At 60.7% G+C, this 55782-nt stretch carries 57 protein-coding genes and 1 tRNA gene (1 of these 58 only partly in view); 31 read left to right on the top strand and 27 right to left on the bottom strand.

What is annotated here, in order from left to right:
- The 6 genes from lepB to rpoZ form a co-directional block, all read right to left on the bottom strand.
- Positions 1 to 431, bottom strand: partial view of a signal peptidase I gene (gene lepB, locus EX00_RS26465; protein ID WP_047464631.1) — the 5' portion only. 316 nt of this gene lie to the left of the window's left edge; 431 of the gene's 747 nt are visible here — the first part of the coding sequence; it begins with the start codon at positions 429 to 431; the stop codon falls past the left edge of the window.
- Positions 432 to 545: 114 nt separating this feature from the next.
- Complete coding sequence (gene acpS, locus EX00_RS26460; RefSeq protein WP_047464628.1) at positions 546 to 950, bottom strand: holo-ACP synthase; 405 nt, start codon at positions 948 to 950, stop codon at positions 546 to 548.
- A 40-nt stretch (positions 951 to 990) separates the two neighbouring features.
- Entirely contained in the window at positions 991 to 1578 is a 588-nt protein-coding gene (locus EX00_RS26455; protein WP_037220759.1) for a DUF2062 domain-containing protein, read from the bottom strand.
- A gap of 221 nt (positions 1579 to 1799) precedes the next feature.
- The gene (locus EX00_RS31305; RefSeq protein ID WP_007693095.1) at positions 1800 to 1949 is read right to left on the bottom strand and encodes a DUF3563 family protein; all 150 of its coding nucleotides are present in this window, start codon (positions 1947 to 1949) and stop codon (positions 1800 to 1802) included.
- Between the two features lie 191 nt (positions 1950 to 2140).
- Positions 2141 to 4369, bottom strand: a complete 2229-nt coding sequence (locus EX00_RS26450) for a RelA/SpoT family protein (protein WP_047464626.1) — start codon at positions 4367 to 4369, stop codon at positions 2141 to 2143.
- 100 nt (positions 4370 to 4469) lie between these two features.
- Positions 4470 to 4874, bottom strand: a complete 405-nt coding sequence (gene rpoZ, locus EX00_RS26445; protein ID WP_047464623.1) for a DNA-directed RNA polymerase subunit omega — start codon at positions 4872 to 4874, stop codon at positions 4470 to 4472.
- 309 nt (positions 4875 to 5183) lie between these two features.
- Here rpoZ and EX00_RS26440 point away from each other — a divergent pair, with 309 nt between their 5' ends.
- Positions 5184 to 5771 (top strand): LabA-like NYN domain-containing protein, encoded by a 588-nt coding sequence (locus tag EX00_RS26440; protein WP_047464619.1) that lies wholly within the window; start codon positions 5184 to 5186, stop codon positions 5769 to 5771.
- Positions 5772 to 5914: 143 nt separating this feature from the next.
- Here EX00_RS26440 and smpB read toward each other — a convergent pair whose 3' ends face one another.
- Both smpB and dapA read right to left on the bottom strand, forming a co-directional pair.
- Positions 5915 to 6394, bottom strand: a complete 480-nt coding sequence (smpB, locus tag EX00_RS26435) for an SsrA-binding protein SmpB (protein WP_007693105.1) — start codon at positions 6392 to 6394, stop codon at positions 5915 to 5917.
- Between the two features lie 114 nt (positions 6395 to 6508).
- Entirely contained in the window at positions 6509 to 7393 is an 885-nt protein-coding gene (dapA, locus tag EX00_RS26430) for a 4-hydroxy-tetrahydrodipicolinate synthase (protein WP_047464617.1), read from the bottom strand.
- Between the two features lie 217 nt (positions 7394 to 7610).
- Here dapA and EX00_RS26425 point away from each other — a divergent pair, with 217 nt between their 5' ends.
- Both EX00_RS26425 and EX00_RS26420 read left to right on the top strand, forming a co-directional pair.
- Complete coding sequence (locus tag EX00_RS26425) at positions 7611 to 9665, top strand: lytic transglycosylase domain-containing protein (RefSeq protein ID WP_047464615.1); 2055 nt, start codon at positions 7611 to 7613, stop codon at positions 9663 to 9665.
- Between the two features lie 83 nt (positions 9666 to 9748).
- Positions 9749 to 10642 carry an alpha/beta fold hydrolase gene (locus EX00_RS26420; RefSeq protein WP_047464613.1) on the top strand — a complete coding sequence of 298 codons (894 nt, stop codon included), beginning with the start codon at positions 9749 to 9751 and terminating at the stop codon, positions 10640 to 10642.
- A 125-nt stretch (positions 10643 to 10767) separates the two neighbouring features.
- Here EX00_RS26420 and EX00_RS26415 read toward each other — a convergent pair whose 3' ends face one another.
- The 3 genes from EX00_RS26415 to EX00_RS26405 all read right to left on the bottom strand — a co-directional run bounded on the left by EX00_RS26415 (position 10768) and on the right by EX00_RS26405 (position 14495).
- Positions 10768 to 11835 (bottom strand): porin, encoded by a 1068-nt coding sequence (locus EX00_RS26415; protein ID WP_047464611.1) that lies wholly within the window; start codon positions 11833 to 11835, stop codon positions 10768 to 10770.
- A gap of 472 nt (positions 11836 to 12307) precedes the next feature.
- Positions 12308 to 13369, bottom strand: coding sequence for a porin (locus EX00_RS26410; protein WP_047464608.1), 1062 nt, complete (start codon positions 13367 to 13369; stop codon positions 12308 to 12310).
- Between the two features lie 601 nt (positions 13370 to 13970).
- A complete protein-coding gene (locus EX00_RS26405) occupies positions 13971 to 14495 on the bottom strand; it encodes a DUF6428 family protein (RefSeq protein ID WP_047464606.1) in 525 nt (174 codons plus the stop codon).
- Between the two features lie 46 nt (positions 14496 to 14541).
- Here EX00_RS26405 and EX00_RS26400 point away from each other — a divergent pair, with 46 nt between their 5' ends.
- The 4 genes from EX00_RS26400 (at position 14542) to arsK (ending at position 17756) form a co-directional block, all read left to right on the top strand.
- Positions 14542 to 14904, top strand: coding sequence for an ArsR/SmtB family transcription factor (locus EX00_RS26400; RefSeq protein WP_047465167.1), 363 nt, complete (start codon positions 14542 to 14544; stop codon positions 14902 to 14904).
- An 87-nt stretch (positions 14905 to 14991) separates the two neighbouring features.
- Positions 14992 to 15417, top strand: a complete 426-nt coding sequence (arsC, locus tag EX00_RS26395; RefSeq protein WP_047464603.1) for an arsenate reductase (glutaredoxin) — start codon at positions 14992 to 14994, stop codon at positions 15415 to 15417.
- 9 nt (positions 15418 to 15426) lie between these two features.
- Positions 15427 to 16482, top strand: a complete 1056-nt coding sequence (arsB, locus tag EX00_RS26390) for an ACR3 family arsenite efflux transporter (RefSeq protein ID WP_047464601.1) — start codon at positions 15427 to 15429, stop codon at positions 16480 to 16482.
- Positions 16482 to 17756: an arsenite efflux MFS transporter ArsK gene (gene arsK / locus EX00_RS26385; RefSeq protein WP_047464600.1), complete on the top strand. Its 1275-nt coding sequence runs from the start codon at positions 16482 to 16484 to the stop codon at positions 17754 to 17756. The genes arsB and arsK overlap by 1 nt, the downstream gene beginning before the upstream one ends.
- A 41-nt stretch (positions 17757 to 17797) precedes the next feature.
- On the opposite strand, the gene EX00_RS26380 is transcribed toward arsK, so the two are convergent.
- Entirely contained in the window at positions 17798 to 18430 is a 633-nt protein-coding gene (locus EX00_RS26380; protein WP_047465164.1) for an FMN-binding negative transcriptional regulator, read from the bottom strand.
- Positions 18431 to 18502: 72 nt separating this feature from the next.
- Between EX00_RS26380 and pdxR the strand changes: the two genes are divergently transcribed.
- Positions 18503 to 19966, top strand: a complete 1464-nt coding sequence (gene pdxR / locus EX00_RS26375; RefSeq protein ID WP_047464599.1) for a MocR-like pyridoxine biosynthesis transcription factor PdxR — start codon at positions 18503 to 18505, stop codon at positions 19964 to 19966.
- Between the two features lie 91 nt (positions 19967 to 20057).
- Here pdxR and EX00_RS26370 read toward each other — a convergent pair.
- The 3 genes from EX00_RS26370 to EX00_RS26360 form a co-directional block, all read right to left on the bottom strand.
- Positions 20058 to 20147: transfer RNA gene (locus EX00_RS26370), tRNA-Ser, on the bottom strand.
- A 128-nt stretch (positions 20148 to 20275) separates the two neighbouring features.
- The gene (locus EX00_RS26365) at positions 20276 to 21493 is read right to left on the bottom strand and encodes an NAD(P)/FAD-dependent oxidoreductase (RefSeq protein WP_047464598.1); all 1218 of its coding nucleotides are present in this window, start codon (positions 21491 to 21493) and stop codon (positions 20276 to 20278) included.
- 145 nt (positions 21494 to 21638) lie between these two features.
- Positions 21639 to 22757, bottom strand: a complete 1119-nt coding sequence (locus tag EX00_RS26360) for a Gfo/Idh/MocA family protein (RefSeq protein ID WP_047464596.1) — start codon at positions 22755 to 22757, stop codon at positions 21639 to 21641.
- A gap of 231 nt (positions 22758 to 22988) precedes the next feature.
- Between EX00_RS26360 and EX00_RS26355 the strand changes: the two genes are divergently transcribed.
- The 5 genes from EX00_RS26355 to iolB all read left to right on the top strand — a co-directional run bounded on the left by EX00_RS26355 (position 22989) and on the right by iolB (position 29655).
- Positions 22989 to 23864, top strand: coding sequence for a MurR/RpiR family transcriptional regulator (locus tag EX00_RS26355; RefSeq protein WP_047464595.1), 876 nt, complete (start codon positions 22989 to 22991; stop codon positions 23862 to 23864).
- 183 nt (positions 23865 to 24047) lie between these two features.
- Positions 24048 to 25982 carry a bifunctional 5-dehydro-2-deoxygluconokinase/5-dehydro-2-deoxyphosphogluconate aldolase gene (locus tag EX00_RS26350; protein WP_047464593.1) on the top strand — a complete coding sequence of 645 codons (1935 nt, stop codon included), beginning with the start codon at positions 24048 to 24050 and terminating at the stop codon, positions 25980 to 25982.
- 25 nt (positions 25983 to 26007) lie between these two features.
- Positions 26008 to 27858: a 3D-(3,5/4)-trihydroxycyclohexane-1,2-dione acylhydrolase (decyclizing) gene (iolD, locus tag EX00_RS26345; protein ID WP_047464592.1), complete on the top strand. Its 1851-nt coding sequence runs from the start codon at positions 26008 to 26010 to the stop codon at positions 27856 to 27858.
- 68 nt (positions 27859 to 27926) lie between these two features.
- Complete coding sequence (gene iolE, locus EX00_RS26340) at positions 27927 to 28844, top strand: myo-inosose-2 dehydratase (RefSeq protein WP_047464591.1); 918 nt, start codon at positions 27927 to 27929, stop codon at positions 28842 to 28844.
- A 13-nt stretch (positions 28845 to 28857) separates the two neighbouring features.
- Positions 28858 to 29655, top strand: coding sequence for a 5-deoxy-glucuronate isomerase (iolB, locus tag EX00_RS26335; RefSeq protein WP_047464589.1), 798 nt, complete (start codon positions 28858 to 28860; stop codon positions 29653 to 29655).
- A 49-nt stretch (positions 29656 to 29704) separates the two neighbouring features.
- Here the strand turns inward: iolB and EX00_RS26330 are convergent, their stop codons facing one another.
- From EX00_RS26330 to EX00_RS26320, 3 genes are all read right to left on the bottom strand, one after another.
- Positions 29705 to 31072: an MATE family efflux transporter gene (locus EX00_RS26330; protein WP_047464587.1), complete on the bottom strand. Its 1368-nt coding sequence runs from the start codon at positions 31070 to 31072 to the stop codon at positions 29705 to 29707.
- 66 nt (positions 31073 to 31138) lie between these two features.
- The gene (locus EX00_RS26325; protein WP_047464586.1) at positions 31139 to 31576 is read right to left on the bottom strand and encodes a glyoxalase superfamily protein; all 438 of its coding nucleotides are present in this window, start codon (positions 31574 to 31576) and stop codon (positions 31139 to 31141) included.
- Between the two features lie 242 nt (positions 31577 to 31818).
- The gene (locus EX00_RS26320; protein WP_047464584.1) at positions 31819 to 32265 is read right to left on the bottom strand and encodes a baeRF12 domain-containing protein; all 447 of its coding nucleotides are present in this window, start codon (positions 32263 to 32265) and stop codon (positions 31819 to 31821) included.
- Positions 32266 to 32479: 214 nt separating this feature from the next.
- Between EX00_RS26320 and EX00_RS26315 the strand changes: the two genes are divergently transcribed.
- Both EX00_RS26315 and EX00_RS26310 read left to right on the top strand, forming a co-directional pair.
- On the top strand, positions 32480 to 32881 hold the full coding sequence (locus EX00_RS26315; protein ID WP_047464582.1) for a PilZ domain-containing protein: 402 nt from the start codon (positions 32480 to 32482) through the stop codon (positions 32879 to 32881).
- Positions 32882 to 32965: 84 nt separating this feature from the next.
- Positions 32966 to 34078, top strand: a complete 1113-nt coding sequence (locus EX00_RS26310; RefSeq protein ID WP_047464580.1) for a pyridoxal phosphate-dependent aminotransferase — start codon at positions 32966 to 32968, stop codon at positions 34076 to 34078.
- 138 nt (positions 34079 to 34216) lie between these two features.
- Here EX00_RS26310 and EX00_RS26305 read toward each other — a convergent pair whose 3' ends face one another.
- Complete coding sequence (locus EX00_RS26305) at positions 34217 to 34480, bottom strand: SEL1-like repeat protein (protein ID WP_047464578.1); 264 nt, start codon at positions 34478 to 34480, stop codon at positions 34217 to 34219.
- Between the two features lie 457 nt (positions 34481 to 34937).
- Here EX00_RS26305 and EX00_RS26300 point away from each other — a divergent pair, with 457 nt between their 5' ends.
- The 3 genes from EX00_RS26300 to EX00_RS26295 all read left to right on the top strand — a co-directional run bounded on the left by EX00_RS26300 (position 34938) and on the right by EX00_RS26295 (position 37306).
- The gene (locus EX00_RS26300) at positions 34938 to 35276 is read left to right on the top strand and encodes a DUF2147 domain-containing protein (RefSeq protein ID WP_047464575.1); all 339 of its coding nucleotides are present in this window, start codon (positions 34938 to 34940) and stop codon (positions 35274 to 35276) included.
- Between the two features lie 227 nt (positions 35277 to 35503).
- Positions 35504 to 35680: a hypothetical protein gene (locus EX00_RS31810; protein WP_202903775.1), complete on the top strand. Its 177-nt coding sequence runs from the start codon at positions 35504 to 35506 to the stop codon at positions 35678 to 35680.
- 123 nt (positions 35681 to 35803) lie between these two features.
- Positions 35804 to 37306 carry an AMP nucleosidase gene (locus EX00_RS26295; protein ID WP_047464572.1) on the top strand — a complete coding sequence of 501 codons (1503 nt, stop codon included), beginning with the start codon at positions 35804 to 35806 and terminating at the stop codon, positions 37304 to 37306.
- 17 nt (positions 37307 to 37323) lie between these two features.
- On the opposite strand, the gene EX00_RS26290 is transcribed toward EX00_RS26295, so the two are convergent.
- Positions 37324 to 37554 carry a hypothetical protein gene (locus EX00_RS26290; protein WP_047464571.1) on the bottom strand — a complete coding sequence of 77 codons (231 nt, stop codon included), beginning with the start codon at positions 37552 to 37554 and terminating at the stop codon, positions 37324 to 37326.
- Positions 37555 to 37709: 155 nt separating this feature from the next.
- Between EX00_RS26290 and EX00_RS26285 the strand changes: the two genes are divergently transcribed.
- Genes EX00_RS26285 through EX00_RS26270 form a run of 4 tightly spaced genes read left to right on the top strand, consistent with a single transcriptional unit; the run spans position 37710 to position 40090 of the window.
- Positions 37710 to 38069 carry a YciI family protein gene (locus tag EX00_RS26285; RefSeq protein ID WP_047464570.1) on the top strand — a complete coding sequence of 120 codons (360 nt, stop codon included), beginning with the start codon at positions 37710 to 37712 and terminating at the stop codon, positions 38067 to 38069.
- 10 nt (positions 38070 to 38079) lie between these two features.
- Entirely contained in the window at positions 38080 to 38442 is a 363-nt protein-coding gene (locus EX00_RS26280) for a YciI family protein (protein WP_047464569.1), read from the top strand.
- 18 nt (positions 38443 to 38460) lie between these two features.
- A complete protein-coding gene (locus tag EX00_RS26275; RefSeq protein ID WP_047464568.1) occupies positions 38461 to 38838 on the top strand; it encodes a YciI family protein in 378 nt (125 codons plus the stop codon).
- Between the two features lie 10 nt (positions 38839 to 38848).
- Positions 38849 to 40090, top strand: coding sequence for an RNA polymerase sigma factor (locus EX00_RS26270; protein ID WP_047464566.1), 1242 nt, complete (start codon positions 38849 to 38851; stop codon positions 40088 to 40090).
- A gap of 6 nt (positions 40091 to 40096) precedes the next feature.
- On the opposite strand, the gene EX00_RS26265 is transcribed toward EX00_RS26270, so the two are convergent.
- Entirely contained in the window at positions 40097 to 41056 is a 960-nt protein-coding gene (locus EX00_RS26265) for a lysylphosphatidylglycerol synthase domain-containing protein (RefSeq protein WP_047465161.1), read from the bottom strand.
- 93 nt (positions 41057 to 41149) lie between these two features.
- Between EX00_RS26265 and EX00_RS26260 the strand changes: the two genes are divergently transcribed.
- Positions 41150 to 42169, top strand: coding sequence for a glycosyltransferase family 2 protein (locus EX00_RS26260; RefSeq protein ID WP_047464565.1), 1020 nt, complete (start codon positions 41150 to 41152; stop codon positions 42167 to 42169).
- A gap of 53 nt (positions 42170 to 42222) precedes the next feature.
- Positions 42223 to 42843, top strand: a complete 621-nt coding sequence (locus EX00_RS26255; protein WP_052210966.1) for an NUDIX hydrolase — start codon at positions 42223 to 42225, stop codon at positions 42841 to 42843.
- Here the strand turns inward: EX00_RS26255 and EX00_RS26250 are convergent, their stop codons facing one another.
- Positions 42844 to 44211 (bottom strand): aspartate aminotransferase family protein, encoded by a 1368-nt coding sequence (locus tag EX00_RS26250; protein ID WP_047465156.1) that lies wholly within the window; start codon positions 44209 to 44211, stop codon positions 42844 to 42846.
- Between the two features lie 82 nt (positions 44212 to 44293).
- On the opposite strand from EX00_RS26250, the gene EX00_RS26245 reads away from it, so the two are divergent.
- Positions 44294 to 45634, top strand: a complete 1341-nt coding sequence (locus tag EX00_RS26245) for a glutamine synthetase family protein (protein WP_047464563.1) — start codon at positions 44294 to 44296, stop codon at positions 45632 to 45634.
- Between the two features lie 6 nt (positions 45635 to 45640).
- Here EX00_RS26245 and EX00_RS26240 read toward each other — a convergent pair whose 3' ends face one another.
- Positions 45641 to 46588 carry a diacylglycerol/lipid kinase family protein gene (locus EX00_RS26240; RefSeq protein ID WP_047464562.1) on the bottom strand — a complete coding sequence of 316 codons (948 nt, stop codon included), beginning with the start codon at positions 46586 to 46588 and terminating at the stop codon, positions 45641 to 45643.
- A gap of 346 nt (positions 46589 to 46934) precedes the next feature.
- Here EX00_RS26240 and EX00_RS26235 point away from each other — a divergent pair, with 346 nt between their 5' ends.
- Positions 46935 to 48152 (top strand): MFS transporter, encoded by a 1218-nt coding sequence (locus EX00_RS26235; RefSeq protein ID WP_047464561.1) that lies wholly within the window; start codon positions 46935 to 46937, stop codon positions 48150 to 48152.
- On the opposite strand, the gene EX00_RS26230 is transcribed toward EX00_RS26235, so the two are convergent.
- The gene (locus EX00_RS26230; protein ID WP_047464558.1) at positions 48117 to 48521 is read right to left on the bottom strand and encodes a winged helix-turn-helix transcriptional regulator; all 405 of its coding nucleotides are present in this window, start codon (positions 48519 to 48521) and stop codon (positions 48117 to 48119) included. The genes EX00_RS26235 and EX00_RS26230 overlap by 36 nt on opposite strands.
- Before the next feature lie 101 nt (positions 48522 to 48622).
- Here EX00_RS26230 and EX00_RS26225 point away from each other — a divergent pair, with 101 nt between their 5' ends.
- On the top strand, positions 48623 to 49636 hold the full coding sequence (locus EX00_RS26225; RefSeq protein WP_047464557.1) for a zinc-binding alcohol dehydrogenase family protein: 1014 nt from the start codon (positions 48623 to 48625) through the stop codon (positions 49634 to 49636).
- Positions 49637 to 49990: 354 nt separating this feature from the next.
- The gene (gene mgtE / locus EX00_RS26220; RefSeq protein ID WP_047464556.1) at positions 49991 to 51364 is read left to right on the top strand and encodes a magnesium transporter; all 1374 of its coding nucleotides are present in this window, start codon (positions 49991 to 49993) and stop codon (positions 51362 to 51364) included.
- Between the two features lie 52 nt (positions 51365 to 51416).
- Here the strand turns inward: mgtE and EX00_RS26215 are convergent, their stop codons facing one another.
- Complete coding sequence (locus EX00_RS26215; protein ID WP_404944044.1) at positions 51417 to 51938, bottom strand: Lrp/AsnC family transcriptional regulator; 522 nt, start codon at positions 51936 to 51938, stop codon at positions 51417 to 51419.
- Between the two features lie 97 nt (positions 51939 to 52035).
- On the opposite strand from EX00_RS26215, the gene EX00_RS26210 reads away from it, so the two are divergent.
- The 3 genes from EX00_RS26210 (at position 52036) to EX00_RS26200 (ending at position 53597) form a co-directional block, all read left to right on the top strand.
- A complete protein-coding gene (locus EX00_RS26210; RefSeq protein ID WP_047464554.1) occupies positions 52036 to 52938 on the top strand; it encodes a DMT family transporter in 903 nt (300 codons plus the stop codon).
- Positions 52939 to 53037: 99 nt separating this feature from the next.
- Entirely contained in the window at positions 53038 to 53235 is a 198-nt protein-coding gene (locus EX00_RS26205; protein ID WP_047464553.1) for a type II toxin-antitoxin system VapB family antitoxin, read from the top strand.
- Positions 53232 to 53597 carry a type II toxin-antitoxin system VapC family toxin gene (locus tag EX00_RS26200; RefSeq protein WP_047464551.1) on the top strand — a complete coding sequence of 122 codons (366 nt, stop codon included), beginning with the start codon at positions 53232 to 53234 and terminating at the stop codon, positions 53595 to 53597. The genes EX00_RS26205 and EX00_RS26200 overlap by 4 nt, the downstream gene beginning before the upstream one ends.
- Before the next feature lies 1 nt (position 53598).
- Here EX00_RS26200 and EX00_RS26195 read toward each other — a convergent pair whose 3' ends face one another.
- On the bottom strand, positions 53599 to 54126 hold the full coding sequence (locus EX00_RS26195; RefSeq protein ID WP_047464549.1) for a GNAT family N-acetyltransferase: 528 nt from the start codon (positions 54124 to 54126) through the stop codon (positions 53599 to 53601).
- Between the two features lie 5 nt (positions 54127 to 54131).
- The coding region (locus tag EX00_RS26190) for an electron transfer flavoprotein-ubiquinone oxidoreductase (protein WP_234709115.1) at positions 54132 to 55782 on the bottom strand (1651 nt) is incomplete at its 5' end.

The raw sequence follows: 55782 nt of genomic DNA, 5'->3' as shown, positions 1-55782 counted from the left end.
GGCTCCTGGCTGTAATCCGAAGCAAAAGTGCCATGCGGTTCACGCGGAACGGCCTGGCCGTTGATGTAGAGAATGTCGTTCTTCACCTGAATGCGGTCACCCGGCAGACCGATGACGCGCTTGATATAGTCGACATCCGGGTTCGGCGGGAAACGGAAGACCACGACGTCGCCGCGCTTCGGTTCGCTGCCGAAGAGACGGCCGCTGAACAGGTCTGGCGAGAAAGGCAGGGAATATTTCGAATAACCGTAGGCGAACTTATTGACGAAGATATAGTCTCCGACAAGAAGCGTCGGCATCATCGAGCCGGACGGAATGGTGAACGGCTGAAATAGCACCGTGCGGATGATCATGGCCAGGACGAGAGCCTGTACGATAACCTTGATGTTTTCCCAGAGGGCGTTCTGCTGTTTTTCGGCTTTCTCGGACACGCAGTCTTATTCCTTTTTCGCACCCCACCGGCGCACTTTCATTCAGGCACTCTCTACCCGCTTCATATCACGGCGGCAATGGCGCGGGTATCAAAAGCGACATACGGCTGTCATTCAGCCGGCAATCGGCAGCGCCTCGATAATCACAAACGCTTGAGCGAGAGGAAAATCATCGGTTATCGTCAAATGAATGACGGCGCGATGATTTTCCGGCAGCATGGCGGCCAGCCTCCTGGCTGCTCCACCCGTCAATTGCATGGTCGGTTTGCCGCTTGGCAGGTTGACGACGCCCATGTCGCGCCAGAAAACGCCTTGTGCCAGGCCGGTGCCGAGCGCCTTGGAGCAGGCCTCCTTGGCGGCGAAACGCTTGGCGTAGGAGGCGGCCTTGTTCTTGCGCCCTTCGGACTTGGCGCGCTCGATGTCGGTGAAACAACGCTCGGTGAAGCGCGTGCCGAAGCGCGCGATCGATTTCTCAACCCGGCGGATGTCGATAAGGTCGCTGCCGATCCCGATGATCATGAGAAGGCCCTCCAGCCGGCCGCGACGATATCAGCGCTCGTCAGACACCCGATGCGTTTTCGGCAAGCGACATGCGCTCGCGGGCGCGCTCCATCAACCGTTCCTTGCGGCGGGTCTTGAAGCTCTTCACCCCGTAATAGGTCAGGGCATAGACGATGACCCCCGAAACGATGGCCGGCGGAATGCCGCCGATCAGCATCGGCTTCAAGACCGGGTCCCAAATTTGCGAGAGATCGCCCTTGTGCCACAACGCCGGCAGATCAACGCCACCGCCCTGCCCGCCGCTGTCGCGCGCCAGGATCAGGTGGCCGATTTCCCAGGTGAAGGCCCAGATGAAGGGGTAGGTAATAGGATTGCCGGCCGCCAGGCAGCCGAGCGCGGACGCAATCACATTGCCTCCAATGAGATAGGCGATGATGATTGCCATCACAAAATGCACGCCGATGAACGGGGTCCAGGAAACGACGATGCCCGCCGCAAAGCCCGCCGCCACCGAATGCGGCGAAGCGGCAAGGCGCACGAGGCGCTTTCCAAAATATTGGAACGAGCGGACAAAACCCTTACGGGGCCAAAGATGCTCCCGCAGTTTCTCGCTAAACGTCAGTGGTTTTCGGCGTCGAAATAACATGCGGCTTATCTAGTGTACTGAGGGCCGTCATGACAAGAGCGGCAAAGCGTTCATATGCTGATTGTCCAGCAACCCTGCCCTGCTCTTCAGAGCGTTGGGTGTTCAGAACACCGACAATCGCTCCAGCTTTTGGATCCGGAGCATTCAACCCGCTCGTAGCGGGATGCTCCAAGGGCGCAGCAACTGTCACGCCCCTTCCCATTCGAAAGTATTGTCAGCGATTAACGCTGGCGGAACATGCCGCGATCGACTTGACGCTGACGATATTCAAGGTCAAAACGGTCGTGCGAGCCGTTCAGGTAAGCCATTTCACGCTCTTCAGCACTCGGAACGCGCAGGGCGCGGGCGAATTTCTTGATAGGACCAAACATTGTCTTCTCTCATCTCTGTTTCGTTTCTTCGATGACCAGAAGATAAGCGTTGCAAAGGTTAATTACCAACGCTGTAAAACCGATACAGCCATGCGCATATCGCATGGCTTCACATAATGGCGGTCGGATTTGACCATAAATTGGTCACAAAATATGCAGCCACGCCGGATGGACGCCATTGCCAGAGATAATTATTCGTAAAGCCGCTTTACAGTGGCGATGCAGTCGAGCTCTTTCAGTTGCACCAGAAGCTGGTTGAGCTGGCGCAGATCCCAGACTTCGACGTCGAGAGCCATCTCGGTAAAGTCGGCGGCAACGCGCACGGTGTTGAGAACGCGGATATTGACGTCGATGCCGGCAACCGTCTGGGCGACCTTGGCAAGCGTGCCGGGTTCGTTCAGCGCATTGATCAGGATCCTCGCACCAAAGCGAGACTTGTTGGCCTCGTCCAGATCCCAGCGCACATCGATCCAGCGCTCCGGCTGGTCGTCGAAGTGCTGCAGCACCGGCGACTGGATCGGATAGATGGTGATCCCCTTGCCCTTTTCCATGATGCCGACGATGCGATCGCCGGGCACGGCGCCGGTCGGGGCGAAATGCACTTCGACATCCGCCGCCAGACCGCGGATCGGCAGGGCGTCGATACCCTCGATGCTCGCGGCAAGATCGGCCTTGGTCTTGCCGGGGATCTTGAAGATCATGCCGGAGGCGCTGCGGACATTGAACCAGCCCTCGTCGCCGGCGGGCTTGACCGTCACGCGCTCGTCCTGATGGTCGGGATAGACGGCGCGCAGCACATCGAGCGACGACATCTCTCCGCGTCCGACGGCGGCAATCGCGTCCTCGACATCCTTCTGGCCGAGGCGATGCAGCGCCGGCTTCAGTGCCTCGCGCGAAAAGACCTTGCCGGCGCGCTCGAAGGTGCGTTCCAGAATACGATGGCCGAGGCCGGCATATTGCTTGCGGATGGCAAGGCGCGTGGCGCGGCGGATGGCGGCGCGCGCCTTGCCGGTCACGACGATCTCTTCCCAGGCGGCCGGCGGCACCTGCACGCCGGACCGGATGATCTCGACTTCATCGCCATTGGTCAGGCGCGTCACCAGCGGCATGATACGGCCATTGATCTTGGCGCCGACGGTGGTGTCGCCGATATTGGTGTGAACCGCATAGGCGAAATCGATCGGCGTGGCGCCGCGCGGCAACGCGATCAGCTTGCCCTTCGGCGTGAAGCAGAAGACCTGATCCTGGAAAAGCTCAAGCTTGGTATGTTCGAGGAACTCTTCCGGGCTGTCGCCTTCGGCCAGTGCCTCGATGGTGTGGCGCAGCCAGGAATAGGCATTGCTTTCACGCGACAGCAGTTCGCCGTCGCCATTGTTGTTGCCGTCCTTGTCCTTATAGAGAGCATGGGCGGCAATGCCGAATTCGGCGATTTCATGCATCCGCTTGGTGCGGATCTGCAGCTCGATGCGCTGGCTGGACGGGCCGACGATGGTGGTGTGCAGCGAGCGATAGTCGTTCTGCTTCGGCGTCGAGATATAATCCTTGAACCGGCCCGGCACGACGCGCCAGCGCGTATGCACGATGCCGAGCGCGCGATAGCAGGAGGGAATATCGTCGACGAGCAGGCGGAAACCATAGACATCGGACAGCTGCTCGAATGAAAGCGACTTCGACTGCATCTTGCGGAAGACCGAATAGGGCTTCTTCTGCCGCCCCTTGACCATCGCATTGGCAAGGCCGTTGGCAACCAGCAGGTCGCGCAGCTCCACCTCGATCTTCTTCACCAGGCCTTCGTTGCGCCGCGACAGCTCCTCGAGGCGCTTGGTCACCGTTTCATTTGCTTCGGGATTGATGTGGCGGAAGGAAAGCTCCTCCAGCTCTTCGCGCATATCCTGCATGCCCATGCGGCCGGCAAGCGGCGCATAGATTTCCATCGTCTCTTCGGAGATGCGGGCGCGTTTCTCCGGCGACATATGGTCGAGTGTGCGCATATTGTGCAGGCGATCAGCCAGCTTGACCAGGAGCACGCGGACGTCGTCGGAAATGGCAAGCAGCAGTTTGCGCAGGTTTTCCGCCTGCTTCGCCTTCTTGGTGACGAGATCGAGCTTCTTGATCTTGGTCAGCCCTTCGACCAGACGGCCGATATCCTCGCCGAAGAGTTCGTCGATTTCGGCGCGTGTCGCTGTCGTGTCTTCGATCGTGTCGTGCAGGAGAGCGACGGCGATCGTCGATTCATCCAGACGCATGTCGGTCAGGATGGCCGCGACTTCGAGGGGATGGGAAATATAGGGGTCGCCGCTGGCGCGTTTCTGCTGTCCATGCTTCTGCATCGCATAGACATAGGCCTTGTTGAGAAGAGCTTCGTTGGCATCGGGCTTGTATTTCTGCACACGCTCAACAAGCTCGTATTGCCGCATCATTCCCAAGCTACTCCAGCAAAAACAAAAGCGCGCCAGTCATACGACCGGCGCACACATTACTTCATCATATCGCTCTTGGTTAGAGCATCAAGCTCGACGATCAGTAATCGTCGCTTTTTTCTGGCGGAACAAGGCCTTCGATGCCGGCCAGCAGCTCTTCTTCCGACATCTGGTCGAACGTGACGGCTTCCGGCTGATCTTCTTCCTCGTCGCCCGAAGCCGAAGCGCTTCCGCCGGCGGCCAGCAGGCTTGCCGGATCGGGTTCCGGCTCGTCGATTTCGACGTGCTTCTGCAACGAATGGATCAGGTCTTCCTTCAAATCATCGGGAGACAGCGTCTCATCGGCGATTTCGCGCAGGGCCACGACAGGGTTCTTGTCATTGTCGCGGTCGATGGTGATCGAGGAGCCCTGCGAAATCAGGCGGGCGCGATGGCTGGCGAGCAGCACCAGCTCGAACCGGTTCTCAACTTTATCAATGCAATCTTCTACTGTGACACGGGCCATTGCCTGTCCTTTGCGGTCGTGATGTCGTCATCATGTCTCGGAGTAGCACGCCGATACAAGCAAACGAAGGCAAATTCAAGTTTTTCCTGCTTCAGGGGTCCCAATCCCTCCACAATGCGCTAAAATTCATTAGACAAATTATGGATTCTACTTAAGATTGCTTGGAATATCGCATTTCGTGCCCTAAATCTTGGTTATATGAATGATTCATAAAGTAATATGAATTGCTCGCCGGCGTCATGCAAGACATTGTTTTGGCTACATTTTGCGTACAGTAATTGCATTTTGATAACAGTGGATATGTAAGCGATGTTCGACCCACGCGAAAAAATTGCCCTTTTTATAGACGGCGCCAATCTCTACGCCGCCTCCAAGAGCCTCGGTTTCGACATTGACTACCGCAAGCTGTTGAAGGCATTCCAAAAGCGCGGATATCTGCTGCGCGCCTACTATTATACGGCCCTGATCGAGGATCAGGAGTATTCCTCGATCCGCCCGCTGATCGACTGGCTCGACTATAATGGCTACAAGGTCGTCACCAAGCCGGCAAAAGAATTTACCGACTCCATGGGACGCCGCAAGATCAAGGGCAACATGGATATCGAGCTGGCGATCGACGCCATGGAGCAGTCCGAAACCGTCGATCATCTCGTGATCTTCTCCGGTGACGGCGATTTCACTACCCTGGTCGAGGCATTGCAGCGTCGCGGCCGCAAGGTGTCGGTCATCTCCACCATGGCCACCCAGCCGCCGATGATCGCCGACGATCTGCGTCGCCAGGCCGACCACTTCATCGACTTGGTATCACTGAAGGCTGAAATCGGTCGCGATCCCTCCGATCGTCCGCCGCGCCCGACCGAACCGGCACCGGCGACAACGGCTGATACCGAGGAGTAGGTGAATCCGCAGCGGATACGTTTCCGTATTCGCTGTGCCACCGGCCCTTCACTAGAGCATCTTGAGTTCAGCTGGAGGCCGCTTGTTATTGCAAGCGATTCACCGGATCGGCTGCTCGGGCTTTGCCCGACCGCTTTTTCCGCTCACCGATTGTCCTTGAGAATACGGCCCTTCTGCCGGTTCCAGTCACGTTCCTTCTCGGATTGACGCTTGTCATGAAGCTTCTTGCCCTTGGCAAGTGCCAGTTCGAGCTTGGCGCGACCATTGTCGTTGAAATAGATCTTCAGCGGGATCAGCGTCATGCCTTCGCGATTGATGCCGGAGCGCAGCCGGCCGATCTCGCGGCCCGAGAGCAACAGCTTGCGGCGGCGGCGCGGCTCGTGATTGAAGCGGTTCGCCTGCAGATATTCCGGCAGATAGGAATTGATCAGCCAGATCTCGCCGTCCTCGTCCGAGGCATAGGATTCGGCGATATTGGCCTTGCCTTCGCGCAAGGATTTGACCTCTGTGCCCATCAGCACGATGCCGGCCTCATAGGTATCGATGATCTCGTAATTGAAGCGCGCCTTACGGTTCTCCGCGACAATCTTCTTTACTACGCGTTGGCTGCCTTTGGGGGCCATGATTTTTCTTCTTCTTTTTCGTGCGTCAATTCCGAGGTTCCAGACCTTAAATAAGCGAGACCGCCCTCCTTGTGAAGAGAGCGGTCTCGAATAGGACTGGCGTCGGCGTTGCCGTCAGTTCAGCAGGCCGGCGTGGCGCATGGCGGCGTCGATGGCCGCCTCGGTGCCCGGCTCCAGCGTCGAGAGCAGCGGCGAGCGGACATTGCGGCTCATCCGGCCGAGACGGGAGAGACCGTACTTGGCGCCGCAGAGGCCCGGTTCCAGGAAGATCGCCTTGTGCAAAGGCATCAGCCGATCCTGATAGTCGAGCGCCTTGGCATAGTCGCCGGCAAGCGTTGCCGCCTGGAATTCGGCGCAAAGGCGCGGCGCCACATTGGCGGTCACCGAAATGCAGCCGACGCCGCCATGGGCATTGAAGCCAAGCGCCGTCGCATCTTCGCCGGACAGCTGACGAAAGTTGTTGCCGCAGGTGATCCGCTGCTCGGAAACACGCTCGATCTTGCCGGTTGCGTCCTTGACGCCGACGATGTTGGCATACGCCTTGGCAAGCGCGCCCATGGTCTCCGGGGTCATGTCGACAACAGAGCGGCCGGGAATATTGTAGATATAGATCGGCAGCTTCACCGCCTCGGCGATGGCGGAGAAGTGGGCGTAAAGTCCCTTCTGCGTCGGCTTGTTGTAATAAGGGGTGACAACCAGAACCGCGTTGGCGCCAACCTTTTCGGCATGCTGGGCAAGCTCGATCGCTTCGCGGGTGTTGTTGGAGCCAGCACCGGCCATGACGGGGACGCGCTTGTTCGCAACTTCAATGGAGAGTTCGACGACGCGCTTATGCTCATCATGCGACAGGGTCGGCGATTCACCCGTCGTGCCGACAGGAACGAGCCCGCTGCTACCCTCTTTGATCTGCCAATCGACATGGGAAGCGAAAGACGCCTCATCCACCTTGCCGGCGTCAGTGAAGGGCGTAACGAGTGCGGGAATGGACCCCTGGAACATGCAAGTCTCCTGGCGGCGCGCTTTCACGCTTCAGCCGCAATCCATGGTTATGAATCCGCGCACCATAAAGCGCCGACTTGCTGGCGACAAGCAGGCTTTCAATGGTGAAGGGCAGTTTCCGATATCATAATTGATTGGAATTCGGACCAACGCTAAGGTTTCGTTAATATAAATTTCGGCAAATGGAAGGGACCTGTTTTTTGTTGTGAGTAACCGGATGAAAAGACCTCTCGTGATCATGACTGCTGTAGGCGTGGCGGTCGCGTGGGGCACTTTTGCGTCACAGCTTCCCGGTGAACAGACACTCCACCGCAAGACCACCGATGTGGCGATGACCGTGCCCGACCCGGTGAATACGGGCGCCATCCCGCGCGGCACCGCCGTCGCGCCGCTCAACAGCGACCTCAAGGCAGGCCTCGACGCCCTTTCCAACAAGAACCCGATGCAGGCGCTCGCCGTCCGCAATGGCATGGGCCAGGGCACGCTCGACCGTCATATCCTGACCTGGGCGATTGCCACCTCGGGCCAGGCCGGCGTTCCCTCCGGCGAAATCGCCGCGGCGGCGCGCGAGCTGCTGGGATGGCCGGGCCTCGGTGGCCTACGCGCCAATTCCGAGCGAGCGCTCTACACCGAAAATCCGCCAGCAGATCAAGTACTTGCCGCCTTCGGTAATACGCAGCCGGAGACGCCGGAAGGCAGCGTGATCCTGTCGCGCGCACTGGTTTCTCGCGGCGCATCGGCGCAAGCCGCCAAGCTCATCCGCAAGATCTGGCGCGACGAGGCGCTCGACAAACCCTTCGAAGACAAGATCCTCGCCGAATTCTCCCCCCTGCTGACGCCGGCCGATCACAAGGCGCGCATGGATTATCTGCTCTACCGCGACCGCACTGCGCAGGCCAAGCGCTTCGGCGATCTCGGCAAGGCGCAGTCGCTCTATAAAGCCTGGGCGGCGGTCAACAATCGATCGGCCAATGCCGGAGCGCTGCTTGCCAATATCGATGCGCAATGGCGCAAGGACCCCGCCTATCTCTTCATGCGGATCGAAAACCTGCGTCGTCAGGACAAATATGACGATGCCGCCAATCTCCTGACGCAGATGCCGCGCGATCGCGCAGCACTCGTCAATGCTGGAGCGTGGTGGAACGAACAGCGCATCGTCAGCCGTGGCCTGGTAGACCAAGGCAACTTCAAAGCCGCTTATCGCGTCGTCGACGTCAGCGCGGCGGAGAGCCCGCAGGATATCGGCGAGGCGGAATTCCACGCCGGCTGGTACGCGTTGCGCGGCCTGCGGGATGGTGCCGTGGCCTCGACGCATTTCCGCAAGATCCTGCAGGTGTCGAACGGACCTATCTCCCAGTCGCGCGCCTGGTACTGGCTCGGCCGTGCGGCTGAAGCCGGCGGTCCTGGCAAGGCTGCGGATTTCTATACCAAGGCGGCCTCCTATCCGAGCACCTTCTATGGCCAGCTCGCCGCCGAAAAGCTCGGCCGGCGGACATTGAACGTCGCCTACCCCTCGCCGACCAGCAACGATCGGGGCCTCTTCCAATCCCTCGAGGCTGTCCAAGCCATCACGCGGCTCGAGGCGGCAGGCCATGGCTGGCGGGCTGAGGCTCTCTATCGGGCGCTGGCAAAGCAATTGGATAGCCCCGGCGAGATTGCCATGCTAGCGGCACGGGCCGAGCGCTCCGGCAATCATCAGCTTTCCCTTCAGGTCGGCAAGATTGCCTATGGCCGCGGCATCGATGTCGCGGCACTTGCCTTCCCGATCGGCGTCATACCAGACAATGCCAATATTACCGGTTCGGGCAAGGCGCTCGCCTATGCCATCGCCCGGCAGGAAAGCGCATTCAATCCGGCAGCCGTCTCCTCGGCCAATGCGCGTGGCCTGCTTCAGCTTCTGCCGAAGACAGCCAAGGCAGTCGCCGGCCGACATGGTCTGGCCTATTCCGACGCCAAGCTGACGCAGGACGCCGGCTACAACGCGACGCTCGGCGCCCATTATCTCGGCGAGCAGATCGACGCCTTCGGCGGCTCCTACATTCTGACCTTCATTGCCTACAATGCCGGCCCGAACAAGGTTCCGGAATGGATCAGCCGCTACGGCGATCCGCGTGGCAAGTCGATCGACGATGTCGTCGACTGGATCGAACGCATCCCCTTCCCCGAAACGCGCAATTATGTCCAGCGCGTCATGGAGAACTATCAGGTCTACAAGGCTCGACTCGGCCAGAAGACCGATATCGAGCACGACCTGATCTACGGCCGCGGCTGAGCTCCTCTTTCGCAAGTCCGATTGTCCGGATAAGCAAAATGGCGTTACATCACCCTTGAAATATCATCCACGAGGGATTGGCCATGAGCAGCGATGATGAAAGCGGTTTTGTTGCCAGAACGGTCACGACGCCAGACGGCCTGATGCTCTATGCGCGGGATTACGGCCGTGGCGGTTCGTCTGTTTCCGCCCCGCCGCCCGTCATCTGCCTGCCGGGATTGACTCGCAATTCGCGGGACTTCCATCAGTTGGCCCTGCTTTTGTCGCGCGATCCGATCGCGCCGCGCAGGGTGATCACGCTCGATGCCCGCGGGCGCGGCTTGTCGGCCTGGGACGATGACAAGAGCCATTATACTCTCGCGGTTGAAGCCCAGGACGTGCTTGCCATGTGTGCAGCGCTCGACATATCCGAGGCGGTTTTCATCGGCACATCGCGCGGCGGCCTCGTTCTGCATCTGCTGGCCGCCAGCCACCCGGAGTTTCTGAAAGCAGTCATCCTCAACGATATCGGTCCTGTTCTGGAGAAGGAAGGGCTTGGCGATATTCGCGACTATCTGAACCGTGACAGGAAGCCCGCCGACTGGAGCGAAGCCGTCGACATCCTGCGGGAGAATCACGGTCGGGCCTTCACGGCGCTTTCGGAGGAAGACTGGCGCGACATGGCGCGAGCCATCTACACGGTCAAGGATGGAAAGATCGTCGCCGATTATGACCCTGCAATTGCCGCGCAGATGCAGGCGCTGGACCTCGAAGCGCCTATCCCGGATCTCTGGACGCAATTCGAGGCATTCCGAGACATCCCGCTGATGGTGATTCGCGGGGAGAATTCCAGGCTGCTGGCGATTGCCACGGTAAAGGAAATGGCAAGGCGCCACCTCGGGGCGACGACAAAGACTGCCCTCGGGCAAGGACACGCGCCGATCCTGCACCTCGGGGATATCCCAGCTGCGATCGGGGATTTTCTGGCAGCGACCTGATTCGGCGTGACAGCAAACGTAAGCCAAGAACAGAAAAGGCCCGGTTGGGAAAACCGGGCCAGTTCCTTCTGATCGGAGGTCAGATCAGAATATGAGTGATGTCAAATCCGGTTCTTCGAACCGAATTAGAACGTACGCTGGAAGCGAAGGATACCAGCCCAGGTATCCTTGTCGGCGGCGTCGTAGTTCGTGTAGGTCAATTCCGGCTCGATCAGCAGGTCCTTGACAGGGTTGAACTTGACGTTCGTCGTCGCGGAGAGCGTCTTCAGGTCATCATAAGCAACCTGCACGTTCCACTTCAGCTTGTCGTTGACCGGAACGCCAACGCCGCCCCAGACAGCCCAGTCACCCCAGCCGAGACCGTCTCCGCCTGCGCCGGCATACTTGTTGAGCTTGTTGCCATCGGTGTTGTAGCCACCCATGACAAAAGCGGTCAGAATGCCGAAGTCTGCATCGACGCGAGCCTTGACAGCGCCTTCTTCGACGATGGAGTCGTAGCCACCGACGACACGGAACTGCCACGAGCCGGCCTTGTAGCCAGCACCTGCAACAACGTCCGGAGCATAGTGGTCGGAGCTGTCTTCGTGGTTTGCGCCGGTCGCGCCCGTGCCGGAATTGGAATCTTCCAGCGAGATGACGGCGGTGAAGCCATTGCCGGCATCATAGTTGTAGGTCAACTGGTTCAGCTCGTCGCCACCGTTGATACCATATTCGATCACGTCGTCGTTGATGACGTCGCCGGCATAGCCGAGGAAGGTCGAGTAGACCGAATCATTCTTACCAACGAGGAAGCCGCCGAGGCTGATATTGGCCCAGAGCAGCTTGTTGGTGGTAGAGTTACCGTCGTTCCAGTCGAAACGATAAACCGTGCTGGTCTTCAACGGACCGTATTCGGTGTCCGATGCGGTAGAAAGTCTCAGTTCGGCGCGGGTATGCCAGTAGGTGCCACGAGCACCTGCTTCCTGGCCGGCCTTGTAAGCATTGTACCAGCCGCCTTCGGTACGGACCATGCCGCCGATCTTGAGGCAGGTTTCCGTGCCCGGAATGAAGAAATAGCCGGCGCCATAGGCGTCGCAGATGCGAACGTATTCAAGCGGCTCGGGCTCGGCAGCGACGATAGCGTCGGCTGCATGAGCACCGGAAACTGCTGCCAGCGCAGCAGCGGAGCCGAGAAGAAGGCTCTTGATGTTCATAATAACTCCAGTTCCAATATTAATTAGGCAAGAGAATTCACGCCGAAAAACGACGCGCCCCACCCCACCTTGTGTTCAAAGTTGACCCCTGATCCGGGAGAATCGAAACAACTAAGTCCCGCTTCCGATTTGCGAACCTACAGATCGAATTTTGCAGAGCAATATCAGTTACAAACTATAAGCGTATGTGACGCCTGTTTCGAATTTTGCGTTGCACAAAAACCACGTCGTAAAAGTGTCACAAGAAAGATAGATTCAGCAGCGTGCTACTTGGAATTACTTTCAAATAGAACTCAAGTTATAAAAATACGCCACATTAAAGAAAACTAATACATAAAATAAGCAAAGACATCCCTGTTATGCTGAAATCGAAAGCCGATCAGCTATCGCCGAAACGCAAAAAGCCCGGCTCGAAAGCCGGGCTTTTTGTCACTTTCGTGACAAATCAGATCATGACCGAAGTCAAATCAGATTAGAAAGAACGCTCGAAGCGGAGGATACCAGCCCACTGGTCTTCGTTGATCGAATCCCAGTTGCTGTAGGAGACTTCCGGCTCGATCAGGAGGTTCTTGACCGGGTTGAACTTGAGGTTCGTGGTAGCAGCGAAGACCTTCGAGTCGGTGTAGGCAAGCTGCAGGTTCCACTTCAGCTTTTCGTTGATCGGAACGCCAACGCCGCCCCAAACTGCCCAGTCGCCCCAGCCGATATCACCGGCAATGCCACTGCTGCCAGCACTTGCGTACTTGTTCAGCTTGTCACCGTCGGTGTTCCAGCCGCCCATGACGAAGGCCGAGAGAACGCCGAAGTCAGCATCGACGCGAGCCTTGATGGCGCCTTCTTCAACGATGGAGTCATAACCACCGACAACCTTGAAGGACCATGCACCAGCCTTGTAGCCGAGACCGGCGACAACGTCCGGAGCGTAATGATCCGTGCTGTCTTCGCCGTTGACGCCAGTGGCACCAGAACCGGAGTTGCTGTCTTCAAGCGAGATCACAGCCGTGAAGCCGTTGCCGGCGTCATAGTTGTAGGTGATCTGGTTGAGTTCGTACGGGCCGTCATAGACAACGTCGTCGTTGATGACGTCGCCAGCATAGCCAGTGAACTGGTTGTACTGCGAGTCGGTCTTACCAACGGTGAAGCCACCGAGGCTGATGTAAGCCCACAGCAGGTTGGTGTTGGTGGAGTTGCCTTCCTGCCAATCCCAACGAATGATGGTTTCGGTCTTCAGCGGGCCGTATTCAGTGTCGGTCGCGGTGTCGACGTTCAACTCAGCGCGGGTGTGCCAGAGCGTGCCACGAACATTCTTCGGGTTGTAAGCGTCGTACCACTGACCTTCCGTACGAACCTTACCGCCGATCTTGAGGCAGGTTTCGGTGCCCGGAATGAAGAAGTAGCCAGCGCCGTATGCGTCGCAGATGCGGACGTATTCAAGCGGCTCAGGCTCAGCAGCGACAATAGCGTCAGCAGCGTGAGCACCGGATACTGCTGCAAGCGCAGCAGCGGAGCCGAGAAGAAGGCTCTTGATGTTCATTATTGACCTCCAGTCAAAGTTTCATTCGAGAATGAGAACTACCCGAAGGTATTCCCTGCCCCATCCTCTTGTTTCAAGAAGTGGACGATCAATCGCCCTCGCTTCCGAATTTGAAAATACAAGACGCGAACTGTCACGCAATCTACATCTTGCCGGAAAGGGGGATTCACAGGAGCCTTACACAATTCCTGTTGCCGAAAGGACACAAGTCAGCAACACGGGCGCCACATTTGTTTAGACTTCGTTAAGAAAGCCCTTAATGTATCGGCACTTACGAGCCAATATTAAATGAGCGTACGGGAACAGCGCAAGCTGCCAACATGGCAGATCCGGGGCAAATTCGTGACATCAACGACACCGCGCGCGCCATTTCCGACATTTGCCGCAATCCCCGTCAATGGCGGGAACGGACAAATGCCATTCCGAAGTCCCGGACCAATGCTCACGAGCACGCGATTCTGTTGCGGCCGATTCGATGGGGGACCGACAATTCAGATTATTCGCCCACAAGATTGCAGCGGAATGACAAAAGAGGCTCGCTGAAGCCCATGATAGAAAATGGGGTCGGAATGGGTATTCTTTCAGCGCAACCCCTCGACCCTCATGCCGCGCAACAGTCTCTGCCAGCCGACTTGGGACCACAGCATGTGGCCACCTCCTGCCTTACCCGATGCCTTGGCTTGCAGATTGCCGAGCGAGCGACAAGCCGCAATACGATACGGCCAGCCTCAACACCCAGTCCATCAACATCGAAAACCTGCATGGCGGCGTCGGGAGGCCCCACCTCGAAGGTGAGCCGCGCGCCGGCATCGAGTTTGACCCGCTGGGCAACATGGTCGAGAATTCCCCGAAATTTGCCGACCGACAAATAGCCATCCCCGCCTTCCTGCGCGATGTCCTCGACCTGCAGGATCGTCTCCTGCCAGGCATCCGGGTTCCCGCCGCAGTCGAGCGTAACGAACGAACCAGCCTTGACTTCGGTGACATGATAGCCGGGCCGGATCGTCCGCCCGCCATAATCGATCACCAACTCTTTCCCGGCATGGGGCTCCAACGCGATCAGGAGTGTATCGAGCGTGGTGTCACCGTGAAAATTCATCTCCAGGGGTCTGGCATCGCCAATCATCTTGATATACCTTTATCTCAATTACTCTTGAGATATTGAGGCGATGATGAACGAAAAGCAAGCCCTCGACGCTTTCGCGGCACTTTCGCAGGAGACCCGGCTGCGAATCGTCCGCCTGCTGGTGACGGCCGGACCCGAAGGATTGCCAGCCGGTTTGATCGGCGAAGCCATGGATGGCGCCTCCTCCTCGCGCATATCCTTCCATCTGAGCCATCTCGAACACGCCGGATTGGTCGAGTCCCGGCGCGAGGGCCGCTCGATCGTTTACACCGCCGTCTATCCAGCGCTCTCCGGCGTCATCGAATTCCTCATGCGCGACTGCTGCCAGGGCCATCCCGATGTGTGCAGTCCGGCTGTTGCGGCGCTATCCTCCTGCTGCGAGCCCGAGAAGGACGCCGCCCATGCGTGATGCCGGTCAATCAGATTGCATCTTCAACGAAATCGCCCGATCCGAAGGCTCAACCTCGCCCCGGAACAAAGCAAAGTGAGATAGATCATGGATGTCATCATTTACCACAACCCCGACTGCGGCACCTCGCGCAACACGGTGGCGCTGATCCGCAATGCCGGCATCGAGCCGCATGTCATCGAATACCTGAAGACGCCGCCATCGCGCGCGATGCTGATACAGCTCATCGCGCGGATGGGAATAGCCGTTCGCGACCTGCTGCGGGAGAAGGGCACACCCTATGCGGAACTCGGCCTTGGCGATCCGAACCTGACGGATGACCAGCTTCTCGACGCGATGATGCAGCATCCTATCCTGATCAACCGGCCGATCGTCATCAGTCCGAAAGGTGTGAAGCTCTGCCGGCCATCCGAAGAGGTTCTCGATCTGCTGCCGCCTCAACTCGGCGAATTCTTCAAGGAAGACGGCGAGCGGATCGTCGATGAGCACGGCCGCCGTGTCGCGACGGCGTGAGGAGACATCGTGTCGATTTTTGAACGCTATCTTACTCTCTGGGTCGCCCTCTGCATCGTCGTCGGCATCGCGCTCGGGCACGTCATGCCCGATGCATTCCAGGCCGTCGGCGCGGCCGAGATTGCCCGGGTCAACCTGCCCGTTGCCGTATTGATCTGGCTGATGGTCATTCCGATGCTGCTGAAGATCGACTTCACCGCCCTTGGCGAAGTCGGCCGTCATTGGCGCGGCATCGGCGTGACGCTGTTCATCAACTGGGCGGTGAAACCCTTTTCGATGGCACTGCTCGGCTGGCTGTTCATCGGCTGGCTGTTCCGGCCCTATCTGCCGGCTGGCCAGATCGACAGCTATATTGCCGGCCTGATCATCCTTGCCGCCGCGCCTTGCACCGCCATGGTGTTCGTCTGGTCGAACCTGACCAAAGGCGAACCGCACTTCACACTAAGCCAGGTAGCGCTCAACGACGCCATCATGGTCGTCGCCTTCGCGCCGCTCGTCGGCCTGCTGCTCGGCCTTTCCGCCATCACCGTGCCATGGGGCACGCTTGTCCTGTCGGTCGTGCTCTACATCGTCATTCCAGTGATCATCGCACAGCTCCTGCGCCGCCGATTGCTCGCCTCCGGCGGGCAAGGAGCTCTCGATCGGCTACTGGCCAGGCTCGGCCCGGTCTCACTCGTGGCGCTGCTGGCGACACTGGTGCTGCTGTTCGGCTTCCAGGGCGGAGAGATTGTTGCACAACCCCTGGTCATCGCGCTCCTTGCGGTGCCGATCCTGATCCAGGTCTATTTCAATGCCGGGCTTGCCTATCTGCTGAACCGCATTGCCGGCGAGCAGCATTGCGTCGCAGGTCCTTCCACGCTGATCGGAGCGTCGAACTTCTTCGAACTCGCCGTCGCCGCCGCGATCAGCCTGTTCGGATTCCATTCCGGCGCTGCACTCGCCACCGTCGTCGGCGTACTGATCGAAGTGCCGGTCATGCTTACCGTCGTCTGGGTGGTGAACCGATCCAAGGGCTGGTACGAGCGTGGCGACAGGGTCGCGGCAGTCGCCGAGGCCCACCACTGATGTCCGGCGATCTCGCGGATGCCTCCACCGATTGCCTCGACGGACCGCCCGCGAAGCCCTCAACACGTTCGCCGCGCGCAAGACCCTGGCTCGTTATTTCCGCGCTCGGCCTGACGCAGATCATCGGCTACGGCACGCTCTATTACAGCTTCAGCATTCTCGCGCCCGCCATGGCGCGAGACTTTGGATGGCCGACGGAATGGATCTTCGGCGCGCTGTCCGGCGCGCTGCTGATCGGCGGCCTGGCCGCGCCATGGGCGGGCCGCTGGATCGACCGATATGGCGCCGCGCGCATCATGACGATAGGGTCGCTGGCGGCGGCAGTCGCTTTGATCGCCTGTGCCCTGGCGCCGGTCGGCATCGCCTTCGTGCCGGCGCTGATCGCCATCGAGATCGCCTCGACGCTGGTGCAATACGGTGCCGCCTTCGCTCTTCTCGTGCAGCAACAGCCTCGCACCGCGCAGCGCAGCATCGTCCACCTGACGCTGATCGCCGGTTTTGCCTCCACGATCTTCTGGCCGATCACCACGGCCCTTCACAATGTATTGTCGTGGCAGCAAGTGTATGCCGTCTTCGCGGCGATGAACCTTTTCATCTGCCTGCCGATCCACGCCTGGTTGTCGCGGCGGACCCGGCCTCCTGACGGAATGGGCGACGCCGACACCACGGCGCCAACAGCAGCCGTCGATGGCAGCCTTCCGCTCGCCGCGCGACGGAGAGGCTTCATTCTCCTGGCGATCGGCTTTGCGCTCCAGAGCTTCGTCAGCTCGGCCATTCTCGTGCATATGCTGCCGCTTCTCGCGGCGCTGGGGCTTGGCGTCGTAGGCGTCATGGTCGGCACGCTCTTCGGCCCCGCGCAGGTTACAAGCCGCTTCATCAACATGATGTTCGGCAAGAACCTGCCCCAACTCAGGCTTGCGATGATCTCCGGCGCACTGCTGCCGGCATCCGCTGCGTTGCTGCTTCTGACCGCTCCCTCCGTCCCCGGAGCATTGGCGTTCGCCGTACTGTTCGGCATGGGTAACGGGCTTTACAGCATTGTCAGCGGCGTATTACCCCTGGCTCTCTTCGGCAGTGAGGGATACGGCGCCCGCCAGGGTCAGCTCATGTCGGTGCGCCTGATCGTCTCCTCGACCGCGCCCTTCGCCTTCGCCCTGCTGATGGAGAATATCGGCGTGAGCTGGGCATTGACGTTCACCGCCATTCTTGGAAGCGGAGCCTTGCTGGCATTTATGGGGATTGCCCGATTGTACGATCGGCCGCGCGTGGGCTGACACCACTGGCCCCTGAGAGACCACTGGCGGCAGCAACAATCTCAATCATCATCCACGGGAATAAGGCCAGCAACGATCCGGTCCGTCGGCCGATCACTCTCGCCGAGCCCCTCGGCGACACCCGCCCGGTCCGCCGCGCTGCGATTCTGGCTCATCTTACGTTTGCCTTCGATCCGGCCGATGGGCATGCGCAGCCCGACAATGCCCCTGAGCTGGGCCTTGATGAAGGGCTCGGGCGCATCCGTCACGGCCCATGGCTCGGCGCGCGGCCGTTCGTAAAGATTGGTCAGGCGCGACACGACTTCAAGCAATCTATCCGCATCCTCGAAGAACTCCACCGGCCCATAGGCATGCACGGCGGCATAGTTCCAGGTCGGCACGACCTTGCCGTGCTCCCGCTTGGTCGCATACCAGGACGGGCTGATATAGGCGTCCGGGCCCATGAAGATGGCGAGGGCCTCGCCGAGCGCCGGCGTCTTCCATTGCGGATTGGCCCGGGCAAGATGACCGTAGAGCGTGCCATGCTCGCCCTCGCCCGGCTCAAGAAACAGCGGCAACGGCGTCGAGAACAATCCGTCCGCGGTTGCAGTGATGAAATTGCAGAGGCGCGCTTCGCGCATCATGGCGTGAAGTTCGGTGGGATCGTCCTCCCGAAAGGCTGGCGGAACATACATGGAAATCATCCTTGGTTTTCCGGAGCAATAGCTGCACACTGGCATGTTATAAACGGCCAGTTTGGAGAATAAATGGAAGACCAGCCAGAGGATGGAGCCGGCCAAGCGCCCAGGCTCGGCGCGCGCCGCATCTATGAGGAGCTGAAGGCGCAGATCGCAAACGGTATCTATGCCTCCGGCTCGCCCATGCCCTCGACCCGCTCGCTCGCAACCGAGCTTGGCGTGGCGCGCTCGACGGTCACGATCGCCTATGAACAATTGCTGTCGGAAGGCTTCATAGAGAGCAGACAAGGCGCGCGTACCCGCGTCGCCATGCTGCGCCCGGTCGAATCTCCTCCGGAGCGAGCCGCTTCAACGGCAACGACCAGACGCCATCTCTCCGCCTATGGCGAACGGTTGCAGGCGCTCCCACATCCGCCGCCGCACAATCCATCAAAGCTGATCGCCGATTTTCGCTATGGAGACCTGGCCGCATCGGACTTTCCGACGCTTCTGTGGAAACGGGCGGTCGACGACACCCTCAAACGACGGCGGGACCGCTTGGCCTATGACGACCCTCGCGGCAGCCTTGCGCTCCGCGCGGCACTGCAAGCCTATCTCTGGCGGGCACGCGGCATTCGCTGCGAGCTGGGCCAGCTCATTATCGTCAACGGATCGCAGCAAGGGCTCGACCTCTGCACCCGCCTGCTCGTCGATCCCGGCGATACCGTGGTGATCGAAGACCCCTGCTATGCGATGGCACGAAACGTTTTCACGGCTGTCGGCGCGACCGTCGTGCCGGTCCCGGCGGATCATGAAGGGCTGAAGACCTCCTTGCTACCCGCCATCGACGCGCGGCTGGCCTTTGTAACACCTTCGCATCAATTCCCGCTCGGCGGAGTCATGCCGATCGGACGCCGCAACGAACTGCTCGCCTGGTCGCGACAATGCGGTGCCTATGTGATGGAGGACGATTACGACGGCGAATACCGTTACGATATTGCGCCGATCCCACCGCTTCAGACGCTGGGCGGGGCGGACAATGTCATCTACCTGGGCACTCTCTCCAAGACGCTGTCGCCGACGCTTCGCATCGGCTACATGGTCGTGCCGCAGGAGTTGAGCGATGCATTCGCGGCCGCCAAGCGGCTCACCGATCGTCATTCGCCGCAGCTCGAACAGGAAGCGGCCGCAACGCTGATTGCGACCGGCGCCTATGAACGACACATCCGCCGGACGCGGCGACGCAACGCCGCCAGGCGGGCAACCTTGCTTGCCGCGTTGCGCGCCAAACTCGGCGACCGCCTCACGATAGTCGGCGCCGATGCCGGCCTGCATGTCATCGTCTGGTGCAACGCCAAATCCGCAAGCGAGGAAAGCCAGCTGATCGAACGCGCCCGGCAAGCGGGAATCGGCCTTTATCCCGTGACGCCGACTTATGCGGCCGCTGATGCACCCTACCGGCCCGATCGCGCCGGCTTCATCATCGGCTATGCGAGCCTTGACGAGCATCAGATCGAACGTGGAGTGGATGCGCTGGCGACGGTGCTGTTGTGAAAGATCCCTGTCGCGACTGACGCCTAGAGCGTACCTTGCGACCGCTGAAGGAAGAATTCAGCGGTACCGGCTTGTCGCATTTTTAGGAAAATGGCGGAGAAGATGGGATTCGAACCCACGATACCATCACTGGTATACTCCCTTAGCAGGGGAGCGCCTTCGACCACTCGGCCACCTCTCCGGTGCGGCCCTGATAGGGCCATTCATTTATCGACGCAAGCCCTTTTTCGCCTGTACGCGTGTTCTCCCTGCATTCGGCAATATGTGCGTCCTGCGGGGAGGAACCCGATAGTCGGCTTGCGACCTCTGTCAGGCCAGGAGCTGCTTGAGATCTGTTGACGGATCGGCGAGAGCGGACTTTGCCGGGTTGATGCCGGTTTCCAGCAGCTTCTTGCCGGTCACATAGGCCCTTGCGTCGTTGATGGCGTCGACGGCGATGAAATGGCCTTGCCTGAAATACCAGACCGAAGCCGATCCTTCGCGGGTGCCGGGGCGCAGAAGAGTCTCGTCGTAACCGAGGTTGAAGCCGGCGATCTGGAGCTTAACGTCATATTGATCCGACCAGAACCAGGGTTTCGGATCGTAGGCGGCGTTTCCACCGGCGATGATCGCGGCTGCGGCTTCGGCCTGATCGACGGCGTTCTGGACCGATTCGAGGCGGATGCGGCCGCCGTTCCAAGGGAGTTCGGCGCAATCGCCCGCGGCGAAGATCGAGGGATCGGAGGTGCGGGTAAGCGAATCAACGATGATACCGTTGCCGACCTCCACGCCCGCTTCCTTGGCGAGCCGGTCGTTCGGGGCGACGCCGATGCCAACGATGACGAAATCGACATCGATGGTGGAGCCGTCGGACAGCTCGGCGGCAACGACGTGACCATTCTTGCCGATCAGCTGCTTGAGACCGGTCTTCTCCCGAATGACGACGTCATGTTCCCGGTGGATCACCCGCATGATGTCGGCCGTCTCCTTGGCAGCGACACGCTGCAAGATTCGGTCAGCCATTTCGATGAGGGTGACTTCAAGACCGCGATGGCGGGCGACAGCCGCCGCTTCAAGGCCGATATAACCGCCGCCGATGATAAGAACACGGCGGCCGGCGCGCATCTCGGCTGCGAGCTGATCGGCATCTCGCTTGTCGCGGGCGACATAAACGCCCTCGAGGGCGCCGCCGACAGCGGACGGCAGCCGGCGCGGCGTGGCACCGGTCGTCAGCGCCAGCGTCTCGTAGTCGAGCGCGGAGCCGTCCTGCATGATAACCTGCTTTGCGGCGCGCTTGATCTGCTCGACCCAGGTGGACAGGCGGATCTCGACATTGTTGTCGGCATACCAGTGCTCCGGCCTGAACAGCAGCCGGTCGAAGGCCATTTCGCCGAGAAGGTACTTCTTGGTCAGCGGTGGGCGCTGATAGGGAAGGCTTTCTTCCGCGCCGACGATGGTGATCGGCCTCAGATCTCCGAGTGCCCGCAATTTGGCGGCAAGCGCGAACCCGGCCTGCCCGGCCCCGACAATGACCAATCTGCCCGTCACGATCCTTACTCCATTATAGTTATAGCGGCTCGCCGTCCTGATATAGGACGTCGCGCCTATGGATTTCAGGGGTAACGCTTACCCTTGCAAGCGTCAATTGCAGCTGACCTTGCATCTCGGATCGGGCAGAAATTAGGGCAGACCCTTAAGCTGTTACGTCAACCCACCGGCGCTCATGGAAGGAACGCGCCATGGCATGCACCGACTTTTCGATGCGCAGGCCGTCCGCGAAGCTGATGACCGACGCCGTATCGCCGGAAATGGCGCGGATCAGTTCATGGCACTCGATGATCTTCAGGTCGTTGAAACCGAGGCCGTGGCCGGGCGCAGGGATGAACCGGTCATAGGGCTTGTGGGCGGGAGCCGCGAGGACTTTGCGGAACCCCTGTTCAGAGCCCCTGCCATCAGCCTGATAGAGCTCGAATTCGTTCATGCGCTCTTGATCGTAGGTGATCGAGCCCTTCGAGCCGAAGATCTGCAGCGCGATGCGGCCCTTGCGGCCCCAGGCGGAGCGATTCGCCATCAGCACGGCGGAAATACCGCCGCCGAGCCGCATCAGCACATTGGCGAGATCGTGATTCTCCACAGTGCGCCGGCCACCTTCCTTCAGGGGCCGTTCGGCGTAGGGCTTTGCCATGTCGGTGATAACGGCCTCGACATGGCCGAACAGGAACCAGAGCAGCGACAGCGGATGCACCGCGAAATCGTCGAGCGCGCCGTAACCGGAGGTGAGTTCGCTCTTCCAGTAGAACAGGCCTTCCGGATCGGCCATGAAATCCTCGTCCATCTCGACGCGGATATGATTGACCTCGCCGATAGCGCCCTCGCCGATCAGCTGCTTGATATGCCGCATCACCGGATTCTGGATATAGTTGTAGCCGAGGATGGCAACCTTGCCCGAGGCCTTGGCCGCGCTCAGCATGCGTTCGGCATCCGCATAGCCCGGCGCCATCGGCTTTTCGCACCAGACGTGCTTGCCGGCTTCCAGCGCCGCGATCGCCATTTCCGGATGAAATTGATTGGGGGTGGTGACGGAGACGACATCGACTTCGGGATCGGCGATCAGCGCGCGCCAGTCGGCGGTCGCCTTTTCGAAACCGAACTCATCGCCGCGCGACCGCGCCAGATCGGCATTGGCCTCGGCAAGATGCACGAGGCGCGGCCGCTCGACGTCACCGAACACGGTCTTGACCGCATTCCAGGCCAGCGCATGGCATTTGCCCATATAGCCAGTTCCGATCAATCCCACGCCCAATGGCTTCATTTCCGTTTCCTCCACAAGCTTCCCTCTGAAGCATGCGCATTTTTTGGAATATTTAGACCGTTTTGACAAGCGGGCCCGTTGAGTAGTTATGTCGGAAGGTCGGAATAATCGTAATTTAACAGCATAAATTCATATACTTAAAAATAATCGTGCCGAGTGTTTCAAAATCCGTTATCGTTCGAAATATGGAACGTTTGTTTCATTCACGGACATGGTGGCGAGAGGCGGGGCATGGATAACAGCATCGAAACGCGAACCAAGGTGCCGCGAGATTTCGAAAGCCTGCGCAGCATTATCATAGAGCGCAAGGATTCCATGCCGAAGCGGCTGGCGCAGGTCGCCGCCTTCGCGCTTGCCAATCCCGACGAAATCGCCTTCGGCACGACGGCGAGCATTGCCGCTGCCGCCGAAGTCCAGCCATCGACGCTGGTGCGCCTCGCGCATCACCTCGGTTATGAAGGCTTTTCCGACCTGCAGAGCATCTTCCGCGAGCGGCTGCGCGACCGGACGCTGAGCTATGAGGAGCGGCTGATCACGCTCGAGCAATCCGGCATCAAGGATGAAGAGGCCGGCATTCTCTCCGGCTTTCTCTCGGCCGCCAGCCAGTCGGTCAACAAGCTTGCCGCCACCATCGAGACCGATACCTTCGCCAAGGCGGTGGATGTGCTCGCGGCAGCCGAGACCATCTATCTGATCGCCAAGCGTCGCTCCTATCCGCTGACGGCGCATCTGACCTACGCCTTTTCGAAGCTGAACATCCGTCATCAGATCGTCGCCTCGCCGAACGGTATCGATGGCGAGATCGCGCGCTTTGCGACCGAGAAGGATGCGGCGATCGCCGCAAGCTTCTCCCCCTATGCCGCCGAAAGCCTGTTGCAGGCGCAGGACCTTGCCGCGCGGAACGTGCCGGTCATCGCCATCACCGATTCGGCCTTTTCGCCCCTCACGGCTTGCGCCACCCACTGGTTCGAAGTGGCAGAGGCGGATTTTGCCGGCTTCCGCTCCTTGTCGGCGTCCATGGCACTGATCATGGCCTTTCCCGTCGCCATTGCCGAGCGACGGCGGAAAGAGACGACAGGAAAACCTCAGAAAACTAAAATGGAATAAATATTCCGAATTGACAAAATTTCGGAACCACTGTTTCATTACATCCATATTCACGGTCTCGGGAGACGGCCGCGAAATCGACCACAACCCGGACGAAACGAAGACACACCGGGACTTTCAATGACGCATGACCCAAGGAGAAACTGAAGAGTTTCCCGGATCATGCCTGGACGGGAGGACATCATGGCACACGACAATCCTGGCACTCAGCCGGAGGCGACACTCGATGTCATCACCATCGGCCGCTCTTCCGTCGATCTTTACGGCCAGCAGATCGGCTCGCGGCTGGAGGATATCGCCTCCTTCGCCAAATCGGTCGGCGGCTGCCCGGCCAACATTGCCATCGGCACGGCCCGGCTCGGCCTGAAATCCGGTCTCATCACTCGCGTCGGCGACGAGCAGATGGGCCGCTTCATCCGCGAGCAGACGGCGCGCGAAGGCGTTGATGTCCAGGGGATCGCCACCGACAAGGAACGGCTGACGGCGCTGGTGCTGCTGGCGGTCGAGGCCGAAGGCGTTTCGCCAATGATCTTCTATCGCTCCGACTGCGCCGACATGGCGCTCGACGAAAACGACATCGATGAGGACTTCATCAAGTCCTCCCGCGCCGTGCTGGTCTCCGGCACGCATTTTTCCAAGCCGAATACCGAGGCAGCCCAGCGCAAGGCGATCCGCATCGCCAAGGCGAACGGACGCAAGGTGATCTTCGATATCGACTATCGCCCGAACCTCTGGGGCCTCGCCGGCCATGCCGAGGGCTTCGAGCGTTATGTGAAGTCGGATCGCGTATCCTCGAAGATGAGGGAGACACTGCCGGATTGCGATCTCATCATCGGCACGGAAGAAGAGATCATGATCGGCTCGGGCGTCGACAACGTGCTCGGCGCGCTGAAGGAAATCCGTCGTCTATCGCCTGCGACCATCGTGCTCAAGCGCGGCGCCATGGGCTGCATCGTCTATGACGGGCCGATCTCGGATGACCTTGAAGCCGGTATCGTCGGCGAGGGATTCCCGATCGAAGTGTTCAACGTGCTCGGTGCCGGCGATGCCTTCATGTCCGGCTTCCTGCGCGGCTATCTGCGCAACGAGCCGCTGAAGACCTGCGCCACCTGGGCGAACGCCTGCGGCGCCTTCGCGGTCTCGCGTCTGCTGTGCTCGCCGGAATATCCGACCTGGGCCGAACTCGACTTCTTCCTGAAGACGGGCAGCGAGCACCGGGCGCTGCGCAAGGACGAGGCGATCAACCACATCCATTGGGCCTCGACCCGCAACGGCGACATCCCGCTCCTGATGGCGCTGGCCATCGATCACCGTTCGCAGCTGGTCAGCGTCGCCGACGAACTGGGTGTCGGTCATGACAAGATCGTCGCCTTCAAGCGTCTGGCGGTCGAAGCGGCAGCGCGGGTGTCGGGCGGTCGTTCCGGCTATGGCATGCTGATCGACGAGCGCTTCGGTCGTGATGCCTTCTTCGATGCCGCCACCAAGAATTTTTCCTGGATCGGTCGCCCCGTCGAACTGCCGGGTTCCAAGCCGCTGAAATTCGAATTCAGCCAGGATATCGGCTCGCAGCTCGTCGAATGGCCGCTCAACCATTGCATCAAATGCCTGTGCTTCTATCATCCGGACGATCCCAAGGAGCTGAAAGCGGAGCAGCAGGAGAAGCTGCGCACCCTGTTCGAAGCCGCCCGCAAGGTCGGCCGCGAACTGCTGGTCGAGATCATCGCCGGCAAGAATGGCCCGCTCACCGACGACACGGTCGCAACCGCGATGGAAGAGCTCTACGCGCTCGGCATCAAGCCCGACTGGTGGAAGCTGGAACCACAGGATTCGACCGCTGCCTGGAAAAAAATCGATGCCGTGATCGCCAAAAATGATCCATGGTGCCGCGGTATCGTGCTGCTTGGCCTGGAGGCACCGGCGGAAGAACTGATGCGTAGCTTCGAAGCCACGCTGGCAGCACCTTCGGTCAAGGGTTTCGCCGTCGGGCGGACGATCTTTTCCGATGCGGCGCGTGCCTGGCTATCGGGCGGCATGAACGACGAGGAAGCGATCGCCGACATGGCCGGCCGCTTCGGGCAACTGACCCAGGCGTGGTTGAAAACCCGCGGCCTGCAATAGTTTAGAAGCATTTGGGAGGCGCCCCATGGGCAAGACGATCCGATTGACGATGGCACAGGCCGTCACACATTTCCTCACGAAGCAGATGACCGTGATCGATGGTCAGAAGCTGCCGATCTTCGGCGGCGTCTGGGCGATCTTCGGCCATGGCAACGTCGCCGGCATCGGTGAAGCGCTCTATCAGGTGCGCGACGAGCTGACGACCTATCGTGCGCACAATGAGCAAGGCATGGCGCACGCCGCCATCGCCTATGCCAAGGCGAGCTTCCGACAGCGCTTCATGGCCTGCACCAGCTCGATCGGCCCAGGCGCTCTCAATATGGTGACCGCCGCCGGCGTCGCGCATGTCAACCGCATTCCCGTGCTCTTCCTGCCGGGCGACGTCTTCGCCAATCGCGCGCCCGATCCGGTGTTGCAGCAGATCGAGGATTTCGGCGACGGCACGGTGTCCGCCAATGACGCCTTCCGTTCGGTCTCTCGCTATTTCGATCGCATCACCCGGCCCGAACAAATCATCACCGCGCTGAAGCGCGCCATGCAGGTCTTGACCGACCCGCTCGATTGCGGCCCCGTGACGCTTTCGCTTTGCCAGGATGTGCAGGCGGAAGCCTTCGACTATCCCGAAAGCTTCTTCGAGGAGCGCATCTGGACGACACGCCGCCCCCAGCCGGATGCGGACGAACTCGCCGAGGCGATTGCGCTCATCCGCAAGGCTGAGAAGCCGGTCATCATCGCCGGCGGCGGTGTACTCTATTCGCGGGCGACCAAGGAACTTACGGAGTTTGCAGAGACACACGGTGTCCCCGTCGTCGTCAGCCAGGCCGGCAAATCGGCAATCGACGAGCGTCATCCGCTGGCGCTCGGCTCTGTCGGCGTGACCGGGACTTCGGCTGCGAACGCGATTGCCGAAGACACGGATCTGATCATCGCTGTGGGCACGCGCTGCCAGGACTTCACAACCGGCTCCTGGGCACTGTTCAAGAACGAAAAACTCTCCATCCTCGGCCTCAATATCGCGGCATATGACGCATCGAAGCATGACGGACGGCCGCTGGTTTGCGACGCGCGCGAAGGACTGAAGGCGCTTTCGGCAGGGCTCGCCGGATGGCGGGCGCCAGCAGCGCTCCTGGAAAAGGCGACCCAAGAAAAGAAGATCTGGGTCGAAGCTGCGGCCAAAGCATTGGCCTCGACCAATGCCGCCCTTCCCTCCGACGCCCAGGTCATCGGCGCGGTAACTCGTACGCTCGGTGGAGAGAATGCCATTTCCGTCTGCGCGGCCGGCGGCCTGCCGGGAGAGCTGCACAAGCTCTGGCCGGCGACGGTTCCCGGCAGCTACCATATGGAATATGGCTTCTCCTGCATGGGCTACGAGATCGCCGGCGGCCTTGGCACCAAGATGGCTTGCCCGGAAAAGGACGTCATCGTCATGGTCGGCGACGGCTCCTACATGATGCTGAACTCCGAGATCGCCACCTCGGTCATGCTCGGCCTCAAGCTCAACATCGTGCTGCTCGATAACAGAGGCTACGGCTGCATCAACCGACTGCAAATGGAAACCGGCGGTGCGAACTTCAACAATCTGCTGAAGGATTCCTACTATGAGGTAATGCCGGAGATCGACTTCCGGGCACATGCGGAAAGCATGGGCGCCATTGCCGTCAAGGTTGCCTCGATTGCCGAGCTGGAGCAGGCGATCGAAGCCTCGAAAAAGAATGATCGCACCTCGGTCTTCGTCATCGATACCGATCCGCTGATCACAACGAGCGAAGGCGGGCACTGGTGGGATGTCGCCGTTCCCGAGGTCAGCCCTCGCCCGCAGGTCAACAAGGCCCGCGCGGCCTATGAACAAGCACGCGGCGCCCAGCGTATCCGCTGATCGATTTCTGTCATTTTTCTGGAGGAGCGTTGCTGCTCCTCCAAACGATGCCTTTAAGGAGACTATTGATGAAGGCCAAACTCGGCATGTCGCCCATCGCATGGTGGAACGACGATCTTCCTGAGCTTAGCGACGACGTGTCCCTCGAGGAATGCCTGCGGCAGTCGCGCGGCGCCGGGTTCATCGGCATGGAAAAGGGCCGCCGCTTCCCGGATGATCCCGAGGTGATGTTGCCCATCCTGCGCGCCGCCGACGTAACCCTTTGCGGCGGCTGGTTCTCCGGCACGCTGGTCGATGAGGAGCTTGCCGCCAACAAGGACCGCATCGCTCCGATGATCGAGCTGTTCAAGGCGGTCAATGCACCCTGCATCGTCTATGGCGAAGTCGGCCGCTCCATCCAGGGCGACCGCTCCAAGCCGCTCGCCACCAAGCCGCGCTTGTCGGATGACGAGATGAAGGCCTATGCGCATCGCCTGACCCAATTCGGCGAATGGTGCGCCGATCAGGGCATGCCGCTCTCCTATCACCATCACATGGCCGCCGTCGTGGAAACCGAGCCGGAACTCGACGCCTTCATGCGCTATTCGGGTGCAGGCATTCCGCTTCTGCTTGATGCCGGTCACCTCGCATTTGCCGGCGGCGACGTCCTGCGCGCCATCGACAATCACCATGCCCGCATCAACCACGTTCACGTCAAGGATATCCGCAAGTCTGTCGTGGATGGGCTGGACCGCAGCCGGCAATCCTTCCTCGATGCTGTCGCGCTCGGCGCGTTTACGGTGCCGGGCGACGGCTCGCTCGATTTCGGCGCCATCGTCCAGCGTCTGGCCGGTTACGGCTATGAAGGCTGGTTCGTCGTCGAGGCCGAACAGGATCCGCGCAACGCTCCGCCTCAGAAAATGGCCGAGATCGGCCATGCCGAATTGATGCGCGTCATGACGGCTGCAGGTTATACGGTGGAAACCGAAGGTTTTCCCAAGGGATAGAGGAAAAACGCCCATGCCAAATCTCAAGGTTAGACCTGATGGCTCCCATGGCCGCGTCACCCATGTCACGCCCGAAACCGCTGGCTGGACCTATGTCGGCTTCGACCTTCACCGGCTGAAGCCGGGCGAAACGGCTTCAGCCGAGACCGGCGATCGCGAAGTCTGCCTGGTCTGGGTCAGCGGCAAGGGAAGCGCCAAGACGGGCACCAAGGATTTTGGCCTGCTCGGCGGCCGCATGAGCCCCTTCGAGGGCGCGCCCCACGCGCTCTATATTCCAGCCGGTTCAAGCTGGTCGGTGACCGCGGAAACCGAGCTGGAACTTGCCGTCTGCTCGGCTCCGGGCGGCGGCTCCTATGAGGCCCGCGCCATTCCGCCGGGTACGCATCCGCCTGTGACACGCGGCCAGGGCACCAATGTCCGCCACGTCAACAATATCATGCCGGAAGACGATGGCGCGGCGCATTCCCTGCTGGTCGTCGAAGTGATCACGCCGGGTGGCCACACCTCTTCCTATCCGCCGCACAAGCACGATCAGGACAATCTCCCGAACGAGAGCTTCCTCGAGGAGACCTACTATCATCGCCTCAACCCGCCGCAGGGCTTCGCCTTCCAGCGCGTCTATACGGACGACCGGTCGCTGGATGAAGCCATGGCGCTGGAAGATGGTGACGTGACACTGGTGCCGAGGGGATATCACCCCTGCGCCGCATGCCATGGCTATGATCTCTATTATCTCAACGTCATGGCCGGTCCGAAGCGCGTGTGGAAATTCTACAATGCGCCGGAGCATGAGTGGCTAGTTAAGGCATAACCTCCCTGGATATTGAAAAGGCCGCGCCTCGACAGCGCGGCCTTTTTTGTTACGCCGGCAGCAATCCATATCGCCAGCCGCGATCCCGGGCGTTGCGCGACAGAACCAGCCATGCAAGCGCGAACATCCCCGCCTCCGCAAAGACCGGCACCATCCAGATTCCACGTTCGCCGAAGACGAAGGGCAGCAGGAATGTCAGCGGCAACGTGAACAAATAGGGCCGCGACAGCCCGAAGATCGCACCCCGCTTCGCATCGCCGATCGACTGGAAATAGGACGAGAGCATCATCATCTGCCCATAGAGGAAGTAAGCGCCGATCGTCCAGGGCAAGATTCGCCCGACCTCGGCGACGATGACCGCATCGCCGACGAAGACAGCGCCAAGGTGCCGGGCAAGCAACTCCACGACCAGTTCCACCGCCGCACAATAGATCAGCGCCGACACCATGGCGATCTGCAGGCTGCCGCCGACACGGGCAGGATGAGCTGCGCCGTGATTGTGACCGGAGATGGTTTGCAGGGCGATGCTGAGGCCGAGCAGTGGCAGGTAGGTAAAGGTCATCACCCGGGTGATGATCCCGTAAGCCGCGACCGTCGTGACATAATCGCCCTCATGCCAGATCGACAGGTTGAAGAGGATTGCCGCCGAACTCAGCGATATCCCGATGAAGCCGAGGCTCATCGGCGCACCGAAGGCGAGGATTCCACGCCATTCAGAGATCGCGATCGTCATCGCCGGTCTGAGTGCTGCGGGATGACGCCAGCGATAGGCGAGAATGATCGTCAGGCAGATGAACTGCGCTGCGATCGAGCCGCTGGCCGACCCGACAACGCCCCAATGTGCGACCGCGATCAGCAGCCAATTGGCAAGGATATTGAGCAGTGTCGAAGCAAGCGTCACCAGCGTCATAAAGCCGATCTTGCCCTCGCAACGCAGGGCGTCAATGTGCAACGACAGCAGGAAGCTGACCGGCGCGAAGCCGACCATGACCCCCATGAAGGCATTGGCATTGGCGGCAACTGCGGCGTCTCCGGCTGCACTCGCGACGATGACGTGCCGGCCGACCGTCCAATAGAGGAGGTTGATCAGGATCACCACCACGAAGGCGAGCGCATGGGCCGCGGTAAAGACCTGCCTCGCTCCCACCCGATTCCCCGCCCCCAAGCGGCGCGCCAAAATGCTCGCCATGCCGTTTGAGACCAGGGATTGCAGGGCGATCAGCAGCATGAGCGCCGGAAAGATCAGGCTGACCGCAGACAGCGCGTCGGCGCCAACATAGATACCAAGGAAATAGGCGTCGACGACGGCGAAGAGGCCGCTGATGGTCGTGATCATGATGATCGGCGCGGCCGTGCGGGCAAAGACGCCCGGCAGCCAGCCGGTCAGGAAGATATTATTTTCGGACTGTTTGGTCATGGCAATATCCACGCGGTATCGCGCGCCACCAGGGGCGGCCGCGATCCATCGATAAAAAGAGGATGGTCAGATGTCGAGTACCAGATGCGGCACGCCGTCCGATGTCTTGCGCGGTGAAATGCCATCGGCATCGATCTGAGCGTTGATGCGCCGGCGAAAAGCCGAAAAGCTCTCGAAGGTCACGACATCCACCGGTTCGTCGAAATGGATAGTGACCTTGTGGAGCCCGCCGGACTGTTCCGAAAGGGCTAGAATCTTGCCGGTGAAGGGCTGGTTCAGATAGCGGCCGCGAACGGCGGAACCGACCGCAAATGACACACGAGGGGCGTCATTCGGCTTCGCAGCCAGCGCCGACAGCGTATTCCAGTCGCGCAGGCCATGTTGCTTGGCAACCAGCTCCAGCGCGGCGCTATGGGCAATGTCGTTGCCGCGCTCGGCCATGGCCTGGCGCAGGCGCCTAGCTTGCACCTTCAGTTCATCGATGGACGGATAAATCGTCGTCACGGTATCAGCCTTTTCTAAGGCATGCTTTTACGACTGCAAATCGGGGCTCGCATTACCGTCAGTCAGCACACCTTCAAATGGCTGTGACCATATTCGCGAGGGCTTCACCTTGGATTTTCATCCGCGAGCGGCCGGCGCCTCTAACCATGTCTTCGTATGGTTGAAGCGGAAGCCCCTGTCAAGAAGGCGCCGGAATGCGGGTCGTGGCTCGAAACACCAAGAAAAAACCGTTCGCGCCTTTCTCAGGCGGCCAGATAGCGCTTGATCTGATCAACCGGGAAATTCGTCAGGTCCTTGGCAAGCTCGGCCACGATGGCCGTCTGCGACTGCGCGCCCAGCTGCGGCCGCAGCATGCCGAGCGCGCGGGGCGGTGCTACGAGGATAACACTCTTGATGCCTTTGCTCTGCACGAGCGCATCGATCTTCCCCGCCACGCCCTTCAGGAACTCCTCCTCCGCCTGGTCTTGCCATGCCGTTTCTTCCACGGCGCTGCCACCAACGCCACCAGCCTGATGGGTGCGTCCCGGCTTATCCGTGCCGAGCTCCCGATCGGGGGCGCCCGGCTGCTCCAGGGTTTCGCGCGTTTGTAAGTCCGGCTGCAGGCCACCGCCCGCGTTCTCCAGCATCAATGCCTTGGCGCCGTTACAAATGACGACCCATGTCCCGCGAGCAATCCTGATATCAACCATTATCCCTGTCCTCATGCTTTCGTGTCATGTCTAAGAGGGAACGCCTGATGATGCTAAGGGTTCAAAAAACGTCAGATTCGAGAGGAGTAGGCGCCCGATCGACCGCGAAAGCGCCGTTTCGTTAAAATTCGACGGGCACGATTGACGCTTATGCAAAACCTCCGTGCAAGGTTCATGCTGTACCGAGATGAATTCGGGCCGCCTCCAATGGGGAATGACAATGCTTCGCTCAACGCATCTGGCGAAAGTCAAATCCGAAGTCTACGAACGAAGCTGGGAACGATTCAACGTTCAGCGTCCAGCGCGTCTCATTGCCGTGCGCCCATGCCTGACGGGTATTTCCGTGCGCAGCGCCGAGATCGTCGACATTTCGCGGGGCGGCGCCAGCTTCTTTGTCGGCACCACCGTCGGGCTGCCGGCGCACTACTATCTGAACATCCTCGGTCTCGCCTATCGCATCGCCTGCGCCGAGGTCAGCCGGATCGACAATCGCATCTACGTTCGCTTCATCAATCTGCTCGAGCCGGAAACGTTGAGACGCGTCGTCCGCGCCGATTTCATGATCGGCAACACCGAGGCACTGGCCGCGCGCGGCAAGAGAATTGCGCGCGCCTGAAGGCAACCTCTTCCGCTCTTGCAACCGCCCGCCAAGCGCTTATTGTGCAGCGCCTTGCAACAGAATTTGGGAAAACCAGCCAGAATGTCCGCCTTTTCGCGCTTCACCCCGCTGATCAGCGCCCTTCCCTCCACCGTGCCCTTCGTCGGCCCAGAAGCTCTCGAACGTCAGCGCGGACTGACCGTTCGGGCGCGTATCGGCGCCAATGAAAACGGCTTTGGTCCCGCTCCCTCCGTCATCGAAGCGATGCGCGAGAATGCTGGCGACATCTGGAAATACAACGATCCGGAAAATTTCACGCTAAAAGAGGCGCTGGCCGCGCATCTCGGCGTCAAGCCTGCAAACATCGCCGTCGGCGAAGGCATCGACAGCCTGCTCGGCCTGATCGCTCGCATGATCATCGAGCCTGGAACACCGGTCGTTACCTCACTCGGCGGCTATCCGACCTTCAATTTCCATGTCGTCGGTTTCGGCGGGCGGCTGGTGACGGTGCCCTATGTCAACGACCGCGAGGATCTTGACGGACTGCTGGACGCGGTCCGCCGGGAGAATGCGCCACTCGTCTACTTCGCCAACCCAGACAATCCGATGGGAAGCTGGTGGGATGCCGACAGGATCGTCGCCTTCGCCCGCGCCCTGCCGGAAAGTTGCCTGCTCATCCTCGACGAAGCCTATAGCGAGACCGGGCCGGCCAATTCCTTGCCTGACATCTCCGCGCTGATCGATCTGCCGAATGTGTTGCGCACCCGCACCTTCTCCAAGGCTTACGGCCTTGCCGGCGCCCGCGTCGGCTACGCCATCGGCGTGCCGGAAACGGTGCTGGCGTTCGATAAGATCCGCAATCATTTCGGCATGAACCGGCTGGCGACGGCGGCGGCACTCACCGCGCTGAAGGACCAGACCTATCTCGCCGAAGTCGTCGGCAAGATCCACGCGGCCCGTGAACAAATCGGCATGATCGCCCGCGACAACGGGCTCTCGCCGCTCGCCTCCGCCACCAATTTCGTCGCCATCGATTGCGGCCGCGACGGAACCTATGCGCGTGCGATCGTCGATGGGCTGATCGAGCACGGCGTCTTCATCCGCATGCCGGGCGTGGCGCCGCTCAACCGCTGCATCCGCATCAGCGTCGGCCCCAGCCAAGATCTCGATCTTCTGGCGGAAGCCCTGCCGAGGGTGCTGAAGGCCATCGGCTAAATCAGGAAATAACAAAAAACCGCGCCGGCCTTGTTTCCGGCCGGTCGCGGTCTCCCTGTTCGAGGCGGCGCGCTTTTCCACTCGCTGCCGGTCGTCCCTCTTTTGAGGTTATTGTTGTCGTATTCTTTGTGGCACGCTTCAGTGCATGGTTATCCATTCGCGGGCGGCGCGGAGCGCTGCGGCAAGCTGCATCTTGGTCAGCGTGGCGGCGACGTCGGCGCGAAGCTCGGCGGCGCGGTCGCTGCCCTTGATGGCGGCGATATTCAACCATTTGTGGGCGGCAACCGGGTCTGCCTTGCAGCCCCTGCCGGTCGCATAATTGACACCCATTTCGCAAAGGGCATCGGCGCTGTTGCCACCCATCATGGCCATTTCAGACATCGGAATTTCGAAGCGTGCCATCGGTTTTATCCCTGTTTCAGTCTCGTTGCGTCTGCCCTGTTTTCCGTTGGGACCTTGCCGTCTATCGCAGCTTGATGGTCCTTCCGGTCGGCGGGTTTGCCCCGCTCGTTTGATGGCTTCACTATCGCAGACGGCTTTCAAAAAACGGCTAAAATGCATGCTTAATTCGATGCAAACAAAGTACAAATGCTTGGTAAATTTGGGATTTTGTTAAACATCGCTTCCCTTGCAAATTAAGGACTTTTGCGCGAGTTTTACCCATTGTTAAGATTTGGATTTAAACTCTTCCTTCACCATGAAAACAGCTGCTGGCATAAGACTTCCTGTTTTTCGGTGCGACGAACAGGGCAGACAAATGGGAAAACACGCTTGAAAACGATATTTACCTTTACGTTCGCGTAAGCTAATTTCGCCGCGATCCCGGTTATGGGAACGGGAGACTTTCGGGAGGAAAGCTATGATCCGCACCACCATCATCACCGTCGCACTACTCTTTAGCGCGGGCACTGCCCTCGCGGACGAGCCGATCGTCGGCAATTGGAAGACCGTGGCGGGTGACACCGCCGCCATCGCGCCCTGCGGCGGCGACTATTGCGTAACACTGAAGACCGGCAAATATGCTGGCCGACAGATCGGCAAAATGCATGGCAAGGGCGGCACCTATACCGGCGAGATCACCGACCCCGCTGCCGACAAGACCTATGCCGGATCCGGCACCACCAGCGGCAGCACTCTGAAGATGCAAGGCTGCGTCCTGAAGGTTTTCTGCAAATCGCAGACATGGACAAGGCTTTAGAAGCCATCCCATCATCGACAAGGCTCAGCGAGGGCGGGAGCTTTCACGCCCTCTCATCCGCCGTCCGGACTGGCACGGCACGTTCCATTTCCACTCCGCGCGCCTTCGATCCAGGCCCATTTCCGCGGTAATCTTCCTGAACGCCGGATGAACCGGTATCTCAGCACCCGTTCAGCCTGACCATGGCAAAACGGTGTCCAGTATAGGGCACGGGTAGGTCCAGGAACATGAATACCATCATCATGGCATGGCGTTTCGCAGTTATCATGCTGTTTGCCGCCGTCTTTGCGTTCAGCTTTTCAATGGCGGTCGAGCATACCGGCCGCAGCGGCGCGCAATCTCATTTCGGCGCAAGCTTCACTTGCTTGCAGACGGGAGCCCCCTATTGCACCACAGTGCAATAGTCGGGGACCTCTGGCCGATTCTCAGGAACTGAACCGCGCAACGGCATAAAAATAGCTGCGAAAATCCGGGGCCGTGCCTTGCAACGTCGTTTGCTTGTTAAAGATGCCACTATATAATAGCGCATGAGCAACCGAATCTCTCCCTTTTCGCCCCTCGAAATCTCGTCCCCCAGCCCGTTTCAGCCACGGAGCTTTACCGATCCCGGGAAGGCAGTCGAGGCTCTGGCCGAGCTTTACGACCGCAATACAGCCTTCCTGATCGACAATTTTACCAAGCTCGCCAAGGGCGGACCGATCACGGCGCGCTACCGCGCCTTCTACCCGCAAGTCAGCATCGAGACGACCAGCTTCGGCCATGTCGACTCGCGCCTGTCTTACGGCCATGTCACCGCACCCGGCGTCTATACGACCACGATCACCCGCCCACAGCTCTTCAAGCACTATCTGAAGGAACAGCTCGCGCTCTTGATGCGCAGCCATAATGTGCCGGTGGTGGTGTCGGAATCGACGACGCCGATCCCGCTGCATTTCGCCTTCGGCGAAGGGGCCTATGTGGAAGCATCCGCCGCCGGCTTCGACGATATCCCGCTGCGCGACCTCTTCGATACGCCGGACCTGAACACGACGGACGATGAAATCGCCAATGGCGAATATATCCCGCCGCCGGGCGAGCCCTCGCCGCTGGCGCCGTTTACCGCGCAGCGCATCGACTATTCGCTCGCCCGCCTTTCCCATTATACGGCAACCAGCGCTGCGCATTTCCAGAACTTCGTGCTGTTCACGAACTATCAGTTCTATGTCGATGAATTCTGCAACTGGGCGCGCGACCTGATGGCCAAGGGCGGCGATGGCTATACGGCCTTCGTCGAGCCGGGCAACATCACCACGCCGGCCAGCTCAAGCCAGCCGGAAGGCGATACGACCCCGCCACGGCTGCCGCAGATGCCGGCCTACCATCTGAAAAAGAAGGGCCATGCCGGCATTACCCTGATCAATATCGGCGTCGGCCCGTCCAACGCCAAGACGATCACCGACCACGTCGCCGTGCTGCGCCCGCATGCCTGGCTGATGCTCGGCCATTGCGCCGGCCTGCGCAACAGCCAGCGTCTCGGCGACTATGTGCTGGCACATGCCTATATGCGCGAAGATCACGTTCTCGACGACGACCTGCCGGTCTGGGTGCCGATCCCGGCGCTTGCCGAAGTGCAGGTGGCGCTGGAAGCGGCCGTCGCCGAAATCACCGGTTTCGAAGGCTTCGAGCTGAAGCGCATCATGCGCACCGGCACGGTCGGCACGATCGACAACCGCAACTGGGAGCTTCGCGATCAGGCCGGACCGGTCAAGCGCCTGTCGCAAGCCCGCGCCGTCGCGCTGGACATGGAGTCGGCGACCATCGCCGCCAACGGCTTTCGCTTCCGCGTTCCCTACGGCACGCTGCTCTGCGTCTCGGACAAGCCGCTGCATGGCGAGCTGAAACTACCGGGCATGGCGACTGCCTTCTACCGCACGCAGGTGAACCAGCACCTGCAGATCGGCATCCGCGCCATCCAGAAACTGGCCGAAATGCCGCCGGAAAAGCTGCATTCGCGCAAGCTGCGCAGCTTCTTCGAGACGGCGTTCCAATAAGCGATCGAGCTTGGGCGTTACTGCCCTTGCGCAGATACCGCATATGTCTGAGCAGCGGCCGCAACTAGCGGCCGTTCGCTGTTTGGCTCGCCGGCCCAGCTCAAGCATAGGATCACCACGGCAAGAACGGCAAATCCGATCATCGAGCGAAATACGACTTCGGTAGGATTCGACATTTGCAGTATCTCCTCCTCCGATAATGCCTTCCTGTGCCAGTGATAGATGAGTGCTGCTTCCAGATTATACATCTCCGTCTCTCCTTTGTTGAAGACGGAACTAGTCGACCGGCACCGACCCTTTTCGACAGCAATCAAAATTTTTGTCATGCTGCGGATCGGGATGTCGATTTGCGCGCGGCCCGCTCGTCTATGGCTGTCAGCAAATGGAAGAGGAGACGACTGCGATGAAATATCTTTGTCAGGTCTGGTTCGACGGCACGACGCTCGATGCCATGACGAAAGAGGAAAAGCACAGGCTCGATTCGGATTCGCTCGGCTACGACCGGGATCTGATGGCAAGCGGACACATGATCCATGCCGAGGCACTGCAATCGCCAAGTGCTGCGGTGACTGTCCGGGTCCGCAGCGGCGAAACGTCCGTGACGGACGGCCCCTTCATCGAAACTAAGGAATATCTCGGCGGCTTCATCCTGATCGACGCTAGAGACCTGAACGACGCCATTCGCGTCGCGGCGGGCATTCCGCTCGCAAAGCTCGGTGCTATCGAAGTGCGACCGATCTATTCCTTCGGCCCCGAACTTTGAGGAGACGACGATGAAATTTCTCTGCCAGGTTTGGTTCGACACCGCCGAGATCGCGACCCTCACCGAAGAAGAAGGACGGCGGCTGACGCATGAGTCCATCGATCGTGACGAACGGCTGCGCGACAGCGGGCATCTCATCGTCGCCAATGCCTTGCGGGAGCCGGACACCGCAAGGACCGTGCGGGTTCGCAAGGGCGAGGCCACCATCACCGACGGCCCCTTCGCCGAGATCAAGGAACATCTCGGCGGCTTCGTGCTGATCGAGGCGAAGGATATGGACGAAGCGACCCGCATCGCCGCCACCTTCCCCGTCGCCCGATACGGCATGATCGAAGTCAGGGCCGCCTATGACATACGGTTTCCGAATGAATAGGCGCTAAGGGAGAGAGTGATGCGATTTCTATGCCTGATCTACACATCCGTCGACATCGACGGAAGGCTGACGCAAAGCGAGATGAACCATCTGATCGGCGAGCATTTCGTCTATGATGAAGGCCTGCGGCAGGACGGCAGCCTCATCGTTTCGGATGCGCTGGAACTCCGAAACAAATCTATCGTCATCCGGCCACATGGCGACACGTTTTCGGTGACGGATGGGCCGTTCGTGGAGACGAAGGAACATCTGGCCGGATTCTACCTCATCGAGGCGCCCGATCTGGATAGCGCAACGGATATCGCCAAACACATTCCCTCGGCGCGTTACGGTGCCATCGAGATTCGTCCGGTGCGTATCCTGACCCTTCGGGGAGACCTTGCGGAGGAACGCTGACGCCGTGTCCATGAACGCAATCATTGACGAAATCTACCGCAGCCAGTCGCGCCGTGTGCTGGCGACGCTGATCCGTCTGTTGGGCGATTTCGACCGGGCGGAAGAGGCGCTTCACGATGCCTTCGCGGCGGCGGCGCAGCAGTGGACGCCGGAGACAATACCGATCAATCCCTATGCATGGCTGGTCTCGGCCGGCCGTTTCCGGGCGATAGACCACATCCGGCGGCGCACACGCTTCGACGCCTCCAGGGCCGATATTGCCGACAGCCTCTATCCGGAGGGCGAGATGATGGAAGTCACCGAGAACCAGGAGATCGAAGACGATATGCTGCGGCTGGTCTTCACCTGCTGCCATCCGCTCATTCCAGCCGAAGCGCAGATGGCAATGGCGCTGCGCGAGGTCTGCGGTCTGACGACGGAAGAGATCGCCCACGCCTTTCTCGTTCCGGCACCGACCGTCGCCCAACGCATCGTCCGGGCCAAGAACCGCATCCGAGCCGCCCATATTCCCTATGAAGTCCCGGCAAAGACGGAGCTGCCGGAGCGGTTGGCTCAGGTGCTGCACGTCATCTATCTCGTCTTCAACGAGGGCTATTCCGCTTCATCAGGAGCAACGATCGTCCGCGCCGACCTTGCCACCGAGGCCATTCGCCTCTGCCGTCTGCTGCTGACACTTCTGCCCGATCCAGAGGCGGCGGGCCTGCTGGCGATGACGCTGCTGCAGGATTCGCGGCGGTCGGCACGGGCAAGCGCCTCCGGCGATCTCATTCTGCTTGCCGATCAGGACCGCGCGCGCTGGGAGGGTACGAAAATCCACGAGGGACTGGCCTTCGCGGCCGAGGCGATGGCAGGTGAAAGCGTCGGCAGCTATGCGCTGCAGGCGGCAATTGCCGCCGAGCACGCGCGCGCGGCAACGACGGACCAGACCGACTGGCGAGGGATCGTGGCGCTTTACGATCTGTTGCTAGTGGCGCATCCGTCGCCGGTGGTCGAGCTCAATCGGGCCGTCGCCGTTTCGATGTGCGATGGACCAGCGGCGGGACTGCGGATCGTGGACGGCCTGCTTGGCGAGGATCGGTTGGCTAGATATCACCTCGCCCACGCGGCAAGAGCCGATTTCCTGCGCCAGCTCAACCGCGACGACGAGGCGCGACAAGCTTACGAAACCGCGCTCTCGCTTTGCCATCAGGCGCCCGAGCAAGCGTTCCTGCGCAAAAGACTGGCGGAACTTGCCGGCAAGACCGGGCGATAGGCTCGATCAGGCGGGCTTCCTGGAGGCGAGCAGGCCAAGTGCTGTCCCCGTCAGGGCCGAGACCACGATCAGGAGATGGGCGTTGATGCTGGCCTGCGCCAGATTGTCGATCGCCGCCTTTGCGCCCGAGGCGCCGAAGGCCATGGCGCCGGCGGTGATGCCGGCCGGATAGGTGCCGACGCCGCCGGGCGCATGCGCTGGCAGCACCGACGAAAGCTCGCCGCCGAGCGCGCCGCCGAAACTGGCCGAGAGCGGCGTGACATTCATCAGGCCTAACGCCCAGGCAAGCACCGCGACCTTCACCAGCCAGTTGACCACCGTCGTCAGCCAGGCGCGGGCAAAAGCACCGGCATTGGCGGGCAAGCCCCGTTCCAGCTCATGCACCAGCCCCTGCGCCTTCTTCGGCAATACCTTGGCGGCAAACCGGATCAGCGGCCGGCGCAAGGCAAAGCCGGCGACCGGCAGAAGCAGGAAGGCGACCCAGACTATCCAGGCAAGTACCGGATAGGGCGAGGCAAGCGCAAGGCCGATGCCGGCTGCGGCCAGCAGCGCATGCAGGTCGAACAGCCGCATGACGAACAGCGCCGAGGTGCTGCGCGCGAGCGGTATGCCGAATTCAGAGCGCATCAGCACGGGGAAGCTGGTCTCGCCCGCACGGAACGGCATCATGATGTTGAGGAGATTGTGAACCTGCGTCACGCGGAAAAGTGCCGCGAAATGGCCGCCGGTTTCCCTGGGGAAATAATCGTAGATGCGCCAGGTGCGCAGAAAATAGGTGCCGGTCAAAAGTGCCAGCGCCAGCAGGATGGGCAGGACGCCGACTTTGCCCCATTGCGCCAGGATCGAGCTCCAGCCCCAGAACCACTCGATGAAGGCGGCATAGGCGAGCACGACGGCGAGCGTGAGCAGCGTCATGCGGTTGCGAATAAACCAGCTCTGTCGGCTGGCAACCATCGGAGTCTTCATGTAGTAGAGCACCCAACGCGAGCGGAGGCAGACGCCGGACATGTCGCTCGCTCCGTCCGGCAGGTTCTGCCGGTCTTTTAGGAGAAAGAACAGTTGCAGACAACGGCAGAGTCGATCCTCTCCCTGGCCGACACGGCAAGCACCCTTGAGCTTTCGCTGGTCGTGCCCGTCTTTAACGAGGAAGAAAGCGTCGGACCGCTGATCGAGCGCATCTGTTCCGCCATGGTGGATTTCACCAAGCCGTGGGAACTGATCCTGATCGACGACGGCAGCACGGACGCTACGCTCGCCAATGCGCGCCGCTCGCTCGGGCGCGAGGGGCTGACGCTGCGCATCGTCGAGCTTCAGCGCAATTTCGGCCAGACCGCCGCCATGCAGGCCGGCATCGACGCCGCCACCGGCCGGCTGATCGCCACTATGGACGGCGACCTGCAGAATGACCCGAAGGATATCCCTTCGATGGTCGAGGAGCTGGAGCGTCGTCAATTGGACCTGCTCGTCGGCTGGCGCAAGAACCGTCAGGACGGACTTCTCCTGCGCAAGATCCCCTCCTGGTGCGCCAATTATCTCATCGGCCGCATCACCGGCGTCAAGCTGCACGACTATGGCTGCAGCCTGAAAATCTACCGCGCCACGATCATCAAGCAAGTGAAGCTGATGGGAGAGATGCACCGCTTCATCCCGGCATGGGTCGCCGGTGTCGTGCCGAGCTCGCGCATCGGCGAAGTCGCCGTTACCCACCATGCGCGCCAGCACGGCACATCGAAATACGGGATTTCACGGACCTTCCGCGTCATTCTCGACCTGCTGTCGGTGATGTTCTTCATGCGCTACAAGGCGCGGCCGGGCCATTTCTTCGGCTCCCTCGGCCTCGGCCTCGGAGCGCTCTCCGCAATAGTGCTGCTCTGGCTCTTCATCGCCAAATTCATCTTCGGCGACGATATCGGCAACAGGCCGCTGCTGCTGGTCGGCATCGTGCTCTTGCTGTCGTCGGTGCAGATGATCACGACCGGGATCCTCGCCGAGATGATCGCGCGCATTTATTACCGTGACGATCTGTCACCGAATTATATCGTCCGCAAGATCTTCGATCGGAACAATCAGGAAGCATAGGCTCCCGACACGCGGATAGGCCGATTCTCGTCGTCTCAACGCCGGAACCACTCATGGACCCGACCGAAAAGCCCACAAGCGTATTGCCTGACCCCGCCGATCTTCCACCATGGGAGGTCAAAAGCTCCACCCATTTGCTGCACGACCGATGGCTGAAGGTCCGGGCCGATAATTGCGTCACGGCGGAGGGTGTGGAGATTGCGCCCTATTACGTGCTGGAATATCCAGACTGGGTGGAAGTGGTCGCGCTCGACGCCGAGGACAACATCTATCTGGTCCAGCAATATCGCCACGGTCTGGGTGTCGTCGCATTGGAACTGCCAGGCGGCGCGGTGGACGCAAGCGATACCAGCCCGGTCGAAGCGGCGGCGCGGGAGTTGAGGGAAGAGACCGGCCTATCCGCCACCGAGTGGGAATATGTCGGCAGCCTTGCCGCCAATCCGGCCACTCACACCAACCTTTGCCACATCGTACTTGCCCGCAATGTCGAGCTTACCGCAAAGCCGGCAGACGATCCGACCGAACGCATTCGCCTTGTTCGCATTCCTATCCGGCAGGCCATCGGGCTAGCGCTCGAGGGCAAGATGATCCAGGTCATTCACGTCGCAGCGCTGACGCTTGCCCTGCACAGAGCGGGCAAATGGGATGCGCCATCCCCCACGAATGAAAGCTGATTACGCTCTCACCTCCGCCCAGACGGCATCCAGCGCCAGCCGCGTGATGCGGACCATCTCGTCCACCTGATCGTGGCTGATGATCAGCGGCGGCGAGGCCAGCATGCGGTCGGCGGTGGCTCGCAGGACGAGACCGTTGGTCAGGGCATGATTGCGCACCGCCGAGCCGATCGCATCCGGCTTTTCGAAGCGGCGGCGGGTGGATTTGTCGGCGGCGAGCTGTAGCGCGCCCATCAACCCGATGCTGACGGCCTCGCCCACCATCTCATGGTCCGCAAGACCGCCCCACACCTTGGCGAAGTAGGGACCGATATCGTCGCGGACGCGCTCGATCAGCTGCTCGTCCTCGATGATCCGGAGATTTTCCAGTGCGGCGGCTGCGCAGACCGGATGGCCGGAATAGGTGAAGCCGTGATTGAACTCGCCGACATCGTTGATCAGGACATCGGCAATGCGGTCGCTGACCAGCACGCCGCCAATCGGCAGATAGCCCGATGACAGGCCCTTGGCGATCGGCGCCAGATCGGGCTGGACATCGAAATGCTGATAGCCGAACCAGGAGCCCAGCCTTCCGAAGCCGCAGATCACCTCGTCGCAGACGAGCAGAATGTTCCTCACCTTGCAGATGCGGGCGATTTCCGGCCAATAGGTCGCGGGCGGAATGATGACGCCGCCTGCCCCTTGCACCGGCTCAGCGATGAAGGCGGCGACATTATCCTCGCCCAGCTCGTCAATCTTTTCTTCCAGTTCGCGGGCGACCTTGAGGCCGAACTCCTCCGGCGAGAGTTCGCCGCCTTCGCCGTACCAATAGGGTTGTCCAATATGGACGACGCCGGGGATCGGCAGGTCGCCCTGCTCGTGCATGTATTTCATGCCGCCCATGCTGGCGCCTGCGACGGTCGAGCCGTGGTAGCCGTTCCTGCGGGCGATAACGGTCTTCTTCGCCGGCTGGCCGATAGCGCTCCAGTAGACGCGCGCCATGCGAAACCAGGTGTCGTTGGCTTCCGAGCCGGAATTGGTGAAGAAGACATGGTTGAAATGCGGGCCGGCATGGGCGCAGACTTTCTGCGACAGTAGCGTCGCAGGCGTCGTCGTCGTGCCGAAGAAGGTGTTGTAATAGGGCAGTTCGTTCATCTGCCGGATGGCGGCATCGGCAATTTCCGTTCGCCCATAGCCGATATTAACGCACCAGAGCCCGGCAAAGCCGTCGAGATATTTCTTGCCGTTGCTGTCGAAGATGTAGACGCCCTGGCCGCGTTGGATGATCCGCGCGCCATCGGCGTTCAACTTCTTCATGTCCGCGAAGGGATGGAGATGATGAGCGGCATCGATGGCGGCGAGATTGGAGCGGCTGGACGTGTCGGGCATCGTTTGCAGAATCCCTATCGGATTGAAAGGCTGGCTTCGATCGTTTACGACCATGACGTGAGCATCGGGGAATGACAAGGGCATGGCGGCTGACAAGGAGACCAAGGGACTAGCACGCATCGAAGTGCTGATCGCCGACATGAACGGCCGCCTACGCGGCAAGCAGATCCCCATCGATGCGGAAAAGAAGGTCTGGGCCGGCGCGGTCCGTCTGCCGACCTCGACACAATCGCTGGATATCTGGGGCTATGACAATGACGAGATCACCGGCCTGTCGATGACCATCGGCGACCCCGACGGCATCTGCGTCGCCGATCCGCGCACGCTCGCCGACATGCCCTGGGCGCCGCCGGGATCGAAGCAGGTGCTGGCCACCATGCATGAGCTCGACGGCAGCCCGAGCTTCCAGGACCCACGCGCGATCCTCGCCTCCGTCCTCGAACGCTACAAGGCGCTCGGACTGACGCCCGTGGTCGCGACTGAGCTGGAATTCTATCTTCTCGCCGGCGACTGGCGTGAGTGCGGCACCCCCTCGCCGCCGCCGGCGCTGATGTATCGCGGCGAGCCGAACGGCTATCAGCTTTACGACATGGATGCCGTCGATCTCCTCGGCGACTATCTTGAAACTCTGCGCGCCTATGCGAAGGCGCAGGGCCTGCCGGCCGATGCAACGACGGCGGAGTTCGGCCCCGGCCAGTTCGAGGTCAATCTGCTGCATCGCCCGGATGCGCTGGCCGCCGCCGACGATTGCATCCTCCTGAAGCGGGTGGCCGAACAAGCGGCGCGCAAGCACGGCCTGAAATCGACCTGCATGGCGAAGCCCTATACCGACCATGCCGGCTCCGGGCTGCATGTTCATGCCAGCATCATCGACAGCAAAGGTCGCAATATTCTCGACGCGGCGGGCGGCGAGCCGGTGAAACTGAAATCGATCTCTGCCGGTCTTCTGCAGACGCTATTGGATGCGCAGCTGGTCTTCGCGCCCTATGCCAATTCCTATCGCCGCTTCCAGCCAGGTTCGTTTGCGCCAGTGGACCTCACCTGGGGCTACGGCCATCGCGGCACCGCCATACGCATCCCCGAAAAGGATGGGCCGGGAGCGCGCATCGAACACCGCGTCGCCGGCGCCGATGCCAACCCGTATCTGATGCTGGCGGCGATCCTCGGTGGCATGCTGCTCGGGCTGGAGAACGACCTCGACCCCGGCCAGGAGACCACACCGAGCCATGTACCGACCGATGCACCACGGCTGACGCATGACTTCCTCACCGCCGTCGAGCGCTTCAGCGCCTCCCCCTTCATCGCCGATATTTTCGGAAAGCGGTATCAGGCACTTTATGGCGATACGAAGCGCAAGGAGGCAATCCTTCATCTGCGCACCGTGTCCGATTTCGATTATCGGACCTATCTGCCGCGCCTCTGAAGAACTTCAGACGGCCGCACTGCGGATCGCCTCTTCCTCCGCAGCGCGCTCGGCCGTGCCCTGCCGGATCATTACCTTCAGTTCGCCGGCATGCAGCTTGAGGGTGACATCGCGCTCCAGCGGCAGTAGCTCGCCGTCCATGACGCAATTGGCCAGGCTGCGCAGCTTCGGGAAATGCAGGTGCACTTCGCGTGTATGCATGACCATGACATCGGCATTCTCGCGGAACCGGCCACGCAGCATATCGACGGCGAGCCGAGCGACGCCCAACGGTCGCAACGGCCTTGCCGTGTAGAAGCCAAGCTCACCGCTACGCAGATCGTCGGCATAGAGCAGCGCGTTTGCGCCGAAGGGGTTGTTGGAGACCGAAATCGCCGAGACATGCCGGTGCTCGCGAACGCCCTCGGCTTCAAAATCAACGGCGAATTCCGGCGGATTGAACACGACACCGAAGGCGGCGCGGGTGCTGGCCGACATCTTGCCGATGCGCGAGCGATAGGTATAGGCGTTGCGGTAACGCACCATGCGCGCATGCAGGCCGGCGGAAAACTGATGGATGAAGGGCCGGCCATTGGCGCTGCCGATATCGACCTGCTCGACCTCGCCGGTCGCCAGCACCTCCAGCACCTGCCAGATATCGAGCGGCAACTTCAGCGACCGCGCGAAGAGATTCATGGTTCCGGCTGGAATGACGCCAAGCGCGACGCCGTTTTTCCAGGCGACCGAGGCCGCGGCCGAAATCGTGCCGTCACCGCCGCCGGCAACAATACCGTCGATATCGTCGCGCCGCGCCGCGCGCTCCATCGCCGCCACCACCTCGCCACCCGACACCACGAGGCCCTCGAAATCATGGCCGGCATCGCGGAAAACCTGTTCCGCCTTCTTTTCGTAGGCAGCCATGTCCGTGGTTTTGAACGTGCCGCCATCGCGATTGAAAAAGCCGATCAGTTTCATCAATACTCTCGGTTTTCTCACCAATTAAGTCCCAGGAAGGAGCTGCCCCCCACGCCTGCTTCTTCACAGATGGTTCCAACGGGAGCGATTTCAAGCAATCAGTGCCGCTTGTGACCAACAGGACAGGCGGCAGATGGGCAAGGCTGCGCGAACACGTATGCACGAGGCGATATGCTGCACTGCAAAAAATGCACGCGACAGACGTGCAGCGCTGATTGATATAATCAACTGAGGCATGTTCGTGCCTTCCCGATCTTTTCAGTTTCTGTGCTGTGCCCGAAGCCCCACACTAGGCTTTGCTGCCTGCTTCGCGGCACTGCCGCATCATTGCCGCCTTGGAGTTTTCGTGAGCGATATTACCGCCGACGTCATCGATTCCCAAACCGTCATCGAGGCACCGTCGCGCGCCGCGATCGCGCTCGTCACGCTGGCCCTGGCGGTCGGCAGCTTCGGCATCGGCACCGGCGAATTCGTTATCATGGGCCTGTTGCCGAATGTCGCCGACGCGTTCGGAGTGACGACCCCGCAAGCGGGCCATGTCATCAGCGCCTATGCGCTCGGCGTCGTCGTCGGCGCGCCGATCATTGCCATTCTCGCCGCCAAGATGGCGCGGCGCACGTTGCTCCTGCTGATGATGGCGATTTTCGCCGCCGGCAATATTTCCAGCGCGTTTGCTCCGACCTTCGAGAGCTTTGCTGCTCTGCGTTTCATCACCGGCCTGCCGCATGGCGCTTATTTTGGTGTCGCAGCGCTTGTCGCCGCCTCGATGGTACCGGTTCATCGCCGCGTCCGCGCCGTCGGCCAGGTCATGCTCGGCCTCACCATCGCCACCCTGATCGGCACGCCGATCGCCACCTTCCTCGGACAGATCCTGAACTGGCGGGCGGCCTTCATGATGGTCGGCGGCATCGGTCTTGCGACCATGCTGCTGATCGCCCTGTTCCTGCCCAAGGACCGGGTTGAGGAAGGCGCCAGCATCACTCGCGAACTCGGCGCACTCAAGCGCATTCAGGTCTGGCTGACGCTCGGCATCGCCGCCGTCGGCTTCGGGGGCATGTTCTCGGTCTTCAGCTATGTCGCGACGACAACAACGCAAGTTGCCGGCATGGGAACAGCCATGGTGCCTGTCGTGCTGGCGCTCTTCGGCATCGGCATGAATGTCGGCAACGTCGTCGGCTCGCGTCTCGGCGATCTGTCGATCAAGGGCACGATCGGCGGGATGATGGTCTTCAACGTCATCGTCATGACGCTGTTTTCGCTGACGGCCGCCAATCCGGTCATGCTCTGTCTCTGCGTCTTCCTGATCGGCTGCGGCTTTGCAGCCTGCCCCGCCGTGCAGACGCGGCTGATGGATGTCGCGGCCGACGCGCAGACGCTCGCCGCTGCATCCAATCATTCCGCCTTCAATATTGCCAACGCGCTCGGCGCTTGGCTCGGCGGCATGGTGATCGCCTGGGGCTTCACCGCAGCCGCGACCGGTTATGTCGGCGCGGTGCTCTCCGTCCTCGGCCTTGTTGTCTTCGGGATCTCAGTTGCCCTGGAGCGCGACAGCCGGAGCGCATGAGGCTGGCGAAAGCCGCACCTGCTGCATGCCGGTATGGCATAGGACATTTTGCTCACCCCAGACGGCCATCGCCTTGATGATCGGTTCCAGGCTGGTGCCAAGCGGCGTCAGCGCATAGTCGACGCGTGGCGGCACGACCGGGAAAACCGTGCGCGACACCAGGCCGGACACTTCCAGTTCCCGTAGCTGCTTCGTCAGCATGCGCTGCGTCACCGACGGCAGCTTTCGGCGGATCTCATTGAAGCGCAGCGTCCCTTCCATCAGATGGAATAGGATCACGCCCTTCCACTTGCCATCGAGCAGGCTCAACGTCGCCTCGACCGGGCAACCGGGGAAATTCTCGACGAGCTTGGCGCGGGGTAGTGACATCCACAGTATCCTTTTAGGTACTACGTACAGAATTTGTGCATTCTTGTAGATTCGGATCATAAGACGCATCTGGATCCTGTACAACAAAACAGGAGTTTGCCATGCGTGCCGTCGCCTACAAGATCCCCCAGCCCATTTCCGCCAAAACGTCGCTTCTCGACATCGACCTCCCGACACCCGAAGCCAAGGGCCGCGATCTCCTGGTCGAAATCAAGGCTGTCTCCGTCAATCCGGTCGATATTAAAGTCCGTGCCAGCGCCGCCCCCGCCGAGGGCGAATACAAGGTGCTCGGCTGGGATGCCGCCGGTGTCGTCAAGGCAGTCGGTCCCGATGTCACCATGTTCAAGCCCGGCGACGAAGTCTTCTACGCCGGTGCCATCAATCGCGGCGGCTCGAACGCCGAATTTCATCTTGTGGACGAGCGCATTGTCGGCGCCAAGCCGAAGAGCCTCGATTTCGCTGCTGCTGCTGCCCTGCCGCTGACCTCGATCACCGCTTACGAGATCTTGTTCGACCGCCTCAAGGTTCAGGATCCGGTTCCGGGTGCGGCCAACGCCATTCTGATCATCGGCGGAGCCGGCGGCGTCGGCTCGATCGCTATCCAAATCGCCCGGGCACTGACCGGCCTGACCGTGATTGCCACCGCCTCTCGGCCGGAAACCCAGGCTTGGGTGAAGGAACTCGGCGCCCACCATGTGATCGATCACTCCAAGCCATTGGCCCCACAGATCGAAGCCCTTGGCATCGGCGCCCCGGCCTTCGTCTTCGCGACCACCAACACCAGCGATCATATCGCCTCGATCGTGGAGATCATCGCGCCACAGGGCCGCTTGGGGCTGATTGACGATCCGAAAGTGCTCGATATCGTCCCCTTCAAGCGCAAGGCGATCTCGATCCATTGGGAGATGATGTTCGCCCGCCCGCTCTTCAACACGGCCGACATGATCGAGCAGCACCGGCTGTTGACCACGGTCGCCGAACTGGTCGATGCCGACAAGATCCGAACCACGCTCACCGAAACGCTGGGCACGATCAACGCGACCAACCTGAAGAAAGCGCACGCACTGATCGAGACCGGCAAGATGAGGGGCAAAGTCGTCCTGGCCGGTTTCTGAGGCTCATTCATTCGCTCACACGGCCGGGTGCAAGCCGCCCGGCCAAGCCATTTTTGGTCCTTCTGAAATAGTGATTGCTGCAATGCAAAAGCCGTTAGCTGCGCAATCGAATTTTTACTGCGACATTGTGGCATTAACCGTCTCTGCCACTTGACTTTTCGCCACTTCGGGGCGACTTCTGCCCCCATGTGGGGAACAGCGTTTTCCATACCGATTAACCGGAGCCATCTTACGATGCCTAGCGACAGTAGTAGTCGATTGCCCTTGCCGTCAGTGGCCTTCGTGCACTAACCGACTCCTGTCGGCTCGCCACGATCCGCCGCGACGGCAGATCGACTGGAAAGGCGAGCTATCATGAACATCAACAGCCTTCCCGTGCGAGCCGGCAATGCCGCTCGTGCGTTTATCAATAACAACCGCGCCGTCACCATCGCGGAACGCGTCGAGCAGCTGAATGCGATCGACGCGAAGGAAGCCGCACGCATCCTCGCCAAAATGCCGGAGGAGCGCGCCGTGCGTATCCTCGACCGGCCGGAACTGCGCAACGCCTCCGCCATCCTCGAGGTCATGAGCAATGCCGACGCCGCACGGCTGCTGCACGGCATGTCCAACGACCGCGTGGCCGACATCCTGCTGGAGCTGGACGGTGGCGCGCGCACCCGGCTGTTTGCCACCCTCGACGAGCCGGTTCGTGTTGCGATCCAGGGCCTGATGGGCTATCCGCCGCGCACGGCAGGCGGCATCATGACGACGGAATTCGTCAGCGCGTCCGCCGGCTGGACGGTTGCCCAGACGCTCGATCATGTTCGCCAGGTCGAACGTTCCCGCGAGACCGTCTATGCCATCTATGTGCTGGACGACGAAACGCAGGCGCTGCTGCATGTCGTAACGCTGCGTCGTCTCATCACCGGCGAGCCCGACGCCTGCATCCTGACGGTCGCGCAGAAGGGTACGCCTGTCACCGCGCCCGCGCTGATGAAACAGGAGGATGTCGCCCGCCTGATTCGCCGCCACGATCTACTCGCGCTGCCGGTTGTCGATGAGAACTGTCGCATGCTCGGCATCGTCACGGTCGATGACGTCATCGATACGATGATCGCCGACAGCACTGAGGCCGCGCAAAGGTTTGGCGGTATGGAAGCTCTCGGCCAGCCCTACATGAAGATCGGCTTCGCCGGCATGATCCGCAAGCGGGCCGGTTGGCTCGCCGCCCTCTTCCTCGGCGAAATGCTGACGGCAAGCGCCATGCAGCATTTCGAAGGCGAGTTGGAAAAGGCTGTCGTGCTGACGCTGTTCATCCCGCTGATCATGAGCTCGGGCGGCAATTCCGGCTCGCAGGCGACGTCGCTGATCATCCGGGCGCTGGCGCTCGGGGAACTCAAGCTTTCGGACTGGTGGCGCGTCGCTCTGCGCGAACTGCCGACCGGCATGGTGCTCGGCTCCATCCTCGGCCTCGTCGGCTTCGCTCGCGTCGTGCTCTGGCAGACCATCGGCCTGTTCGACTACGGCCCGCATTGGCAGCTGGTCGGCCTGACCGTCTTCGCCGCGCTGATCGGTATCGTCACCTTCGGCTCTCTTGCCGGTTCGATGCTGCCGTTCCTGCTACAGAGGCTGCGGCTCGATCCAGCCAGCGCCTCGGCTCCGGCCGTTGCAACGCTGGTCGATGTGACCGGCTTGGTGATCTACTTCTCAGTCGCGCTGCTGATCCTCAGCGGCACGATGCTCTGAAGACAATCGAAATCCCGACATCGAAGGGGCCGGCGACGGCCCCTTTTTCGTTTCAGACCGGCGGACGCAGCTTCAGGGCGCCATTGGTCTTGAGAGTGCGGATCGCAAAATTCGAGCGCAGGTCGGAGACGCCGGGCAACACAAGAAGCTTTTCCGACATCACCTTTTCATAGGCAGCCAGATCCTCCACCACGACTTCGGCCAGAAAGTCAGCCGTTCCTGAAATCAAGTGGCAGGCGACGATCTCGGGGATCGCGAGCAGTGCCGCCTGCTGCGCCTCGGAATTTTCCTTCGAGTGATGCCCAACCTTGAGCTCGACGAAAACCGTCAGGCCGAGCCCCGCCTCCTTCCGGTCGATATCGGCGCGGTAGCCGCGCAGCAGACCGGATTTTTCCAGATTGCGGATACGCCGCAGACAGGGCGACGGAGAGAGGTTCACCTTCTCGGCGATCTCCACATTGGTGGCGCGCGCATCCTCCTGCAGGCAGTTGAGGATGGCAATATCGAATTTATCCAGTTTTAGCATCCTCGAGATATCCAATCGCCTATATTGGCAGATTATTGCCCATAGCATGTTTTCAGAGCTATAACTAGCAAGGACATGCCCCGGCCTCCGGCGCTATCTTTTCCTCAACCGGATGATGATCCGGACGATTAGAAAGGATACGTCGATGACCACTTTGGCTTTCTCCTCCCGCAAGACAATGCCCACCGCAATCGGCTATGCCGGCGCCATCATCACAGTGCTGATCTGGGCCAACTGGATCCTGGCCACTCGCCACACCGCTGAAACGCAGATGAGCACGGTCGACCTCGGTCTGATCCGTTACGGTGTTCCGGCACTGGTGCTTTCTCCTGTCTGGCTGCGCACCGGCCTGCTGCCGAAAGGCGTGCCGCTAAAACTGCTGGCGCTGATGGTCTGCGGCTCCGGCGCGCTGTTTTTCCAATTGACCACCTTCGCCATTCACTTCACGCCCGCCGCATCGGCCGGCATTCTGCTCGGTGGCTCGATGCCGCTGGCGGCCGCGCTGATTGGCCTGCTGCTGTTTCGTGAGCGTCCGGATATCACCCGCTGGCTTGGCCTTGGCGGCATCGTCGCCGGCGTCGTCATCCTTTTGGTGCGCAGCCTTTCCGGTGCCGATGTCTCCTGGATCAGCTTCACGCTGTTGCCGCTCGGCGCTCTGCTCTGGGCCGGCTATACCCACGCCTTCCGCCGCTCCGGCCTGAACGCCTTCCAGTCGAGCGCCGTCATCGCCGTCTGGTCGTTCCTCATTCATGTCGTGCTTGCTTTCATCTTCGGCAGCTCTCTCGCCTCCATCCCGCTGCCTGAAATCGGTCTGCAGGTCGTGAGCCAGGGCCTGCTCTCCGGCCTCGCCGCCACTCTAGCCTACGGCCTTGCCGTCCAGGCCCTTGGCGGCACACAAGCCGCCGCCTTCACCGCCATCACCCCGGTGCTTGCCACCTTCGGCGGCGGAATGCTGCTGGGCGAGCCGCTCGGTGTCGCCGAGATTTCAGCGGCAGTGGTTACGGGACTGGGTGTCGCGTTGTCGACGGGACTGCTGTCGCGGAAATAAGAGGCTGCACAGAGATTGCGTGGAAGGTTGCCGTTGGCAGCCTTCGGCATTGAAAGCGACATCATCTGATGCTAATTTTGATGCCAAAGGAGCATATCAATGCGGACCACGGTAGCCATCGACGACAAATTGCTCGCGGATGCACGCGAGGTCACCGGTTTGGCCGAGACCTCGGCGATCCTGCGCGAAGCGTTGAAAGCCCTCGTGGAACGCGAAGCCGCCAGAACCTTGATACGTCTTGGCGGCTCGGAACCGGATATTACGGCTCCTCCCCGTCGTCAGTTTGGCGTCGAATGATCCTGGTCGATACGTCGATCTGGATCGATCATTTTCACTCGCTCGACATGCGGCTCCAATCTCTATTGGAGCAGAAACAAGTTCTTATTCACCCCTTCGTCATCGGCGAGATCAGCCTTGGAAATCTGCGGCAATATGATCTTGTGATGCGAAGCCTGAGCAGGCTGTATCAGATTGCAAAGGCGTCGGATGATGACGTCCTTTATTTCATCCGGACCAACAAATTGCAGGGTGCGGGGATCGGTTATGTCGATGCCCATCTCGCCGCAGCCGCGATGCTGACACCAGGAACCTATCTTTGGACGCGCGACAAACGACTTCAACGCGTCGCCGAAAACCTCAGAATTGCCGCGCCATTATAGCTCAGAGCCATAGCGCCATCGCAACCCGGCGGGCCGGGTCCGCGCCGTGCTCGACCTCCCTTTCCAGGACCTGCGATAGCTCCGCAGACCTCTCGCCGTCGTCCAATATGAGGAAGCCAAGCGAGACATAGAATGGCGCGTTGAAGGGGACATGGCGATCCGTCGTCAGGGTAACGCCCGATGCGCTCCGCGTCTGCGCAGCCTCGATCACAGCTTGCATCAAGCGGCGCCCGACACCCTTTTTCTGCCAGTCCCGCACGACATCGATCTCAGCGATATGGACGGTATCGGCCATCGCGATCCCCGCGAGGAAGCCGAATGGTTGATCAACCTCATCGGCTGCAACGAACAGCAGATCCTGCTCCAGGGATTGCCGGAGCACGCCGATCGGCAAGGATGTCGGTTCGCAGGCAACCGCGCCGGCATCGTGCAGTGCCCAGAAAGCATCAACCTCGATGGCGGCCAGCAGGAGCAGTTCGTCCGAGCGGGCCAAGCGTATCTCGTAGATGTCCCGCCCGGTCTCCTCCATGTCCGTCACATATTCGGATAGACCGGTCCCTCGCCGCCCTGCGGGGGAACCCAGTTGATGTTCTGGTTGGGATCCTTGATGTCGCAGGTCTTGCAGTGGACGCAGTTCTGGGCGTTGATGACATAGGTCTCCTCGCCATCCTTCTCCACCCATTCGTAGACGCCGGCCGGACAGTAGCGGGTCGACGGACCGGCAAAGATATCGTGTTCCGAATTCCTCTGCAGGGCCATGTCCTTGACCTTGAGATGAACCGGCTGGTCCTCCTCATGATTGGTGTTCGACAGGAACACCGAAGAGAGACGGTCGAAGGTGAGCACGCCGTCCGGTTTCGGATAGGCGATCGGCTTATGCTTGGCCGCCGGCTCCAGCGACTCGGCATCGGTCTTGCCGTGCTTCAGCGTGCCGAAGAAGGAGAGACCGAGGAGCTGGTTCGTCCACATGTCGAGGCCGCCAAGGGCCACGCCGATCGCCGTGCCGAACTTCGACCACAGCGGCTTGACGTTGCGCACGCGCTTCAGGTCCTTGCCGATATCGCCAGAACGCCATTCGTTCTCGATCTCGATCACTTCGTCATTGGCGCGGCCGGCCGCGATCGCATCGGCGATCTTCTCGGCAGCGAGCATGCCCGAGAGCACGGCATTGTGGCTGCCCTTGATGCGCGGCACATTGACGAAGCCGGCCGAACAGCCGATCAGCGCACCGCCGGGGAAGGAGAGTTTCGGCACCGACTGGTAGCCACCCTCGGTGATGGCGCGAGCGCCGTAGGAGATGCGCTTGCCACCCTCGAAGGTGCCGCGAATGGCTGGATGCGTCTTGAAGCGCTGGAATTCCTCGAAGGGATAGAGATAGGGGTTCTTGTAGTTGAGGTGCACGACGAAGCCGACGGCAACCAGATTGTCCTCGAGATGATAGAGGAAGGACCCGCCGCCGGTCTTCATGCCGAGCGGCCAGCCGAAGGAGTGCTGCACGAGGCCCTGTTTGTGGTTCTCGGGCTTGACCTGCCAGAGCTCCTTGATGCCGATGCCGAACTTCTGTGGCTCGCGATCCCTCGACAGGTCGAACTTGGCAATGAGCTGTTTGGCGAGCGAACCGCGCACGCCTTCGCCGATCAGGACATATTTGCCGAGCAGCTCCATGCCGCGGGTATAGTTCGGGCCGGGCTCGCCATTCTTCTCGATGCCCATGTCGCCGGTGGCAACACCGATGACGGCGCCGTCGTCATTATAGAGCACTTCGGTTGCGGCAAAGCCGGGATAGATATCGACGCCAAGGGCCTCGGCCTTTTCGGCGAGCCAGCGACAGACGTTGCCGAGCGAGACGATATAATTGCCGTGGTTGTTCATCAGCGGCGGCATGGCAAAGTTCGGCAGACGGATGGAACCAGCGGGGCCGAGCAACATGAAGTGATCGGCTGTCACCTCGGTCTTGAAGGGATGCCCCTCCTCCTCGCGCCAGCCGGGCAGCAACCGGTCGATGCCGATGGGATCGACGACGGCGCCCGACAGAATATGCGCGCCGACCTCGGCACCTTTCTCAAGCACGACGACGCTCAAATCCGGATTGACCTGCTTCAAACGGATCGCCGCCGACAGCCCGGCAGGGCCCGCGCCGACAATCACAACGTCGAATTCCATGCTCTCGCGTTCAGGCAGCTCG

Origin of the sequence: Martinezella rhizogenes, from assembly GCF_000799715.1 — a bacterium.
In the GTDB taxonomy this organism is placed as follows: Bacteria; Pseudomonadota; Alphaproteobacteria; order Rhizobiales; family Rhizobiaceae; genus Rhizobium; species Rhizobium rhizogenes_C.
The sequence above is the reverse complement of the archived record's forward strand: the minus strand, read 5'-3'. Positions and strand labels throughout refer to the sequence as shown.

Excerpts from the sequence above, each read along its gene's own strand:
- rpoZ (WP_047464623.1), bottom strand. The coding sequence starts at position 4,874 with ATGGCCCGTGTCACAGTAGAAGATTGCATTGATAAAGTTGAGAACCGG.
- EX00_RS26310 (WP_047464580.1), top strand. The coding sequence starts at position 32,966 with ATGTCCGCCTTTTCGCGCTTCACCCCGCTGATCAGCGCCCTTCCCTCC.
- EX00_RS26440 (WP_047464619.1), top strand. The coding sequence starts at position 5,184 with ATGTTCGACCCACGCGAAAAAATTGCCCTTTTTATAGACGGCGCCAAT.
- EX00_RS26280 (WP_047464569.1), top strand. The coding sequence starts at position 38,080 with ATGAAATTTCTCTGCCAGGTTTGGTTCGACACCGCCGAGATCGCGACC.
- iolE (WP_047464591.1), top strand. The coding sequence starts at position 27,927 with ATGAAGGCCAAACTCGGCATGTCGCCCATCGCATGGTGGAACGACGAT.
- iolB (WP_047464589.1), top strand. The coding sequence starts at position 28,858 with ATGCCAAATCTCAAGGTTAGACCTGATGGCTCCCATGGCCGCGTCACC.
- EX00_RS26285 (WP_047464570.1), top strand. The coding sequence starts at position 37,710 with ATGAAATATCTTTGTCAGGTCTGGTTCGACGGCACGACGCTCGATGCC.
- EX00_RS26305 (WP_047464578.1), bottom strand. The coding sequence starts at position 34,480 with ATGGCACGCTTCGAAATTCCGATGTCTGAAATGGCCATGATGGGTGGC.
- EX00_RS26195 (WP_047464549.1), bottom strand. The coding sequence starts at position 54,126 with ATGGAGGAGACCGGGCGGGACATCTACGAGATACGCTTGGCCCGCTCG.
- EX00_RS26290 (WP_047464571.1), bottom strand. The coding sequence starts at position 37,554 with ATGTATAATCTGGAAGCAGCACTCATCTATCACTGGCACAGGAAGGCA.
- pdxR (WP_047464599.1), top strand. The coding sequence starts at position 18,503 with ATGGAAGACCAGCCAGAGGATGGAGCCGGCCAAGCGCCCAGGCTCGGC.
- iolD (WP_047464592.1), top strand. The coding sequence starts at position 26,008 with ATGGGCAAGACGATCCGATTGACGATGGCACAGGCCGTCACACATTTC.
- arsC (WP_047464603.1), top strand. The coding sequence starts at position 14,992 with ATGGATGTCATCATTTACCACAACCCCGACTGCGGCACCTCGCGCAAC.
- EX00_RS26295 (WP_047464572.1), top strand. The coding sequence starts at position 35,804 with ATGAGCAACCGAATCTCTCCCTTTTCGCCCCTCGAAATCTCGTCCCCC.
- EX00_RS31810 (WP_202903775.1), top strand. The coding sequence starts at position 35,504 with ATGAATACCATCATCATGGCATGGCGTTTCGCAGTTATCATGCTGTTT.
- acpS (WP_047464628.1), bottom strand. The coding sequence starts at position 950 with ATGATCATCGGGATCGGCAGCGACCTTATCGACATCCGCCGGGTTGAG.
- EX00_RS26265 (WP_047465161.1), bottom strand. The coding sequence starts at position 41,056 with ATGAAGACTCCGATGGTTGCCAGCCGACAGAGCTGGTTTATTCGCAAC.
- mgtE (WP_047464556.1), top strand. The coding sequence starts at position 49,991 with ATGAACATCAACAGCCTTCCCGTGCGAGCCGGCAATGCCGCTCGTGCG.
- EX00_RS26215 (WP_404944044.1), bottom strand. The coding sequence starts at position 51,938 with ATGCTATGGGCAATAATCTGCCAATATAGGCGATTGGATATCTCGAGG.
- EX00_RS26355 (WP_047464595.1), top strand. The coding sequence starts at position 22,989 with ATGGATAACAGCATCGAAACGCGAACCAAGGTGCCGCGAGATTTCGAA.
- EX00_RS26270 (WP_047464566.1), top strand. The coding sequence starts at position 38,849 with ATGAACGCAATCATTGACGAAATCTACCGCAGCCAGTCGCGCCGTGTG.
- EX00_RS26350 (WP_047464593.1), top strand. The coding sequence starts at position 24,048 with ATGGCACACGACAATCCTGGCACTCAGCCGGAGGCGACACTCGATGTC.
- arsK (WP_047464600.1), top strand. The coding sequence starts at position 16,482 with ATGTCCGGCGATCTCGCGGATGCCTCCACCGATTGCCTCGACGGACCG.
- EX00_RS31305 (WP_007693095.1), bottom strand. The coding sequence starts at position 1,949 with ATGTTTGGTCCTATCAAGAAATTCGCCCGCGCCCTGCGCGTTCCGAGT.
- EX00_RS26450 (WP_047464626.1), bottom strand. The coding sequence starts at position 4,369 with ATGATGCGGCAATACGAGCTTGTTGAGCGTGTGCAGAAATACAAGCCC.
- EX00_RS26245 (WP_047464563.1), top strand. The coding sequence starts at position 44,294 with ATGGCGGCTGACAAGGAGACCAAGGGACTAGCACGCATCGAAGTGCTG.
- EX00_RS26405 (WP_047464606.1), bottom strand. The coding sequence starts at position 14,495 with ATGATTGGCGATGCCAGACCCCTGGAGATGAATTTTCACGGTGACACC.
- EX00_RS26205 (WP_047464553.1), top strand. The coding sequence starts at position 53,038 with ATGCGGACCACGGTAGCCATCGACGACAAATTGCTCGCGGATGCACGC.
- EX00_RS26360 (WP_047464596.1), bottom strand. The coding sequence starts at position 22,757 with ATGAAGCCATTGGGCGTGGGATTGATCGGAACTGGCTATATGGGCAAA.
- EX00_RS26380 (WP_047465164.1), bottom strand. The coding sequence starts at position 18,430 with ATGTATGTTCCGCCAGCCTTTCGGGAGGACGATCCCACCGAACTTCAC.
- EX00_RS26320 (WP_047464584.1), bottom strand. The coding sequence starts at position 32,265 with ATGGTTGATATCAGGATTGCTCGCGGGACATGGGTCGTCATTTGTAAC.
- EX00_RS26425 (WP_047464615.1), top strand. The coding sequence starts at position 7,611 with ATGAAAAGACCTCTCGTGATCATGACTGCTGTAGGCGTGGCGGTCGCG.
- EX00_RS26230 (WP_047464558.1), bottom strand. The coding sequence starts at position 48,521 with ATGTCACTACCCCGCGCCAAGCTCGTCGAGAATTTCCCCGGTTGCCCG.
- EX00_RS26410 (WP_047464608.1), bottom strand. The coding sequence starts at position 13,369 with ATGAACATCAAGAGCCTTCTTCTCGGCTCCGCTGCTGCGCTTGCAGCA.
- EX00_RS26300 (WP_047464575.1), top strand. The coding sequence starts at position 34,938 with ATGATCCGCACCACCATCATCACCGTCGCACTACTCTTTAGCGCGGGC.
- smpB (WP_007693105.1), bottom strand. The coding sequence starts at position 6,394 with ATGGCCCCCAAAGGCAGCCAACGCGTAGTAAAGAAGATTGTCGCGGAG.
- EX00_RS26255 (WP_052210966.1), top strand. The coding sequence starts at position 42,223 with ATGGACCCGACCGAAAAGCCCACAAGCGTATTGCCTGACCCCGCCGAT.
- EX00_RS26200 (WP_047464551.1), top strand. The coding sequence starts at position 53,232 with ATGATCCTGGTCGATACGTCGATCTGGATCGATCATTTTCACTCGCTC.
- dapA (WP_047464617.1), bottom strand. The coding sequence starts at position 7,393 with ATGTTCCAGGGGTCCATTCCCGCACTCGTTACGCCCTTCACTGACGCC.
- EX00_RS26455 (WP_037220759.1), bottom strand. The coding sequence starts at position 1,578 with ATGTTATTTCGACGCCGAAAACCACTGACGTTTAGCGAGAAACTGCGG.
- EX00_RS26330 (WP_047464587.1), bottom strand. The coding sequence starts at position 31,072 with ATGACCAAACAGTCCGAAAATAATATCTTCCTGACCGGCTGGCTGCCG.
- EX00_RS26275 (WP_047464568.1), top strand. The coding sequence starts at position 38,461 with ATGCGATTTCTATGCCTGATCTACACATCCGTCGACATCGACGGAAGG.
- EX00_RS26250 (WP_047465156.1), bottom strand. The coding sequence starts at position 44,211 with ATGCCCGACACGTCCAGCCGCTCCAATCTCGCCGCCATCGATGCCGCT.
- EX00_RS26420 (WP_047464613.1), top strand. The coding sequence starts at position 9,749 with ATGAGCAGCGATGATGAAAGCGGTTTTGTTGCCAGAACGGTCACGACG.
- EX00_RS26210 (WP_047464554.1), top strand. The coding sequence starts at position 52,036 with ATGACCACTTTGGCTTTCTCCTCCCGCAAGACAATGCCCACCGCAATC.
- EX00_RS26400 (WP_047465167.1), top strand. The coding sequence starts at position 14,542 with ATGAACGAAAAGCAAGCCCTCGACGCTTTCGCGGCACTTTCGCAGGAG.
- EX00_RS26415 (WP_047464611.1), bottom strand. The coding sequence starts at position 11,835 with ATGAACATCAAGAGCCTTCTTCTCGGCTCCGCTGCTGCGCTGGCAGCA.
- EX00_RS26315 (WP_047464582.1), top strand. The coding sequence starts at position 32,480 with ATGACAATGCTTCGCTCAACGCATCTGGCGAAAGTCAAATCCGAAGTC.
- EX00_RS26225 (WP_047464557.1), top strand. The coding sequence starts at position 48,623 with ATGCGTGCCGTCGCCTACAAGATCCCCCAGCCCATTTCCGCCAAAACG.
- EX00_RS26240 (WP_047464562.1), bottom strand. The coding sequence starts at position 46,588 with ATGAAACTGATCGGCTTTTTCAATCGCGATGGCGGCACGTTCAAAACC.